The 57,671-nt window shown below is 73.0% G+C and carries 45 protein-coding genes, 1 rRNA gene and 1 pseudogene (1 of these 47 running past the window's edge); 35 read left to right on the top strand and 12 right to left on the bottom strand.

Annotation, left to right across the window (positions count from 1 at the left end; genetic code table 11):
* The 5 genes from LV78_RS39230 to LV78_RS39210 all read left to right on the top strand — a co-directional run.
* Positions 1-192, top strand: the 3' portion of a protein-coding gene (locus LV78_RS39230) for a WXG100 family type VII secretion target (RefSeq protein ID WP_253851290.1). Its footprint begins 642 nt before the window's first position; 192 of the gene's 834 nt are visible here — the last part of the coding sequence; its start codon lies beyond the left edge, outside the window; its stop codon occupies positions 190-192.
* 1,925 nt (positions 193-2,117) lie between these two features.
* Complete coding sequence (locus tag LV78_RS39225; protein WP_253851288.1) at positions 2,118-4,877, top strand: DUF8616 domain-containing protein; 2,760 nt, start codon at positions 2,118-2,120, stop codon at positions 4,875-4,877.
* Positions 4,878-4,915: 38 nt separating this feature from the next.
* The gene (locus LV78_RS39220) at positions 4,916-5,425 is read left to right on the top strand and encodes a hypothetical protein (protein ID WP_253851286.1); all 510 of its coding nucleotides are present in this window, start codon (positions 4,916-4,918) and stop codon (positions 5,423-5,425) included.
* Positions 5,422-7,773 (top strand): hypothetical protein, encoded by a 2,352-nt coding sequence (locus tag LV78_RS39215; protein WP_253851285.1) that lies wholly within the window; start codon positions 5,422-5,424, stop codon positions 7,771-7,773. The genes LV78_RS39220 and LV78_RS39215 overlap by 4 nt, the downstream gene beginning before the upstream one ends.
* A gap of 76 nt (positions 7,774-7,849) precedes the next feature.
* A complete protein-coding gene (locus LV78_RS39210; RefSeq protein WP_253851284.1) occupies positions 7,850-9,232 on the top strand; it encodes a DUF4365 domain-containing protein in 1,383 nt (460 codons plus the stop codon).
* Between the two features lie 62 nt (positions 9,233-9,294).
* Here LV78_RS39210 and LV78_RS39205 read toward each other — a convergent pair whose 3' ends face one another.
* Positions 9,295-9,972 (bottom strand): MBL fold metallo-hydrolase, encoded by a 678-nt coding sequence (locus LV78_RS39205; protein WP_253851283.1) that lies wholly within the window; start codon positions 9,970-9,972, stop codon positions 9,295-9,297.
* A 130-nt stretch (positions 9,973-10,102) separates the two neighbouring features.
* Here LV78_RS39205 and LV78_RS39200 point away from each other — a divergent pair.
* Positions 10,103-11,038: pseudogene (locus LV78_RS39200) on the top strand (acyltransferase family protein); the annotation flags it as partial.
* A 101-nt stretch (positions 11,039-11,139) separates the two neighbouring features.
* Here the strand turns inward: LV78_RS39200 and LV78_RS39195 are convergent.
* Complete coding sequence (locus LV78_RS39195) at positions 11,140-11,937, bottom strand: maleylpyruvate isomerase family mycothiol-dependent enzyme (protein WP_253851281.1); 798 nt, start codon at positions 11,935-11,937, stop codon at positions 11,140-11,142.
* A 227-nt stretch (positions 11,938-12,164) separates the two neighbouring features.
* On the opposite strand from LV78_RS39195, the gene uvrA reads away from it, so the two are divergent.
* Positions 12,165-15,023: an excinuclease ABC subunit UvrA gene (uvrA, locus tag LV78_RS39190; RefSeq protein ID WP_253851279.1), complete on the top strand. Its 2,859-nt coding sequence runs from the start codon at positions 12,165-12,167 to the stop codon at positions 15,021-15,023.
* 168 nt (positions 15,024-15,191) lie between these two features.
* Here uvrA and LV78_RS39185 read toward each other — a convergent pair whose 3' ends face one another.
* The 3 genes from LV78_RS39185 to LV78_RS39175 are packed head-to-tail and all read right to left on the bottom strand — an operon-like array spanning position 15,192 to position 19,497.
* Entirely contained in the window at positions 15,192-16,586 is a 1,395-nt protein-coding gene (locus LV78_RS39185) for a GntP family permease (RefSeq protein ID WP_253851277.1), read from the bottom strand.
* A complete protein-coding gene (locus LV78_RS39180) occupies positions 16,583-18,172 on the bottom strand; it encodes an N-acyl-D-amino-acid deacylase family protein (RefSeq protein ID WP_253851276.1) in 1,590 nt (529 codons plus the stop codon). The genes LV78_RS39185 and LV78_RS39180 overlap by 4 nt, the downstream gene beginning before the upstream one ends.
* A gap of 59 nt (positions 18,173-18,231) precedes the next feature.
* Complete coding sequence (locus LV78_RS39175; protein ID WP_253851274.1) at positions 18,232-19,497, bottom strand: amino acid deaminase; 1,266 nt, start codon at positions 19,495-19,497, stop codon at positions 18,232-18,234.
* A 111-nt stretch (positions 19,498-19,608) separates the two neighbouring features.
* Between LV78_RS39175 and LV78_RS39170 the strand changes: the two genes are divergently transcribed.
* Genes LV78_RS39170 through LV78_RS39160 form a run of 3 tightly spaced genes read left to right on the top strand, consistent with a single transcriptional unit; the run spans position 19,609 to position 21,723 of the window.
* Complete coding sequence (locus LV78_RS39170; RefSeq protein WP_253851273.1) at positions 19,609-20,574, top strand: sugar kinase; 966 nt, start codon at positions 19,609-19,611, stop codon at positions 20,572-20,574.
* The gene (locus LV78_RS39165; RefSeq protein ID WP_253851272.1) at positions 20,571-21,320 is read left to right on the top strand and encodes an IclR family transcriptional regulator; all 750 of its coding nucleotides are present in this window, start codon (positions 20,571-20,573) and stop codon (positions 21,318-21,320) included. Before LV78_RS39170 ends, LV78_RS39165 begins: the two co-directional genes overlap by 4 nt.
* Positions 21,321-21,336: 16 nt before the next feature.
* Positions 21,337-21,723 carry a RidA family protein gene (locus LV78_RS39160; RefSeq protein WP_253851297.1) on the top strand — a complete coding sequence of 129 codons (387 nt, stop codon included), beginning with the start codon at positions 21,337-21,339 and terminating at the stop codon, positions 21,721-21,723.
* 231 nt (positions 21,724-21,954) lie between these two features.
* Here LV78_RS39160 and LV78_RS39155 read toward each other — a convergent pair whose 3' ends face one another.
* Complete coding sequence (locus LV78_RS39155) at positions 21,955-24,258, bottom strand: ATP-binding protein (RefSeq protein WP_253851270.1); 2,304 nt, start codon at positions 24,256-24,258, stop codon at positions 21,955-21,957.
* 204 nt (positions 24,259-24,462) lie between these two features.
* Here LV78_RS39155 and LV78_RS39150 point away from each other — a divergent pair, with 204 nt between their 5' ends.
* Positions 24,463-25,167 carry a hypothetical protein gene (locus LV78_RS39150; protein WP_253851268.1) on the top strand — a complete coding sequence of 235 codons (705 nt, stop codon included), beginning with the start codon at positions 24,463-24,465 and terminating at the stop codon, positions 25,165-25,167.
* Between the two features lie 160 nt (positions 25,168-25,327).
* Here the strand turns inward: LV78_RS39150 and LV78_RS39145 are convergent, their stop codons facing one another.
* Complete coding sequence (locus tag LV78_RS39145; protein WP_015804177.1) at positions 25,328-25,669, bottom strand: DUF1844 domain-containing protein; 342 nt, start codon at positions 25,667-25,669, stop codon at positions 25,328-25,330.
* A 282-nt stretch (positions 25,670-25,951) separates the two neighbouring features.
* Here LV78_RS39145 and infC point away from each other — a divergent pair, with 282 nt between their 5' ends.
* The 4 genes from infC (at position 25,952) to LV78_RS39125 (ending at position 28,163) form a co-directional block, all read left to right on the top strand.
* Positions 25,952-26,584 carry a translation initiation factor IF-3 gene (infC, locus tag LV78_RS39140; RefSeq protein ID WP_253851267.1) on the top strand — a complete coding sequence of 211 codons (633 nt, stop codon included), beginning with the start codon at positions 25,952-25,954 and terminating at the stop codon, positions 26,582-26,584.
* An 84-nt stretch (positions 26,585-26,668) separates the two neighbouring features.
* The gene (gene rpmI, locus LV78_RS39135; RefSeq protein WP_015804175.1) at positions 26,669-26,863 is read left to right on the top strand and encodes a 50S ribosomal protein L35; all 195 of its coding nucleotides are present in this window, start codon (positions 26,669-26,671) and stop codon (positions 26,861-26,863) included.
* A gap of 62 nt (positions 26,864-26,925) precedes the next feature.
* Positions 26,926-27,315: a 50S ribosomal protein L20 gene (gene rplT, locus LV78_RS39130; RefSeq protein WP_015804174.1), complete on the top strand. Its 390-nt coding sequence runs from the start codon at positions 26,926-26,928 to the stop codon at positions 27,313-27,315.
* Positions 27,315-28,163 (top strand): TrmH family RNA methyltransferase, encoded by an 849-nt coding sequence (locus LV78_RS39125; RefSeq protein WP_253851296.1) that lies wholly within the window; start codon positions 27,315-27,317, stop codon positions 28,161-28,163. The genes rplT and LV78_RS39125 overlap by 1 nt, the downstream gene beginning before the upstream one ends.
* On the opposite strand, the gene LV78_RS41920 is transcribed toward LV78_RS39125, so the two are convergent.
* The 4 genes from LV78_RS41920 to LV78_RS39105 all read right to left on the bottom strand — a co-directional run bounded on the left by LV78_RS41920 (position 28,160) and on the right by LV78_RS39105 (position 34,940).
* Positions 28,160-29,530 (bottom strand): sensor histidine kinase, encoded by a 1,371-nt coding sequence (locus tag LV78_RS41920; protein ID WP_253851266.1) that lies wholly within the window; start codon positions 29,528-29,530, stop codon positions 28,160-28,162. The two genes, LV78_RS39125 and LV78_RS41920, sit on opposite strands and share 4 nt — an antisense overlap.
* Positions 29,527-30,198, bottom strand: coding sequence for a response regulator transcription factor (locus LV78_RS39115; protein WP_253851264.1), 672 nt, complete (start codon positions 30,196-30,198; stop codon positions 29,527-29,529). Before LV78_RS39115 ends, LV78_RS41920 begins: the two co-directional genes overlap by 4 nt.
* A gap of 139 nt (positions 30,199-30,337) precedes the next feature.
* A complete protein-coding gene (locus LV78_RS39110; RefSeq protein ID WP_253851262.1) occupies positions 30,338-33,169 on the bottom strand; it encodes a hypothetical protein in 2,832 nt (943 codons plus the stop codon).
* Positions 33,170-33,182: 13 nt separating this feature from the next.
* Positions 33,183-34,940 carry an HSP90 family protein gene (locus tag LV78_RS39105; RefSeq protein WP_253851260.1) on the bottom strand — a complete coding sequence of 586 codons (1,758 nt, stop codon included), beginning with the start codon at positions 34,938-34,940 and terminating at the stop codon, positions 33,183-33,185.
* 183 nt (positions 34,941-35,123) lie between these two features.
* Here LV78_RS39105 and pheS point away from each other — a divergent pair, with 183 nt between their 5' ends.
* The 17 genes from pheS to LV78_RS39020 all read left to right on the top strand — a co-directional run bounded on the left by pheS (position 35,124) and on the right by LV78_RS39020 (position 53,218).
* Positions 35,124-36,191 (top strand): phenylalanine--tRNA ligase subunit alpha, encoded by a 1,068-nt coding sequence (gene pheS / locus LV78_RS39100; RefSeq protein ID WP_253851259.1) that lies wholly within the window; start codon positions 35,124-35,126, stop codon positions 36,189-36,191.
* A gap of 3 nt (positions 36,192-36,194) precedes the next feature.
* Positions 36,195-38,672: a phenylalanine--tRNA ligase subunit beta gene (pheT, locus tag LV78_RS39095; protein WP_253851258.1), complete on the top strand. Its 2,478-nt coding sequence runs from the start codon at positions 36,195-36,197 to the stop codon at positions 38,670-38,672.
* 310 nt (positions 38,673-38,982) lie between these two features.
* On the top strand, positions 38,983-39,480 hold the full coding sequence (locus tag LV78_RS39090; protein ID WP_253851256.1) for a hypothetical protein: 498 nt from the start codon (positions 38,983-38,985) through the stop codon (positions 39,478-39,480).
* 87 nt (positions 39,481-39,567) lie between these two features.
* On the top strand, positions 39,568-40,983 hold the full coding sequence (sthA, locus tag LV78_RS39085; RefSeq protein ID WP_253851254.1) for a Si-specific NAD(P)(+) transhydrogenase: 1,416 nt from the start codon (positions 39,568-39,570) through the stop codon (positions 40,981-40,983).
* 73 nt (positions 40,984-41,056) lie between these two features.
* Positions 41,057-41,533 (top strand): hypothetical protein, encoded by a 477-nt coding sequence (locus tag LV78_RS39080; protein WP_253851253.1) that lies wholly within the window; start codon positions 41,057-41,059, stop codon positions 41,531-41,533.
* Positions 41,527-41,760: a helix-turn-helix transcriptional regulator gene (locus tag LV78_RS39075; protein WP_253851252.1), complete on the top strand. Its 234-nt coding sequence runs from the start codon at positions 41,527-41,529 to the stop codon at positions 41,758-41,760. Before LV78_RS39080 ends, LV78_RS39075 begins: the two co-directional genes overlap by 7 nt.
* Positions 41,761-41,808: 48 nt before the next feature.
* Complete coding sequence (locus LV78_RS39070; RefSeq protein WP_253851251.1) at positions 41,809-42,150, top strand: hypothetical protein; 342 nt, start codon at positions 41,809-41,811, stop codon at positions 42,148-42,150.
* Positions 42,151-42,940: 790 nt separating this feature from the next.
* Positions 42,941-43,888 carry an NAD(P)-dependent alcohol dehydrogenase gene (locus LV78_RS39065; RefSeq protein ID WP_253851248.1) on the top strand — a complete coding sequence of 316 codons (948 nt, stop codon included), beginning with the start codon at positions 42,941-42,943 and terminating at the stop codon, positions 43,886-43,888.
* 58 nt (positions 43,889-43,946) lie between these two features.
* Positions 43,947-44,969, top strand: coding sequence for an N-acetyl-gamma-glutamyl-phosphate reductase (gene argC / locus LV78_RS39060; RefSeq protein ID WP_253851247.1), 1,023 nt, complete (start codon positions 43,947-43,949; stop codon positions 44,967-44,969).
* A complete protein-coding gene (argJ, locus tag LV78_RS39055; protein WP_253851246.1) occupies positions 44,966-46,138 on the top strand; it encodes a bifunctional glutamate N-acetyltransferase/amino-acid acetyltransferase ArgJ in 1,173 nt (390 codons plus the stop codon). Before argC ends, argJ begins: the two co-directional genes overlap by 4 nt.
* Positions 46,135-47,037, top strand: coding sequence for an acetylglutamate kinase (gene argB / locus LV78_RS39050; protein ID WP_253851244.1), 903 nt, complete (start codon positions 46,135-46,137; stop codon positions 47,035-47,037). The genes argJ and argB overlap by 4 nt, the downstream gene beginning before the upstream one ends.
* A complete protein-coding gene (locus tag LV78_RS39045) occupies positions 47,034-48,197 on the top strand; it encodes an acetylornithine transaminase (RefSeq protein ID WP_253851242.1) in 1,164 nt (387 codons plus the stop codon). The genes argB and LV78_RS39045 overlap by 4 nt, the downstream gene beginning before the upstream one ends.
* Positions 48,198-48,201: 4 nt before the next feature.
* Entirely contained in the window at positions 48,202-49,134 is a 933-nt protein-coding gene (gene argF / locus LV78_RS39040) for an ornithine carbamoyltransferase (protein ID WP_253851240.1), read from the top strand.
* The gene (locus LV78_RS39035; protein WP_253851238.1) at positions 49,131-49,628 is read left to right on the top strand and encodes an arginine repressor; all 498 of its coding nucleotides are present in this window, start codon (positions 49,131-49,133) and stop codon (positions 49,626-49,628) included. Before argF ends, LV78_RS39035 begins: the two co-directional genes overlap by 4 nt.
* Before the next feature lie 555 nt (positions 49,629-50,183).
* Entirely contained in the window at positions 50,184-51,119 is a 936-nt protein-coding gene (locus LV78_RS39030; protein ID WP_253851236.1) for an argininosuccinate synthase domain-containing protein, read from the top strand.
* 142 nt (positions 51,120-51,261) lie between these two features.
* The gene (gene argH / locus LV78_RS39025) at positions 51,262-52,605 is read left to right on the top strand and encodes an argininosuccinate lyase (RefSeq protein ID WP_253851295.1); all 1,344 of its coding nucleotides are present in this window, start codon (positions 51,262-51,264) and stop codon (positions 52,603-52,605) included.
* On the top strand, positions 52,589-53,218 hold the full coding sequence (locus tag LV78_RS39020) for a DNA-3-methyladenine glycosylase (RefSeq protein ID WP_253851235.1): 630 nt from the start codon (positions 52,589-52,591) through the stop codon (positions 53,216-53,218). Before argH ends, LV78_RS39020 begins: the two co-directional genes overlap by 17 nt.
* 30 nt (positions 53,219-53,248) lie before the next feature.
* Here the strand turns inward: LV78_RS39020 and LV78_RS39015 are convergent, their stop codons facing one another.
* The gene (locus LV78_RS39015) at positions 53,249-53,770 is read right to left on the bottom strand and encodes an EF-hand domain-containing protein (RefSeq protein WP_253851233.1); all 522 of its coding nucleotides are present in this window, start codon (positions 53,768-53,770) and stop codon (positions 53,249-53,251) included.
* Positions 53,771-53,878: 108 nt separating this feature from the next.
* Here LV78_RS39015 and LV78_RS39010 point away from each other — a divergent pair, with 108 nt between their 5' ends.
* From LV78_RS39010 to LV78_RS39000, 3 genes are all read left to right on the top strand, one after another.
* A complete protein-coding gene (locus LV78_RS39010; protein ID WP_253851231.1) occupies positions 53,879-55,621 on the top strand; it encodes a DUF6461 domain-containing protein in 1,743 nt (580 codons plus the stop codon).
* Between the two features lie 43 nt (positions 55,622-55,664).
* Complete coding sequence (gene tyrS, locus LV78_RS39005; RefSeq protein WP_253851230.1) at positions 55,665-56,939, top strand: tyrosine--tRNA ligase; 1,275 nt, start codon at positions 55,665-55,667, stop codon at positions 56,937-56,939.
* Positions 56,940-57,533: 594 nt separating this feature from the next.
* A 16S ribosomal RNA gene (locus tag LV78_RS39000) occupies positions 57,534-57,671 on the top strand; the annotation flags it as partial.

Raw genomic sequence — 57,671 nt, 5'->3', positions numbered from 1 at the left:
GCGACCAAGATCGCGACCAGGCTCAGCAAGCTCGCGTCGGCGATGGCGCGCTTCGGCGGTCGCATGGCCAAGCTCGCGGAGAAGATGGAGACCCTGGTCGAAGGGCTCGGGCGGTTCGCCGAGTACGGCGGTTACGCCAAGACCGCGTACGACGCCGTCATGCCGTACGACGTGTCCGCGGTCAAGGGCTGATGACCGGCAGGCCCAGGGGCTCTTCCTCGCACCGCGGGGGCGACGGCGGTGGAAGCGGGAACTCCCACCGCTCGTCGTCGTCCACCCCCTCGCACTCCTCGTCTTCGTCGTCCGCGCCGGGTAACATGGCTGGTGGGCGCGGGACCAGGATGGACGTTGACGCTGTCGAGAACCTGGGCAGCCGAATCGCCAGTCGGGGCGATCAAGTACGGGGGAGCGTCGCCAACCGGCTGAACTTCAGCGCCACTTCGGGCAGCGCGGGGGTTTTCGGCCAGGTCGCGATGCAGTCCGCCGACAAGGCGATCCGGAGCGCGCGCACCGGTGCCGAGAAGGCGGCCGAGGCTGCTGATCACGCCGGGGCCAAGACGCGGGAGACGGCGCAGACGACGCGCAACACCGAGCAGTCGGTGGCGTCGTCGATGAACCGGATCCAGACCAAGGCCTCGGTCTCGTCGGTCGGGGGTGCTGGGACCGGAGGCGGAGGGACGTCCTCCGGCGGGTCTTCGGGGGGCAGGACGTCCGCCGCGCCGACCGTGGGGAGCGGTGGGTCGTCGCCTGCCAGGACGCCTTCGACTGGTGGCGTTCCGGTGTCGCAGGTGCGCCGCCCCGCCGGTATGGGTACGCCGGGTGGGACTTTCGGCGGTGTCGGTCAGCAGAGTGGTGGGGGCGGGGTTCGGCAGGCAGGGGCGCCGGTCGGGGGTGTGCACGGTGGAGGTGCGTCTTCGGGCGCCACGTCCACTGGCAGTGCGCCGACCGGGGCCGCTCCGGGCGTGCGCGTGCCTGGTTGGGTGACGTCCAACGGGACTTCGTCTTCTGGGGTTACGGCTGACGGGCGCGCGCCTGGTGGGACGACGCCTATGAGGACCTCTCCTTCCGGGACCACGGCCGCTGGGCGCGCACCGGTTGGTGGTGTGCCGAGTGGTGGCTTGCCATCAGTGGGGTCGCCTGGCTCGGCTGGCGGGGCTCCTGGTGGTGGAAACAGGGGCGCTGTGCCTATGGGCGGTGCACCCGCCGCTGGCGGTGCCACTGCGCAGGCCGGTGGTGCGTTCAGAGGGGCTGGCAGCCACGGCGGGATGCCCGTTGCAGGGAACGGTGGGACGTCCCAGTCCGGGACTGGGACGCCTCGGGGCTCCTGGCAGCCGATGGGTGGGACGCAACCGATGGGGAGCGCGCCGGGTGGCGGGATGCCGTCAGGTGGCGTTCCCGGCGGTGGTCGGGGTGGCGGGCAGCCGATGGGGGGCAACCCCGGTCCGTACGGCGGACAGCCGGTGAACAGTGGTGCCCCGCGTGGTGGTCCGCAGCCGATGGGTGGTGGGTTTCCGCAGCCTGGGGGTGTTCCGCAGGGTGGTGTGCCCCGTGGGGGAATGCCGCCTGGGGGCGGGAGTCCGCAAAGTGGTGTGCCGCGCGGTGTGCTCCCCGGAAATCCCGCTGGGTATGGCGGTGGTGCCCAGCAGGGGGCGGGTGTGCCTCGGACTGGTGGGCCCGGAACTGTTTACGGCACTCCGAGTGATCGTGGGCCACAGGTCCCTCATGGGGGTGGGCAGCAGCGGAACGGATGGGGGAATCCGCCTTCGCGGTCGGGGACGTTCCCGCAAGGGGCGCAGCAGCCTGGGATGGGGCAGCCTCTGGCTGGACGTGGGCCGTACCCATCGCCCGCCGGTTATGGGCAGCCTCAGCAGGGTGGTTACGGCCAGCCCGGTCATGGCCAGCCCCACCACGGGCAGCCGAATTACGGGCAGGGCCAACCTGGGCGTGGGTGGCCTGGGAACGGGCAGCCGTCCAGCTACGGCCAGCGGCCGGGGCAGGGCGGGCAGTGGCCCGACTACGGGCAACCCGGCCACGGCCAGTCGAACTACGGGCAGGGACAGCCTGGAGGGCAGTCCGGTGGTCCTGGGCGGCAGGACTGGTACGGCTCGCGGGACCGGTTGGGACAGCAGGAGCCGATCCGGCAGGAGCAGGGCAGGCAGGACCCCGCCCTGCTGGAGACGGGGCGGCAGGAGCACACCCCGCAGGACAACGGGCGACAGGACAACGGGCAGCCAGTAGACGGGCAGCCGGGCGACGGGCAGCAGGAAGCGGACCGCCTGCGTGGCGGCGGGGAACTGCCCCCGGTCGCCATGCGGGACGTCGATCCCTCGCGGTACGGCGTTCCCGAGTCCCAGGTGGTGCACCGGGACGTTCCCGAGTGGCGGCGTGCGGAGAACGCGCTGGTGCGTGGTGACACCCGGTCGCCTGAGGAGGTCAGGGCCGCTGGGGGGTTCGACGTTCACCCCCGGCACCGTGATCTGGCCCCTGATCTGCTCAAGCACGTCGACGGTGACACCAACGCGTTCGTCAGCACGTCCACCGACGAGACCGTCGCCAAGGAGCGCGCCGGGCGCAGCGGTGCGATGTACGTGATCAACGCGCCGGGTGGCATCAACACCGACGCGACCCTGGACAACATCGGCCGAGGGCATCACAAGTACGGCGAGTCCGAGATGCTCTTCCCCGGTGGGATCGACTGGCGGTACGTCGCGGGCTGGCACGAGGTCGAGTACCAACCTGGTGGGGGGTACGCCAAGGGGCCGTTCGTGCCCAACCCCGACTTCATCGGTCACGAGCCCTCGGCACCGGGTGGTGGGGGCGCGTCGGAGACCACCTCGACGTCCCGGACGTCGACCGCGACCGGGGCGCCCTCGGCAGAGCAATCCGCTGCGCGTCCGGGTGAACCGTCGAAACCCGTTGTCGCCGAACGGCCGGAGTCCGCAGCGCAGTCCTCGGCGGCTCATCCGCTTGGACCGCCGCCTGCCGCCGCCACTCCTCGGGGCTCGCTACCCGTGCCCGGTTCGTCCGTGCCGAGCGGGCGACCGGCTGGAGTCCCTGGACACCACGCGCCGTGGGGGCAGCAGAGCGGTGGGCAGCACGGTCAGCCGCCGTCGTACCAGCCTCCGGCGAACCAGCCGTCCGCCGAGGGACCGCGCCAGCCGCACCAGCAGCCTGGTGCGGCGCAGCAGCACGGCGCCCGGCAGGAATCCGCGCCCTGGAACCAGGGCGGGGACACCACGCGCCAGTCCGGGGTCGACGCCGTGGAACCGGGGCGGGCGCAGCACGACCCGTCGCGCCAACCCGAGCAGTCGCGTTCGGCCCAGCCGTCCAGCCAGGCCGAACCACCGCGCCAGTCCGAGTCGGCCGGGTACTCCGATCCCGAGCCGTGGCGGCGAGCCGAAGGGGAACCGGCCCGGCCCCGCTACGACGAACCCACCCCCTCCGGGGCGGAGCACGGCCCCAGCCGCACCCCGGAGGCCCCGCAGCCGCTCAGCGACCAGCTCGGTCACCTCAACGACGACCTGGACCAGAACGTCCGGCAGCACGTCTACCGGACCGAGTCCGGCATGGCGCTGTTCGACCGCGAGCACGACCGGAACGGCGGCAGCGACAAGAGCCGCTACTACACGTCGGCGGCCATTCCGCGCATTCCCGGCCAGTTCGTCGTTGACCTGCACGGCTCCGAGAACTCCGCCAGCGTCGGCCGCTACCCGCTGAGCGCGCGCGACCTCGCCGAGGTCATCCGCTCGAACCCCCACTACGACCGCGGTGAGCCGATCACGCTCATCAGCTGCGGCACCGGCCGTCGGGACGACGGGTTCGCCGCCCGGTTGGCCAGTGAGCTGGGCGTGCCGGTCACCGCGCCCAACACCCACGCCTGGGTCGACTACGACGGCAACGTCTTCGCCAGCGACAACAACGGCTCCGACAGCGCCGACCGGCCCGGCTGGCCGCCCAACGGCGAGTGGCGCACGTTCTCGCCCGACGGCGAGCAGCGGATCAGCGAGAGCCCCACTCCGCCGGGGCACACCCCGGACTGGGGCGAGCTGCCGTCGGACGCCCCGCTGGCGGAGAGCCGGGGCGGCAGCGCCGACGAGGACTTCCGGGAATTGCGCGCCGAGAACCGCGAACGGCGTGAGGAGGCCCTCGAATTCATCAGTTCGGACCGGAACAGGAATCCTGCTTCCGTTCCACACCTGCGCCCGCACGAGCGGACCCTCACCACCGCCCGCTTCACCAGCGACAGCGGTTCCACCACCGACGCGTACAACTTCAGCGGCAAGGAGCACAACTGGCGTCCTGCCTCCGAGGCGCCGGTGGGGCCGCCCAGGGCGGAGCGGATCTTCGAGACCGCCAAGGCCGGTTCCTACGACCCCGTCACGGGTGGCTGGCGCGATGGCGGTGGCAGCGACCGGGTGCACGACTCCGAGCCCAAGCTGCTGGAGGACCTGGCCCGCAACCAGCTCGCCGAGCACAGCGGGCTGTCCCGCGACGAGGTCGACGACGCGCTGCGCACGTCGGCCAAGGAGGTCGCCGAGCGGGCCAAGGCCGATCCGGACGGGTACGGGCAGGACCGCCGCCGCGTCCAGGTGGAGCGCGCCAGGGACCGGGTCGCCCTCGCGATCGACGACCTGAACAACCGGGCTGCCGCGCGTGCCGAGACGGCCGGGACGACCTACCGGCCGTTCACCGCGGCGGACGTGCGGGGAGATCTCAGAATGGTGATCGACCTGCCGTCCGCGAAAATCGACCGGACGCCCCCTGAATTCCAGATCTGCAAATCCTGTCAGACCGTCCTGCTAACCTATGAAGGCGTCTTCCCGAATGTTCGGGTGGAAGCCGTCAACCTCGCGAATGAAAGGCTCTACCCCCTGTGAGCGACCCAACGGGGAACGCGGGTGAACGCGTTCGCGCAGTGTTCGAGCAGGTCGTCCGCGCCGGGCTGCGCCGCGACTCGGTGGTGGGAGCCTCGGACGAGCAGATCGACCTGATGGCCTCCGCGCAGGGCGTCGCCCACGTGCCCGAGGCGGTTCGCGAGGTGTTCCGGCTCGTCGGCGTGCGGTCCGGGCTGTGGCTGGCGGGCACGGCGTTCAGCGTCAACTCCATCACCGGCGAGACCAAGCAGCAGGTGCTCGCGAGCCTCGGCCACCTGGAGCACGACCTGGTCGATCCCGGCGGGATGCTCGTGCTGACCGCGCACCAGGCGTACGCCTACCAGGTGATCGACGGCGCAGACCTCGGACTGGACGACCCGCCGGTGTGGAGCGTGGTCGAGGGCGAGCGCGTGGTGCGCGCCTGGGAGAGCACGTCCGACTGGTTCGCGCGCACCGCACCCGACATCCCGGACCTGCTCGACGTGCTGGAGCTGATGGAGGACCTGGGCAAGCAGCCCCCGGTGTGGGCGCGGGACATCGAGGCGCGATGACGGGGGACGGTGCGGTGACGGGCGGTGGCGCGGTGGCGGGGGACGGCGCGCGGTACGACATCGCGGTCGACGGGCACCGGGCGTTCCGGTTCACACCCGGCGACGGCGCGACCGCGTTCCTGCGGCCCGACGACGCGCCCGGTGTGCCGGGACACGCGGTCCAGTTGGACGGCGCGCCCGCCAAGGCGGTCAACAGCGGCGTGTTCGAGGCGGTGCTGGCCGCCGGGCTCTGGCGGGTGGTCGACGGCGGTCCCGAACCGCTGGACGCCGACCCGGTCGACGGGCTAGTCGGCGATGGGCGGCTGCTGCTGGTGTGCGAGCGGCCCCCGCTGCCGCCGGTGTGGCCGCAGTACCCGGTGCTGCCCGCAGGCGACGTCGCGCCGCCCGGTGACGGGGCCCTGCTGGAGCGGGTCGAGTCGGGTATCGCCGCGCTCGTGCCCGAGGGCTGGGAGCGGTGCTGCCTGGAGTTCCGCGCGGTGGGGCGGTTCCTGGAGGTCGAGGGCGTCGTCGTGCTGGGCGGGCAGGAGCGCGCCTGGGCGCCGCCGGTGATGCTGGGGCAGTGGCTGCACCGGCTCCGGGTGCGCGAGTTCCGCAACACCGAGGGCGCCTGGTACTCGGGGCGCGTCGACCTGCTCGCGGGTGGGTCGGCGACGTGGTCGTTCGGGTTCGACGGGCCGCCGCAGACGGTGGTCCCGCGCGGCCAGGCGTCCGAGCACCTGGCCGACGAGCTGCGGCTGCTTCCGCGCAGGCCGGTCGCCGTTCCCGAGTGGTTGTGGGCCGCCGCAGGCGTCGAGCAGCAGCGCGCGGCCGTGCGCGCGCTCGACCCCGTGCCGGACGAGCCGCTGCGGCTGGTGCGCGCCTTCGACGTCGTCCTGGACGGGCGCGGCGAGGCGTACCGGCCGATGGTGGGCGCGCGCGAGGCGCGGCTGCTGCTGGACTACCTGGAGGGCGCGCCGCTCGTGCTGTCCTCGCGCGGCAGTGGCGCCGACCTGGTCACCGGCGAGCCCGACGTGGTGCCGCTCGGCTACCACACCGACGGGGTCTTCGTGTGGCCGTCGGGTGTCGCGCACTACCTGCGCGAGCACCGGGTCCCACCGCCGCCCGCGCTCGTCGACCACGTCAGGCAGAGCCGCTACCGGCTGCCCGACGTGCCCCGGCTCACCGCGATCAGGGCGTCGCACCTGGCGATGGGCAGGCCGTGGTCGTCCGGGGTGGCGGACCGCGAGCTCGACAAGGCGCTCGCGCCCGCCTACGAGGTGATCACGCGCTGCCAGACCAGTCCGCGCCGCTACCGCCTCGGCGGGCACCGGGAGGGCGCGTGGTGCCTGGTCCCCTCGGGCGACCGGTACGAGGTGTACTGGGGGGAGAAGGGTGGGCGCAAACGTGGGCTTCACACGTTCGAGGACGCGCAGGCTGCGGTCGTCCACCTGATCGGGCAGTTGGTGGTGCAGCAGGACGAGCTGCGGTACGAGCTGGACGAGGAGCTGCCCGCCTGGCAGGCGCCCTACCAGGTCGTTCCGGACGCCGGGGACCCGTCGCTGCGGGAGTTCCACGGGATCACCCTGTCGAGTGCCCGTGACGCCGTGGTCCGCCGGTACGGGTCGGACGCGGGTAACCTCGTGCACTGGGACGGGGGGAGTCCACCGGAGGGCGAATTCCGGCGCTACCGGTTGCGCGGTGACTGGACCGTGGTGACGGCGCTGGACGCGTCGGGGTCGCGGGTGTTTGTGCTGCCCGAGGCGGTAGGCGTGCACCTGGCCGCCGGGCAGCTGGACGATCTGACGGGGCACCCCGGTTTGCCCGCGGTGACCGACGCGATGCGCGAGCAGGCGGCGCAGGTCCCCGGCGGGTGGGTGTGGTGCGCTGATCCGGACGTCGACCCGAGGCACGTGGAGGGCACGCCGAACGCGGCGCTGCTCGGGGCGTACCGGTCGGGTTCGGACGGGGTGCTCACGGGCGAGGAGTACTTGAACCCGGACTACAGCCCGAGCCCGCGCAGGCGGGGGTTCCCGGAGCCGCTGTCGGAGCTGGACGTGGTGCTGGGGTACGCGGCCGTGGGGTGGGTGCCGCACGAGCGGGTGCTACCGGTGGTGCTGGGGAGCAGGCTGATCCTGGAGACCAACGGGAACGGCGGGCTGAGGCTCGGGGTCGACGGTCTGGGGCGGCGGTTCCTCGCGGTGTACTCGGCGCCGGGGCACGTGCCCGAGGGGGCGCAGGCGGTGCGGGAGACCACGGGGCGGGAGCTGGTGGGGGTGCTCGCCGGGGTGGTGCTGGTGGTGAACCCCGGCGGGGTGCTGGGGATCGAGCTGCCGGGGGATGACCTGGTGGCGGCGGCTGGGGTGGTGTAGCGGGCTGGGAGTTCGCTCTGCTGCAGACTGCCTGCTCTGATGACACGTCATGGATCTGGGGGATTCAATGCCGAAAGTGCCCGACAACCGCAGAACCGGCCGCGCGGCGGTCAACGCACTGCGGGCGCTGCTGGAGCGGCACAACCACATAGTCCAAGAGGTGGACGGCCAGAACGACTTCGGGGAGGACCAGCACGTCACGTTCACCGAGAACGGTGAGGTCACCGGCGATGTGGTCAAGATCCAGGTCAAGGGCGGGCGGTCGTGGCGCAAGGCCGATGGGTACGCCGTGCCGGTCGGTGACCACGGCGGCACCTGGGCCGATGGCAACCTCCCCGTGTTCTGCGTTGTGCACGACCCGGACACCGACGGCCTCTACTGGGCCAATGCCACCAAGCAGTTGCTGTCGGCGCGGCGCGGGGGTGATGTGCTCAAGTCGATCGTCATCAACTCCGACCAGAAGTTGGACGACGAGTCCATCGTGGACTTCGTCGTCGAGGTGAGGGGGTACCTGAGCCGTTATCGAGGCAACCGGATCATCCAGGCCCAGTTGGGGGAGATGGCCAGCGTGGAATTCGGTCTTCCGGACATCGTGCAGCACTACACGAACGCGCACGGCGAGGAGATGATCTTCTGGCAGCGCTGGGGTGAGGGATTCGCCACGCTGCTCCACAGCGACCTCGATTGGCATCCGGAGCACATCGGTCCCGAGCACTTCTATCCCAACGGTCGACCAGACTTGCTTCCTGGCGTTCCCCTGGTGGCCGAGACGATCCTGGACGCAGGTGAGGCGCAGTGGCTGGCGGCCTGCTTCGAGGCTTCTCGATGGGCTCGTGAAACCGCCGTCGGCGATCCACCGATTCGCACCAACACCGGTGCGCGTGACAACTACGTGGCCAAAAGGGTCAGACACCACCTCCGGGTCGACCCCGATTCGTTGACCCGGTCGATCCAGGTGCTCCGCGCCAAGGCCTCGACCGATCGCGATCTGGCTGCCCGCGCTGTGGAGTTGGAGTCGGATGCCGAGGCATGTGCGGAAGTGCTCTCGGAACCGTGGAGCGAGATGTCGGAAAGCGCACGTCGGATCGCCACGTTCTACCTGGTCGAAGAAGTGCGCGTGGGGGCGCCCGCGTTGCCGATCGATGAGCAGTTCCGGATCGTCTGGCGATGTCCCAGGCCGGCCTGGGAATACGGTTTCGGCGTGCGGATCGGAGGGCCGAGCACTCGCAGGACGCCGCGGCGGGAGATCGTGCCCGTTTTCGAGCTCAGGCCGGGTGACAGGATCTACTGGCTGAGCCGGAATGGGAAAGAAAGCGGCCGGAACGTTTCGGCCGTCTGGGATTCCGAGGACACGCCTGGGGCCGTCTGCCTGCTCTTCGACGGGGTGACGCTGGGAGACGCATTCTGGCCGGGGGAGTTCTTCGCGCGGAAGGCGTCCGGCAGAACGCGGGCTGTTTAGCTTCCACCGAGTGAGACGGGACCGCCTACTGTCGGGCGGCCCCGTCCGGGAAGTGCGTCAGCTCACCAGCCGCGTGAGCGCCACTCCTGGAGCTTCGGCCGTTCCGCGCCCAGCGTGGAGTCGTCGCCGTGGCCTGGGTAGAACCAGGTGTTGTCCGGGAGGGCGTCGAAGACGCGGGACTCGACGTCGTCCAGCAGGGACTTGAAGGTGTCCGGTGAGGTGGTCTTGCCCACGCCTCCGGGGAACAGCGAGTCGCCCGTGAAGAGGTGGGGGTGGCCGGTCGGGTCTCGGTACAGGAGGGCGATCGAGCCCGGCGTGTGGCCGCGCAGGTGGATCACCTCCAGCACCGAGGCGCCCACCTGCAGGGTGTCGCCGTGCTCCACCAGGAAGTCCGGGGGGACCGGCAGGACCTCGGCGTCCAGGGGGTGCGCGGCGGTGTTCGAGCCGTTCGCGCCCGCTACCGCGCCCAGCGCGGCCCAGTGGTCGCCGTGCTGGTGGGTCGTCACGACCGTCTTCAGCCTCGGCCTGGTCACGTCGTGACCGACCAGGTCCGAGAGACGCTCGGGGTCGGCTGCGGCGTCGATCAGCAGCGCCTCGTTCGTCGCGCGGCACACCAGCAGGTACGCGTTGTTGTCCATCGGGCCGACCGACACCTTGGTGATGGTCAGCGCGTCCAGCACCCGGCGCGTCGCCGGGCCGCCCGGCTCGACGTGGCCGGTGTAGTCCTCTAGTACGTCCACGGTCGCCGACCGTAGCCGCCCGCCGGCCTTCGCACCTTCAGGGTCCCTACAGGAACGTTCCTTAGGGTTGTCAACGATCCGCCGCGAACGCCGTTCCGCCGTCCCCACCCTGAAGCAGGTCATCCCCACCGTGCCCAAAACCCGCAGGATCAACTGGGACGTGCTGCGCGTGCTCGCCGTGCTGGCCGTCGTGCTGCAACACGCGACCCACGCCGGGCCGAACGTGCACCCGGAGATCGGCGACCCCCTGTTCACCGTGTCGCTGGAGATGGGCGCGAGCTCGCTGGTGGTGATCTCCGCGTTCTTCGCCTGCGCCTCGCTGGCTAAGGGCAACCGCGCCTGGTTCCTGCGCAACCGGCTCGCCCGCCTGCTCCCCGCCTACGCGGTGGCGGCCTGCCTGACCTACTGGGTCCTCGTCCACCTCGCCCCCGAGGGCTGGTCGCACCTCGAACCCCGCGACCTGGTCCTCAACATCCTCATGCTGCAGAACTGGCTCCCGGACGTCCGGCTGGTCGACTTCTCCTACTGGACCCTGCCGGTGCAGCTCACCGGGTTCGTCGCGGGCGCGCTGCTGGCCTCCCGCGTGCGCGGTCGGGCGCTGCCCGTGCTGCTCTGGGCGCTCGTGCTCGGCCCGCTGGTGATGCGCGAGTGGACCGGTGAGCCCGGTCCGCTGAAGCTGCTCTACGACGGCCTCGGCGTGCACCGCGCGCAGCTGTTCGCGATGGGCGTCGGCGTGTGGCTGTGGTCCCGCGAACGCCTCGGGAACCGGCACCTGACCGCGCTGCTCGTCGCCGCGCTCGGCGCCCAGTACCTGCACAGCGACAACCTCGAGGGCACCGCCGCGCTCGGCGTCGTGCTGATCGGGGTCTGCGCGGCGGCCGGTGGGCCGGACTGGGACGTCGCGCCGCTGCGCGCGCTCGCCACGCCGATCCGCTGGCTCGCGGGCATCTCGTACGGCGTGTACCTGGTCCACCAGGAGATCGGCTACGTGGTGATGGAGCGCCTGACCCCGTGGGGCCCGGCCGTCCAGCTCGTCGCGTTCCTGGCCACGGCCGTCCTGCTCGGCTGGGCGCTGACCGTCCTGGTGGAACGGCCCGCGCACCGCCTGCTCACCGCCAGCCACCGCCCCGCGCTCGCCCGGTGGCTGCTCGTCGTCGGACTGCGCGCTCAGAGCCACCTGGGCAACTCGGGCACCCGGCCGTCCAGGCCGCTGCCGTCGCCGCGCCCGGTCAGCCAGCCGATCACCTCGGCCGCCCCGCCGCTGATCACCGGCGCGTCGCTGCCCGCGCCCGCGGGCAACTCCCAGGTGCGCTGACGCCCGTCCGGCAGCGCCACCTCCAACCGCGCCGGCGGCACGCCCTCGCGGTCCGCGTACCCCCCGACCGCCTCGTCCACCAGCAGCTCGTGCAGGTCCTCCGGGATGTCGGCGAACCCGAACCCCGCGTCCAGGTCGACCAGGTGCACCCACACCTCGCCCAACCGCATCCACGGCACCCGCCCGGCCAGGACCGGCCCCTTGACCGGGTGCGCCACCTCGGCCTCCCACGCGGTCGCGGGCAGGTCCCGGATCGCGGCGGCGAGCCGCTGGCTGGCCGCGTCCAGGTCGGCGCGCAGCAGCGTCGGCGGACGCGCCCCGCCCTCCGCGATGTCGGCCTCGCGGTCGGCCGTGCTCAGGTACATCGGGTGCTCGACGCCGGTCTTGGCCCACGTCAGCAGGTTCAGCAGGGCGTCCGCGTTGCGCGCCAGGTGCGTCATCACGTGCGCCCGGCTCCACCCCGGCAGCAGGCTGGGCTCCCGCACCGACGCCAGGTCGAACCCGTCGACCACGCGGTACAGCTCGGCCGTGGCCCGCTCGACCTCCGCCAGTCCGGCGAGCGCGTCCTGGATCGCGCCCGACTCCTCGCGCGGCGCGGGTACGCTCGTCGCGGAGTGGACCTGGGCTTGGGCTGCGTCAGCGAAGCTCATGGGCACCTCATCCCGGGATCTGCGGCCGAACGGCCTACCGCTCCAGCCTAGGGGCGTTCACTACCCACCGGTAGAGCCGTTGGCGCACGATCGAGGGGTTCCGGGGCTGGTCCGGGTGTGCCGCGCACCAGCGCGGGCACCCCCTCCCCGATCGTGTCAGCCCGCTCGGCGGGTACGCTTTTTTCGAACATGTGTTCGGTGATCACGCAATCGGGAAGGGAATGGGTGTGGCAGACCGCCTTGTCGTTCGCGGCGCGCGCGAGCACAACCTCCGGGGGGTCGACCTCGACCTGCCCCGCGACAGCCTGATCGTCTTCACCGGGCTCTCCGGGTCGGGCAAGTCCAGCCTCGCGTTCGACACGATCTTCGCGGAGGGGCAGCGCCGCTACGTCGAGTCGCTGTCCGCGTACGCCAGGCAGTTCCTCGGCCAGATGGACAAGCCGGACGTGGACTTCATCGAGGGCCTGTCGCCCGCGGTGTCCATCGACCAGAAGTCCACCAGCCGCAACCCGCGCTCCACGGTCGGCACGATCACCGAGGTCTACGACTACCTGCGGCTGCTCTACGCGCGCGCGGGCAAGGCGCACTGCCCGGTGTGCGGCGAGGCGATCAGCAAGCAGACCCCGCAGCAGATCGTCGACCAGGTGCTGGCGATGGAGCAGGGCGTCAAGTTCCAGGTCCTCGCGCCGATCGTGCGCGGGCGCAAGGGCGAGTACGTCGACCTGTTCGCGAACCTCCAGACCCAGGGCTACTCGCGGGTCAAGGTGGACGGCCAGGTGTACGCGCTGGCCGACGTGCCGAAGCTGAAGAAGCAGGAGAAGCACGAGATCGCGGCCGTGATCGACCGGCTCGCGGTGAAGACCTCGGCCAAGCAGCGGCTCACCGACTCGGTGGAGACCGCGCTGCGGCTGGCGGACGGGCTGGTCGAGCTGGAGTTCGTCGACCTGCCCGAGAACGACCCCGCGCGGGTGCGCCGGTTCTCCGAGAACCTGGCCTGCCCCAACAGCCACCCGCTGGCGATCGAGGACCTGGAGCCCCGGTCGTTCTCCTTCAACTCCCCCTACGGCGCGTGCCCGACCTGCACGGGCCTGGGCGTGCGGATGGAGGTCGACCCGGAGCTGGTGGTGCCGGACGACGAGCTGCCGCTGGGCGAGGGCGCCATCGCGCCGTGGGCGGGCGGCCAGACCGCCGACTACTTCACCCGCCTGCTGGAGTCGCTGTCGCTGGCCATCGGGTTCCGGATGGACACCCCGTGGCGGCAGCTGCCCGCGAAGGTGCAGAAGGCGGTGCTGCACGGCGTCGACGAGCAGGTGAACGTCCGCTACCGCAACCGGTACGGCCGCGAGCGCTCGTACTACGCGGACTTCGAGGGCGTCATCCCGTTCCTGGAGCGGCGCCTGGAGCAGACCGAGTCCGAGAGCATGAAGGAGAAGTACGAGGGCTACATGCGGGAGGTGCCCTGCCCGTCGTGCAAGGGCACCCGCCTCAAGCCCGAGATCCTCGCCGTCACGCTCGACCACGGCGCGCTCGGCCCGAAGTCCATCGCCGAGGTGTGCGCGATGAGCGTCGGCGAGTGCTCGGACTTCCTGGACGGCCTCAAGCTCGGCCAGCGCGAGTCCATGATCGCGGGCGCGGTGCTCAAGGAGATCCAGGCGCGGCTGCGGTTCCTGCTCGACGTGGGCCTGAACTACCTCTCGCTCGGCCGCGCCTCCGGCACCCTGTCCGGCGGCGAGGCGCAGCGCATCCGGCTCGCCACCCAGATCGGCTCCGGCCTGGTCGGCGTGCTGTACGTGCTGGACGAGCCGTCGATCGGCCTGCACCAGCGGGACAACCACCGGCTCATCGAGACGCTGACCCGGCTGCGGGACCTGGGCAACACGCTCATCGTGGTCGAGCACGACGAGGACACCGTGCGCGCCTCGGACTGGGTGGTCGACATCGGCCCCGGCGCGGGCGAGCACGGCGGGCACGTCGTGCACAGCGGCCCGTACAAGGCGCTGCTGCGCAACAAGGAGTCGGTGACCGGCGCGTACCTGTCCGGTCGCAAGCAGATCCCGATGCCGGAGCTGCGCCGCGCGATCGACAAGAAGCGCCAGCTGACCGTGGTGGGCGCGCGCGAGCACAACCTGCGCGGCATCGACGTGTCGTTCCCGCTGGGCTGCCTGGTGTCCGTCACCGGCGTGTCCGGCTCGGGCAAGTCCACGCTGGTCAACGACATCCTGGCGACCGTGCTGGCGAACAAGCTCAACGGCGCGCGGCAGGTCCCCGGCAGGCACACCCGCGTCAAGGGCCTTGAGCACGTCGACAAGCTCGTGCAGGTGGACCAGTCGCCGATCGGCCGCACCCCGCGCTCGAACCCGGCGACCTACACCGGCGTGTTCGACCACATCCGCAAGCTGTTCGCGGCCACCACCGAGGCGAAGGTGCGCGGCTACCAGCCGGGCCGGTTCTCGTTCAACGTCAAGGGCGGGCGCTGCGAGGCGTGCGCGGGCGACGGCACGCTGAAGATCGAGATGAACTTCCTGCCGGACGTCTACGTGCCGTGCGAGGTGTGCAAGGGGGCCCGGTACAACCGGGAGACCCTGGAGGTGCACTACAAGGGCAAGACCATCTCCGAGGTGCTGGACATGCCCATCGAGGAGGCGGCGGACTTCTTCGAGCCCATCAACGCCATCCACCGGCACCTGCGCACGCTCGTGGACGTCGGCCTCGGCTACGTGCGCCTCGGCCAGCCCGCGACGACGCTGTCCGGCGGCGAGGCGCAGCGCGTGAAGCTGGGCGCCGAGCTGCAGAAGCGGTCCACCGGCAAGACCGTGTACGTGCTCGACGAGCCGACCACGGGCCTGCACTTCGAGGACATCCGCAAGCTGCTGCTGGTCATCAACGGCCTGGTGGACAAGGGCAACACGGTCATCGTGATCGAGCACAACCTCGACGTCATCAAGACCTCGGACTGGTTGGTCGACATGGGGCCCGAGGGCGGTTCGGGCGGCGGGATCGTGGTCGCCCAGGGCACGCCCGAGCAGGTGGCCGACGTGCCGGAGAGCCACACCGGCAAGTTCCTCACCGAGGTGCTCAAGGGCTAGGTCGCGGCCCGTCGGAAAAATCTTCGGAATTCGGTGAACCCGCTCGAACCCCCGCTCGTGTAGGTGGCGGTGGGTCGCGCGGGGAGGTGCGACCCACAGGGGGGAGAGGCCCCCGCGTCTCCAAGGGGGAGGGCGCGGGGGCCTTTCGCCGCACCGGGTCCGGCGCGGCTACACCACCAGGCTGAGCAGCGCGGCGACCACGAAGCCCACCACGGACAGCAGGGTCTCCACGACCGTCCAGGTCTGGAGCGTCTCCTTCACCGACAGCCCGAAGTACCGCGACACGATCCAGAACCCGCCGTCGTTGACGTGCGAGGCGATGATCGAGCCGGACGCGATCGCCATGACCACCAGCGCGAGCTGCGGCTGCGAGTAGGACTGCTCCGCGACCAGCGGCGCCACGATGCCGGTGGTGGTCACGATCGCCACGGTCGCCGAGCCCTGCGCGATCCGCATCCCGCAGCTGATCACGTAGGCCAGCGCCATGACCGGGAGTCCCAGGTCCGCCAGGGAGTTCGCCAGCACCTTGCCGACGCCGGTCGCGGACAGCACCGCGCCGAAGAACCCGCCCGCGCCGACCACCAGCAGGATCATCGCCACCGGGCGCAGCGACGCCGCCGACAGCTCGGCGATCTTCTCCCGCGTCATGCCGCGCCGGAAGCCCAGCAGCCAGAACGCCAGCAGCACCGCGATGGTGAGCGCGACGGCGGGCGTGCCGAAGAACGTGAACACGCCCAGCAGCGACGAGCCCTTGGGCAGCAGGATGCTGCCGAACGTGCCCGCCAGGATCAGCACCAGCGGCACCGCGATGATGCCCAGCACCAGCGACAGCGGCGGCTCGCCCTTGGCGCTCTCGGCGCGCGCCTTCTCCGCCGCCGCCAGCATCTCCTCGGGGACCGGGACCACCAGCCGCTTGCCGATCCACGCCGAGAACAGCACGCCGCCGACGAACCAGGACGGGATCGCCACCGCCAGGCCCATGACGATGATCCAGCCCAGGCCCACGTTCAGCAGCCCGGCCGCCGCCACCGGACCTGGGTGCGGGGGCATGAACGCGTGCATCACGGACAGCCCGGCGAGCAGCGGCATCGCGTAGAGCACGATGGACCGCCCGGCGCGCTTGGCCGCCACGTACACCAGCGGCGCCAGCACGAAGATGCCGATGTCGAAGAACACCGGGACGCCGAAGATCAGACCGGCCAGGCCCATCGCCAGCGGCGCGCGGTTCTCGCCGAACGCCCGCAGCAGCGAGCGGGTCAGCACCTCGGCGCCCCCGGACGCCTCCAGGATCGCGCCCAGCAGCGTGCCGAGCCCGATGATGGCAGTGATGTGGCCGAGGATGCTGCCGAAGCCCTTCTCCAGCAACGAGTCCGAGGCCTTCTGCGCCGAGCCGACCAGCACCTCCACCGGCAGGCCCGCCGCCAGCGCCACCAGCAGGCCGACCACGAGCAGCGCGATGAACGGCTCGACCTTCCAGCGGATGATCATCAACAGCAGCAGGGCGATGCTGACCCCGGACAGGGTCAGCAGCCCTCCCGTCGAGTGCTGCAACCAGTCGATCACGCGTGGCTCCGGGGGTTTCGCAGGGAACGTCCGGGCAGCGCGTCGGTGCGCTCGCCCGCGTCGACGACGGGGACCCCGTTGACGACGACGTGGTGGATGCCCTCGGCGGCCTGCCTGGGGGCGTCGAACGTCGCGGTGTCCACGACGGTGTCCGGGTCGAACAGCACCAGGTCGGCCGCGTACCCCTCGCGGACCAGGCCGCGATCGGCCAGCCGCAACCGGCGCGCGGCGCGCCCGGTCAGGTGCGCCACGCACTCCTCCAGCCCGAGCACGCCCAGCTCCCGCACGTACCGGGCGAGGTAGCGCGGGAACGTGCCCCACGCGCGCGGGTGCGGCCGGTCGCCGACGAGCAGGCCGTCGCTGCCGCCGGTGTGCGCGGGGTGGCGCATGATCGCCCGCACGTTGTCCTCGTGGCCCACGTGCATCAGGCACGAGGTGCCCAGCCGCTCGGCGACCAGCACGTCGAAGTACAGCTCGGCCGGGGGACGTCCGGCGGCGCGCGCGGAGGCGGCGACGCTGTGGCCGACCAGGTGCGCGTGCTCGGCCAGCCGCACGCCGTTGATCTCGATGGACTCCCAGTCGACCGGAACGCCGTGGCAGCCGTCCGAGCCGGTCTCCTCGATCTCCACGCGCACCCGCTCGCGCGTGGCGGGATCGGTCAGCCTCGCCAGGGTCGCCTCGACGCCGCCGCCGGACGCCCAGCCGGGCAGCAGCGCCGACAGGTAGGTCGCGCCGGGCAGGTACGGGTAGGTGTCCAGGGTGATGTCGACGCCGTCGGCGATCGCGGAGTCCAGCAGCGCCAGCAGCTCGCCCGCGCGGCCCTCGTTGACCGGGAAGTTCATGGTGGCGTGCGCCAGGTGCAGCGGGCAGCCGGAGTCGCGCGAGAGCTCCACCATCTCCGCGTAGGCCTCCAGCGCGCCCGCGCCGTAGCTGCGGTGGTGCGGGCTGTAGTAGCCGCCCAGCTCCCCGGTGACCCGGCACAGCTCGACCAGCTCCCGCGACGAGGCGTACATGCCGGGCGCGTAGGTCAGCCCGGACGACAGGCCCAGCGCGCCCTCGTCCAGCGAGCGGGCCAGCACCTCCTTCATCCGGGTCAGCTCGGCCTCGGTCGCGGGCCGGTCCTCCAGGCCCACGCACAGCATCCGCAACGTGCCCTGCGGCACCAGGTAGGCGGCGTTGACCGCGATGCCCCTGTCGAGCCGGTCCAGGTACTCGCCGACCGAGCGCCAGTCCCAGTCGAACCCGGCCGGGTCGTCGTTCCAGCCCGCGAGCTGGCCGCGCAGGGCGGCGAGCACCTCGTCGTCCACCGGCGCGTAGGACAGCCCGTCCTGGCCGAGGACCTCGGTGGTCACGCCCTGGCTGACCTTGGCCAGGTGCTCGGGGTTGGCGAGCACCTGCAGGTCGGAGTGGGAGTGCATGTCGATGAACCCCGGCGCGAGCACCAGCCCGCCCGCGTCCACGACCCGCCGTCCGGACAGGCCCGCGCCGATCTCGGCCACCCGCCCGTCCCGCACCCCCACGTCGGCGGCGTACCCCGGTCGTCCGGTGCCGTCGACCACCCGTGCTCCCCGGTAGACGATGTCCACTCGTGCCCTCCAGCCAGGCGGGGGCCGCGCGTCGTCGCGCGGCCCGGTGGGTGCGGTTCTCAGAAGTAGGTGCGGACCAGGTCGACCACGGTCGTGCCCTCCACGACCGGGACGAGCTGCCACTTGTCGAAGACCGTGCACGGGTGGGACAGGCCGAGGCCGATCCAGTCGCCCACGCGCGCGGTCGAGTCCTCGGGCAGCGCCAGGAACGCGTGCTGGTCGGCCAGCGCGGTCACCTCGGCGCCGTCCAGCGCGCGCTGCTCCCCGTCGGCCCCGCGCACGAGCAGCGGAACGGGCAGGCCCTCGTCGAAGGACGCGTCGCGCTTGCCCATGACCAGCAGCGCCAGCCCCGGCTCGGGCCGGGACACCACCTGCGCCCAGGCGAGCAGCGCGGGCTTGAGCGGCACGGGGCCCGCGCCCCGGTTCAGCGGGGAGACGCCCTGGTAGAAGCCGTGGTCGTGGGTGACGTACGCGCCGCTGCGCAGCACCGGGCGGACCGGGAACTCCCACGGCCCGGCCAGGACGGCGGCGACCTGGTCGAAGTAGGCGCTGCCACCGGCGGTGACGATCGGCTCGTCGACCTGGTAGCTCCCGCGCAGGTCGTGGACCAGCTCGCGCAGCGCCGAGAGGTAGCCGTCGACGGTGGCCAGCGAGCCGGGGGAGGCGTCGTGCACCAGCGAGCCCTCGTAGCCCGCGACGCCGACCAGGCGCAGCGCGGGGCTGGCGGCGGCGGCCTCGGCGACCGCGCGGGCGGCGGCCAGGTCGCGGGCCCCGGTGCGACCGCCGGGCGCGCCCAGCTCGACCAGCACGTCCACCGGCCGGGCGGGCGCGCCGAGCGCCTCGGCCATCCGCTCGACGCCCTCGACCGAGTCGACCCAGCAGGCGAACTCGAAGTCCGGGTCGGCGGCCAGCTCGCCCGCGAGCCAGCGCAGTCCGGCCGGGTCGACCAGCTCGTTGGCCAGCAGCACCCGGCGCACCCCGAACGCCCGGTAGACGCGGACCTGGCTGGTGTTGGCGGCGGTGATGCCCCACGCGCCGCGCTCCAGCTGGGCGGCGAACAGCTGCGGGGCCATCGTGGTCTTGCCGTGCGGGGCGAGCAGCACGCCGCGCTCGGCGCACCAGGCGGCCATGACGTCCAGGTTGTGCTCCAGCGCCCCCCGGTCGAGCACGACGAGCGGTCCGACGAAGCCGCCGGTGAACAGGTCGGCCCGCCGCTCGGCCAGCTCGCCGACGGTCAGCCCGAAGGCGTCCGACGGCATCCCCTTGAAGCGCCAGTCGACCCGCTCCGAGCGGATCGCGGCGACTGCGTCGCGGTCGATGTCCACTGGCTCGCTCCCCTGTTGCGTATTGCGCAACGGCCGTTGCGCGATGTGATGGCGATGTGTGTAACATTCGGTCGCCGTCCAGTCAACGATCACCAGCCCAGGGGGACGCGGATGCGGTTCGACGACGTGGGCGGCGTGGTGTGCCTCGGCGAGACCATGGCGGTCCTGGTGCCCGCCGAACCCGGACCGGTGCGCGCCGCGCGCGCCTGGACCAGGGCGGTCGGCGGCGCCGAGTCCAACGTGGCCATCCACCTCGCCCGGCTCGGCGTGCCCAGCCGCTGGGTGGGCGCGGTCGGCGACGACGCGTTCGGCGGGGCCGTGCTCGACGCGGTCGGCGGCGCGGGCGTCGACGTCACCGACGTCGTGGTCGACCCGACCCGTCCCACCGGCCTGTACGTCAAGGAAGCCGCCGCCTCCGGCAGCCCCGTCCGCTACTACCGGCGCGGATCCGCGGCCTCCGCCCTCGGCCCCGGCGCGCTGCCCGAGCTCCGCCCCGGCGACGCGCTCGTGCACGTCAGCGGCATCACCGCCGCCCTGTCCGACAGCTGCCTCGACCTGCTGCGCGCCGTGCTGGCCAGGCCGCGCGACGTGCTCGTCTCGTTCGACCTGAACTGGCGGCCCGCGCTGTGGGCCGACCGCGACCCGGCCGTGCTGCGCGAGCTGGCCGACGCCGCCGACGTCGTCCTCGCGGGCGCCGACGAGGCCGAGACCGCCTGGGGCACCGGCGACCCGGCCGAGCTGCGCGCCCTGCTGCCCGGACCGACCACGCTCGTGGTCAAGCAGGGCGAGCGCGGCGCGACCGTCGTGGAGGGCGGCGAGCAGGTGTTCCAGCCCGCGCTGCGCGTCGACGTCGTCGAGCCGGTCGGGGCCGGTGACGCGTTCGCCGCCGGCTACCTCGCCGCCCACCTCGCGGGCGAGCCGCCCGCCCGCCGACTGCGCGCCGGGCACCTGCAGGCCGCCGCCGCACTGCTCACCAGGGAGGATGTCGGGGACCCGCTGCCGCCCTCGGTCACCGCGCCCCTCCTGGACGCGTCGCCCGAGGAGTGGGCCGCCGCCCACCTGAGGAGACCCCGATGAGCCAGAGCCTGGACCGCGCGCTGACCCTCCTGGGCAGGCTCGCCACCGGGCCCAAGACCCTGGACGAGCTGGCGGGCGCCGTGGACGTGCACAAGTCCACCGCGCTCCGGCTCCTGCGCACCCTGGAGTCGCACCGCTTCGCCCAGCGCGACGGCGTGCACCACTACCGGCTGGGCACCGCCCTGTTCGACCTGGCCAACCGGGCGCTGGAGGAGCGCGACGTGCGCCGCAGCAGCGAGCCCGCGCTGCGCGAGCTCAACGGCCGCCTCGGCTACACCGTGCACCTGGCCTCCTACGAGGGCGGCGAGGTCATCTACATCGACAAGTACGACAGCACCCACCCCATGCGGATGTACTCGCGGGTCGGCCGCCGCGCCCCCCTGCACTGCACCGCCGTGGCCAAGGTGCTGCTCTCCGACCTGCCCGAGCACCGGCGCCGCGAGGTCGCCGAGGGCATGGAGTACCCGCCGCTCACCGCGAACACCATCACCGGCCCCGAGCGGTACCTGGCCGAGCTGGAGAAGGTGCGCGAGCGCGGGTACGCCGTCGACAACGCCGAGCACGAGGACTTCATCCACTGCGTCGCAGCCCCCATCAGGGGCGCGCGCGGTGAGGTCGTCGCCGCGGTGTCGATGTCGGTGCCGAAGGTGCTGCTGGACTTCGACGGGTTGCTCGGGCACCTGCCCGACTTGCTCGCCACCGCGCGGGCCGCGTCGATCGAGTGCGGGTGGACCGCGCGTGACTGAGAGAGGAACGAAGAGCATGGGCTCCAAGGCCGAGGTTCGGACCGAGAACGCGCCCACCCCGGTGGCGAGGTTCTCGCAGGGCGTCCGCAAGGGCAACCTGCTCCAGGTCGCCGGGCAGGTCGCGTTCGACCCGAAGACCGGGGACGTCGTCGGCACGACCGTCGCCGAGCAGACCGCGCAGGCGATGCGCAACGTCATCGCCGTGCTGGAGGCGGGCGGCGCGTCGCTGGCCGACGTCGTGATGCTGCGCGTCTACCTGACCGACACCGCGCACTTCGGCGAGATGAACGACGCGTACGGCGAGTTCATGACCGAGGGGCCGTTCTCCGCGCGCACCACGGTCTACGTCGGCCTGCCCGCCGGGCTGCTGGTCGAGATCGACGCGCTGGCCGTCCTGGACTGATCCCCCGGTCCCGGCCCTCCGCGCGAGGGCCGGGACCGGTCGTCCAGCCGCACGTCACCCGGTCCAAACCCCCTGGACGGCGCAACGTCACCCGCGCGGGTTACCGTCCGAGTGGACCAGTTCTGCCGGTGGTTCCTCATGGCGCGCCCGCACCGCTGCGGGTTGACTGCGATCGGATCGCCGGAAAGAGCGTTGTCGTGCTGAGGGAGGACGGCCATGGCCAGGAACGCCTCACCGATCGGCTGACCGGAGTTCGGCGGCCCGCGCGCGCAGCCGCCCGCTCGCGCGCGGGTCGCCCAGGTCGTCGAGCACCCCGGCGAGCGCCTCCAGCACGTCCGGCGGGCTCGGCCTGCCGCGCCCGTCGCCGATCGCCAGCGCCCGCTCCAGCTCCGCCCGCGCCTCGGGCAGCGCGCCGCTCCGGTGCAGCGCCACCCCGGCCGCGCGCCGCGCCCTGACCTCGACCACCGGGGACCGCGCGCCCGCCGCCAGCCCGGTGGCCTCCCGCGCCGCCACCAGCACCTCGGGCCACCGCTCCAGCCCGGCCAGCGCGTCGGCCAGGTGCAGCAGCAGCACCGCCTCCAGCGCGTCCCGCATCTGCGGGCGCAGCCCCAGGACGCCCGCCCGCACCGCCGCCAGCAGCTCCCGGTGCACCGCCTCGGCCTCCGCGTGCCGGTGCGCCCGCGCGAGCACCTGCCCCAGCGCGCTGCCCGCGACGTGCTCGCCCAGCGGGTACCCGGCCGCCCGGAACAGCTCCCGCGCCCGCACCGCGCTGCGCCGAGCGCCCTCCAGGTCGTCCGCGCGGCGCAGCGCCAAGGCCCGGTAGTGCGCGGCCCAGCCCTGCTCGCGCACGTCCCCGGACTCCACCGCCGCCGCCCGCGCGCGGTCGTGCAGCGCCAGGCCCCGCTCGGGGGAGCCGCGCAGCACGACCAGCACCCAGGTCAGGAAGTTCAGCTGCACCGCCTCGTCGCGCGCGCTGCCCAGCGCCCGCGCGGAGGCCACCCCGGCCTCGAACACCCGCTCCCAGGTGGTGGCGTCGCCGTGCTGGTCGGAGTACCAGTGCGCGGCCGAGGCCAGCCGCAGCACCCGCTCGTGCCCGCCCCGCTCGGCGGTCCGGCGCAGCGCGCCCAGCCAGTTCGACAGCTCGGCCACCAGCCAGGCGCCAGCCCCGGCCGCGTCGGCGATCTCGTCGGCCGGGTCCTGCCTGGCCTCGGTGCCGTAGAACGACAGCGCGGTGGTGGCGCGGTCCAGGAACCAGTGGTCCAGGCGCTCCCGCGCCCGCTCGACGTCGGCCGGGTCGGACTCGGCGGCCAGGCGCTCGCCCGCGAACACCCGGAGCAGGTCGTGCAGCGCGTACCGGCCGGGCTCCTCGGCCGTGCCGAGCAGGCTCGCGTCCACCAGCTCGTCCAGGGCGTCCTCGGCGTCGAAGGGGTCGACGTCCAGCGCCACCGCCGCCGACTCCGGGGTGCAGCCCGCGCCGGGGAGCAGGGACAACGCCCGGAACAGCGCCTGCGGGAGCGGGGCGAGCTGGTGGTAGGACAGCTCGAACGCGGGGCGCACGCCCAGGTCGCCCGCCGTGAGCGCGGACAGCCTGCGGCGCTCGTCGCCCAGCCTGGCGGCCAGGTGCGCGACCGTCCACCTCGGGCGGGAGGCGAGGCGGTTGCCCGCGATCCGCAGCGCCAGCGGCAGGTGCCCGCACAGCCGGGCGACCGCCAGGGTGGCCTCCGGCTCCGCGCCGGTCCGCGCCTCGCCCGCGATGGCGGCCAGCAGCCCGGTGGACTCCGACTCGCGCAGCACGTCCAGGCCCAGCCGGGTCGCGCCCTCCAGCCCGGCGAGGACCTGCCGGGAGGTGATCAGCACCAGGGAGCGCGCGCCCTCGGCCAGCAGCGGGCGGACCTGGGCCTCGTCGAGCGCGTTGTCCAGCACCAGCACGGTCGAGCGCTCCCGCAGCAGCGCCCGGTAGCGGTCGGTGCGCTCAGCCTCCGAGCCCGGCGGCTCCTCGCCCAGCGCCACCAGCACCCGCCTGGTCACCTCGTCCGGCCGCACGGGCGTCGCGTCGACCCCGCTCAGGGTGAAGAAGAAGCAGCCGCCGGGGTGCGAGGCGGCCAGCTCGTGGGCGGCGCGCACGACCAGGCTGGTCTTGCCGGAACCGGGCGCGCCGTGCACGGCGACCACCTCCGTGCCACCGGACCGCTCGGCGCCCCCGGACCGCTCGGCGGCGGCGCGGATCGCGGCCAGCTCGTCCGCGCGGCCGGTGAGGTCGGGCAGGGCCGGCGGGAGCGCGCGGGGGCCGGGGGAGCGCGGGCTGCGGGCCCGCCCGCGCTGGGCGGCGGCGAGTAGCTCGGAGCGGTCCGCGTCACCCAGCCCGAGCACGTCGGCGAGCGCGGCGACGGTGCGCCGCTGGGGTCCCCTGGCCCGGCCGCGCTCCACGTCGCTGATCGCGCGCACGCTGACGCCGGAGCCCTCGGCGAGGTCTTCCTGGGTCAGGCCCGCGCGGGTCCGGTGGTGACGCAGCAGGTCGCCCAGCGGTGTGGCCACGGGGGGACAGTAGACCGGTAGGGGGCGCGGGGCGGGAAAAGCGCAGGTGGGCGTCGGACGTGCGGTGTTGGCCCGGTGAACGGACCGCTCGCCCGGCTCGCGGCGGGGGCGGGAGCGGGTTTCGTCCCGGCCGGTGGGAGCCCGGAGGGGGAGCTTCGCCCGAGGGGGTGTCCCACGTCGGTGCGAGCTGGTATCCCTGCGCGCATGAAGTGGTACTCGGACCGTCCCGACCGCTTTGCCCTCCAGTTCGCCGCCGACCTGGTCGCCGTCGCCTGGACCTGGTTCTGGATCGACTTCGCGCTGGGCGCGCGCGACTCCGTGCTGTCCCTGCGGACGACCGGTGAAGAGCTGATCGGCGCAGGTCAAGGGCTCGGCGACACCTTCCGCGACGCCGCCGACCGGGCGCGCGGGATGCCGCTCGTCGGCGACGACCTCGCCTCCGCGCTCCAGCGCGGGCAGGACGCCGGGACCTCCGTCGTCGGGGCCGGGCAGGCGCAGATCGAGGCCGTCGAGACCACCGCGCTCTGGCTCGCCGTCGCGTTCATCGCGCTGCCGGTGGCGTTCCTGCTGATCACGTGGCTGCCGCTGCGCTACCGGTTCGCCCGCCGCGCAGGCGCCGCCCGCACGCTGCGCGACGCCGGGCGCGAGGACCTGCTCGCGCTGCACGCGCTCAACAACCTGGACCTGCGCCAGCTCGCCGCCTTCGACGGCGACCCGCTGGAGGGGTGGCGCAGGCAGGACCCGGAGATCATCGCCCAGCTCGCCGCCAGGCAGCTCCGCTCGTCCGGGGTGCGGCCCCGCGCCGGTGCCGGGCGCGCTGGGGGCGGCCGGGGCAAGGCCGGGCGCGGCAGGGCCGGCCGGGGCAAGGCCGGGCGGGACAGGGCCGAACGCTCCGAGACCGGGGACTGACCGCCCTCGGCCGGGTGGGTGGCGCGGGCGTCCGCCGGTCCTCCGGCAGGCGCCCGCGCCTCGGTGCCGTGCGGGACGGGTGGTGGGCCGCTCGCGCGACCGTCCCGCCTTCCGGCGTCACCCCACCGTCAGGGGACACCGGGAACGGCGGGGAGGGGGATCAGTAGACCGGGCCGGTGAACTTCTCGCCGGGGCCCTTGCCGGGCTCGTCCGGGAACGCCGAGGCCTCGCGGAACGCGCGCTGCACGGACTGGAGGCCGTCGCGCAGGGGACCCGCGTGCGGGCCCAGGTACTCGGCCGAGGCGGTCACCAGGCCGGCCAGCGCGGTGATCAGCCTCCGGGCCTCGTCCAGGTCGCGGCGGGGGCTGTTGTCCGGGTCCTCGTCCGCCAGGCCGAGTCGCTCGGCGGCTGCGGAGAGCAGCATCACCGAGGCCTTGCTGATCACCTCGATGCTCGGGACGTCGTGCAGGTCGCGGACGTTGTCGTCAGGCAGGTCGGTCACCCCGCCATTGTCGCAACCCGCCTCCGGACGCCGCCGGTTCGGGGGTTGACAAGGGATCTGCTACGATGTTCGACGCGACCAGTTCCCGCACGTGCGGGAACGGCAAGTGGAGCCCCGCTCCCACCCGCGTCCGCCGTCCTCGTGACAGGTGGCCGGGTCCGGTCCCTCGCAGGGTGGACTGCGCCCTGTCGTTGTGCGATCGGTCGGAAGAGCGGGCCTCACGCTGGGCAAAAGCGTGAGGCCTCTTGTCTTTTGGCGCACAACGAGTCGCAAAGGACGTGCATGACAAGTCCCTCGAACCGAGGTGCTCCCGTGAGCACCGAGCCGCGTATCAACGACCGCATCCGCGTGCCCGAGGTTCGTCTGGTCGGGCCGAACGGTGAGCAGGTCGGGATCGTTCGCATCGAGGACGCGCTCCGACTCGCACAGGAATCGGACCTCGACCTCGTCGAGGTCGCCGCGCAGGCTCGCCCGCCCGTCTGCAAGCTCATGGACTACGGCAAGTACAAGTACGAGTCCGCGCAGAAGGCCCGCGAGTCCCGGCGCAACCAGCAGCTCACGGTCATCAAGGAGCAGAAGCTCCGCCCGAAGATCGATCCCCACGACTACCAGACGAAGAAGGGCCACGTGGCCCGCTTCCTGGGTCAGGGGAACAAGGTCAAGGTGACCATCATGTTCCGTGGCCGAGAGCAGTCCCGGCCCGAGCTGGGCTACCGGCTGCTCCAGCGGTTGGCCGAGGACGTCGCGGAGCTCGGTTTCGTGGAGTCGAACCCGAAGCAGGACGGCCGCAACATGATCATGGTGCTGGCCCCGCACAAGACCACGAAGACCCGCCCGGTCAAGCACGACCAGGACGAGCACGGCGACCTGGCCGATCAGGCGGACGCCCCGGCTGAGAACGCGCCGGCGGAGTGAAGTTGTGATCTCCCGGCCTCCGGGCCGGGAGATCAGAGCACGGCGCCCCCGCTCGGGTGGTCGCTGCACGAGACGAGGACGGAAATGCCGAAGAACAAGAGCCACAGCGGGACCTCCAAGCGCGTGAAGGTCACCGGCAGCGGCAAGCTGATGCGGGAGAAGGCGGGCAAGCGCCACCTGCTGGAGAAGAAGTCCAGCAAGCTCACCCGTCGCCTCTCCGGCGCCACCGAGGTCGCGAAGAACGACGTGCCTCGGCTGAAGAAGCTGCTCGGCCTCTAACCCGCCCCCTTTTTTCACCACCGGGGCGTCCCCCAGCCCCACGAGATCGACAGGATGGACCCGTGGCACGCGTCAAAAGGGCCGTGAACGCCCAGAAGAAGCGCCGTACCACCCTTGAGCTCGCCAGCGGCTACCGCGGCCAGCGTTCGAGGCTGTACCGCAAGGCCAAGGAGCAGGTGCTCCACTCGCTCAACTACGCGTACCGCGACCGCCGTGCGCGCAAGGGCGACTTCCGCAAGCTCTGGATCCAGCGCATCAACGCGGGCGTGCGTGCCAACGGCATGACCTACAACCGCTTCATCCAGGGTCTTCGCCTGGCCGGCATCGAGGTCGACCGCAAGATCCTGGCCGAGCTGGCCGTCAGCGACCCGACCGCGTTCGCCGCGGTGGTCGAGCTGGCCAAGGCGGCCATGCCCGCCGACGTCAACGCTCCGGCCGAGGACAAGGCCTGATCAGCGACGCCAGTCGTGCGCCACGACCCGCGGACGTCCCGTTCACCGAGCGGACTCCGCGGGTCGTCGCCGCTCGACGCCTGACCCGCCGCTCCGGCCGCGACCGGGCCGCCCGCTTCCTCGCCGAGGGCGCGCAGGCGGTCCGCGAGGCCCTCGCCTGGTCCGCCGCCGGGCGCGGCCGGGTGCACGAGCTGTTCGTCACCGAGGTCGCGGCCGAGCGCAACCGGGAGCTGGTCGACGTGGCCGCCTCGTCGGGCGTGCCGATCAGCGTCGTCACGGACAAGGCCGCAGCCGCGCTGTCCGAGACGGTCACCCCGCAGGGCGTGGTCGCCGTGTGCGACCCGGTCGAGGTCTCCCTCGACGCCGCCCTCACCCCCTCCGCCCGCCTGGTCGCGGTGCTGCACGGCGTCGCCGACCCCGGCAACGCGGGAACCGTCGTCCGGGTCGCCGACGCGGCGGGCGCCGACGCGGTGGTCTTCGCGGGCGACTCGGTCGACGTGCACAACGGCAAGTGCGTGCGCGCCTCGACCGGCAGCGTGTTCCACCTGCCCATCGCCCGCGCCCGCTCCGCCGAGGACGTGTTCACGGCCTGCCGCGCGGCCGGGCTGCGCCTGGTCGCCGCCGACGGGTACGCCACCGAGGACCTGGTGACCGCCGACCTGCGCGGCGACCTGGCCCACCCCACGGCGTGGGTGTTCGGCAGCGAGGCGCACGGCTTGCCCGACGAGGTCGTGGCGAGCCTGGACGGCGCCTTGAAGGTGCCGCTGTACGGCGGCGCGGAGAGCCTGAACCTGGCCACGGCCGCCGCGGTGTGCCTGTACGCGTCCGCGCGGGCGCACCGGGCCTAGAGCCGGTCCGCGCGGGGCAGCGCCGCGACCAGCAGCGCGCCCCGCGCGCTCGCGCCGACGACGAGCGTTCCCCGGTGCACGGCGGCGATGCGACGCGCGATGGCCAGGCCGAGCCCGGTGCCGCCGGTGTCGCGGGCGCGGGCCTCGTCGAGTCGGGTGAACCGGTCGAAGACGCGCTCGCGGTCGGCTTCCGGGATGCCGGGGCCGTCGTCGGCGACTTCGAGGATCACGTGACTGTCCGTTGTGGACAGTCGGACGGTGATCGCGGATTCGGCGTGCCGATCGGCGTTGTCCAGCAGGTTCCCGAGCAACCGGCCCAGCAGTGGGCGACTTCCGAGCACCTGGACGGGATCGTCGGGCAGTTCGGCGACGAGTTCGTGCCCGGATCGGTGCCTTGTCACCTCTTCGCGCACCAGCGCGGCCAAGTCGACGGACGTGGATGCCGCCGAGGTGTGATCGAGCCTGGTCAGCAGGAGCAGATCGGTGGCCAGCGCCTGGATGCGATCGGTGTCGGCCAGCGCGCCCGCCACGACCTCGGGCCAGTCGGCGTGGTCCGGGTGGCTGCGGGCGATCTCCAACTCGGCGCGCAGCGCGGCGATCGGGCCGCGCAGTTCGTGCGACGCGTCTGCGGCGAACCTCCGGTTCTCCTCCACGGCCCGCTCCAGGCGGTCCAGCGCGGAGTTCACGGTGGCCGCGAGTTCGCCCAACTCATCGCGGCCGAGGGGAACCGGCACCCTGCGGACCAGGTCGTGCTCGGTGATGTCGGCCAGTTCCCGGCGGATCGCCTCCACCGGGAGCAGCACCCGGCCTGTCGCCAGCCACACCGCGAGCCCGAACGCCGTGATCAGCGCCAGCGCGCCGCCGAACATCAGCAGGACCGAGCGGTTGAGGTCCCGCTGGGCGCCCGCGAACTCGTCCGACTCCTCCGCCAGGGAGAGGGGACCGGGCACGCCGAGCCCCATGTCATCGCCGACGCACTGACCCCTGGTCGCCGCAGGATCGGTCAGCGGCCACAGCGACAGCTCGGGGGTGCAGTGGTAAGCGGTGCGATGCGCATGAGCCTCGACCATCAGGTCCTCGGCGGGGAACTTCGCCCCCGTCAGGTTGCCGATCTTCAGATAGGTGGTCTGCACGCTGCTGCGCGTGGAGCACCGCCCGCCCGACCGCTCCTGCATCGACGCCGCGTGCTCCTCCGGCCCCACGGGAACCACCCAGGTGCACAGCACGATCCCCTGCACCGGGGCGTTCTCCGGTCGCATCGCGTCGTTCCGCAGCGACACCGACACCATCACCGCGATCGCCAGCAGCGGTACCGAGATCGCGATCACGGCCACCGCCGTCACCCGTCGCCGCAGCCGCCCCCTCACGACTCCTCCAGCCGGTACCCCACCCCGCGCACCGTGGTGATCGTGGAGGTCCCGAACGGTGAGTCGATCTTCCGGCGCAGCGCGCTCACGTACACCTCGACGAGGTTGTGGTCCGCCTCCCGCGCCGAGTCCCACACCCCGGCCAGCACCTCGTCCTTGGTGACCACCCGCCCCTTGCGCCGGGCCAGGTGCTCCAGGACCGCGAACTCCTTGGCGGTCAACGGGATCGCCGTCCCCCGTCGCGAGCAGGTGCGCGTCACCGGGTCCACCACCAGATCACCCGCCACCACCGCCGCCGGTCGCCCCGCCGCGCCCCGCCTCGCCAGCGCGCGCAACCTCGCCACCAGCACCACGTACGAGAACGGCTTCGTCAGGTAGTCGTCCGCGCCGGTGTCCAACCCCTCGGCCTCGTCCAGCTCGCCGTCCTTGGCCGTCAGCATCAGGATCGGCGTCTCGACACCTGCGTCGCGCAACCGTGCGCACACCCGGTACCCGTTCAGCCCCGGCAGCATGATGTCCAGCACGACCACGTCGTACGCGTGCTCCGAGGCCCGCCACAGACCTGTCTCGCCGTCGTGCTCCACGTCCACCGCGAAGCCCTCGGCGACCAGCCCCCGCGCGAGCAGCCCGACGAGCCTGCGGTCGTCGTCAACCAGCAGCACCCTCATGTCCCGGAACGTGCCACAACTCCCCGCCCCGCCGCCTGAAGAACGCTTCAGCGGGCTTCAGGTCCCCTTCAGCCCGACTGCGACACGGTGCCGTCAGCGCGCCTCCCGCTTCGTGGGGTAGCGGGAGGCGCGCCTCGGCTCACTCGTCGTTCAGCCTGGCGTTCAACGACCGCAGCAGCGCGTCGCCGACGACCTGCTTGTCCTGCCCGCGCAGCGCCTCCTCCAGCGCCCCCGCCAGGTCGCCGATGATCGGCGGCGGCGTCCGGTCGGTCACCAGGGCGCCCGCGCGCCGCGCCTCGGCCTCGGCGTTCTCCGGGTCCTCGGCCGCCAGCAGGAACCGCGCGCCCCTGGTGATCATGAACAGCCTGCGGTGCTCGTCACCGGCCTGGTCGGCCAGCTCCTCGGCGACGCCGTTGTGCTCCAGCGCGTTGGCCCAGTCCTCCTCCTGCGCGTGCAGGAAGCCGCGGATGGCGGCGATCCTGGTGCGCAGCATGAGCACCTGCTCCTCGTCGTCCACGTGCTCCAGCAGCCCCTCGGCGTGCGAGACCGCGTGGAACGACTCGGCCACGTCCTCGTTCGGCCGGGTGCTCGCCGCCTCCATCCAGGACGCCGCCGCCTCGTAGGCGTCGCCGATGTCGGTCCACAGCCGCGCCGCGCCCTCGTACGCCTCGGCGCCCTCGACCTCCTGGCCCGCCTGCGCCCGCGCCGCGCCGAGCGCGTCCAGCGTCACGGCCCGCTGCAGCAGCTCCTCCTCGGGGGCCGCCGCGAGCGCGGCCTCCAGGTGCCGCAGCGCCGCGTCGGTCTCGCCGAGCTGCGTGCACACCTTGCCGAGCCGGAACAGCACCGGCACCGAGTCGGACGGCGGCAGGTCGCCCGCCTCCAGGATCCGCAGCGCCTCCTCCAGCGCCTCGGCCGCCTCGATCGGCCGCCGCACGTTCAGGTAGCCGCCCGCGAGCGCGAAGCACGCCCACACGACCTCCTGCTCGCTGCCCAGCTCGCGGGTCACCGCCACGGCCTCGCGCAGCGCGCCCATCCGGTCCGCGTACCGGCCCAGGTGCTCGACCAGCGAGACCCGCCGCTGGTGCGCCTCGACCGTCCACGGCCCGCGCACCGAGCCCGACGCGGCGACCAGCGCGTCGGCCGCCTCCAGCGCCGCGTCGCCGTCCTCGCGCAGCACCGCCAGGTGCCCGAGCAGCCGCAGCGCGTTGAACCGCACCGACGGCGGCGGGTCCTCGGCCAGCAGCGCCTCGGCGATCTCCCGCGCCTCCTCCAGCCGGTCCGCGCTGGCCAGGTGCTCGGCCCGCGCGCAGCGCACCCGCACCAGCAGGTCCGGGTCCGGCTCGGCGAGCGCGTGCGCCTGCTCGACCAGCTCCAGCGCCTCCGGCACCAGGCCGTCGTCCGAGCGCTCCACCAGCTCGGCCAGCACCAGCTTCGCCAGCACCAGCGTCCTGGGCGTGGCGGCCAGCGCGACGCACTCGCGCGCCTCGGCGACCGCCGCCTCCAGCCCGCCGGTCAGCTCGGACCAGCGGCCCGCGCCCCGGCTGCGGTAGCGCACCGCCAGGTCCGGCTCGCCCAGCTCCTCCAGCCGCGCCACGGCCGCCCGGAACGCCGCCAGCGCGGCCTCGTCGTCCAGGCCCGGCTTGGAGGTGAGCGCCCTGCGGGCCGCGACCCGCGCCGCCAGCACGTCCGGCAGCAGCGCGTCCAGGTCGGCGGGCAGCGAGCGCAGCAGCCGCATCCCGGTGAGGAAGTCGTTGCCGGAGAACGCCTTCAGCGCCCGCTCGGCCAGCTCCACCGGATCGGACAGCACCTCCTCGTCCACAGTGGACTCGACCGGCGCGTCGACCTGCGCGTCCGCCGCCGTCGGCACCGCCAGCGGCACCGGCTCGGTGTCGGCCAGCGCCAGCGTCCGGCGGACGCGCGCGCTCACCGCGTCGCTGCCGTTGCGCTCGTCGAACCGGGCCGCGATCTCCAGCGCCTGCGCCCGCAGGAACTCGCGCAGCCCGTCCGCCGACAGCACCTCGGTGCGCCCGTCGCGCGGCACCGCGAACTCCTCCGGCCGGTCCAGCCGGTCCAGCAGCAGCGCCGCGCCCGCCGAGAAGCGCATGGCCTGCGCGGGGTTCGTGGACGAGTGCACCCGGTGCAGGTGCCGCTTGAGCAGCTCGACGCCGCGCTCCACGTTGCCCGAGGTCGCGCAGAACACCAGGTGGTCGTCCAGGTACCCGGTGACCAGGTCGTCGCGGATCGCGCGGTGCGCCACCACGTGCGCCTCGCGGGCCCGCTCCAGGTCGCCCACCTCGACGAACGCGGGCGTCAGCGTGGTCAGGATGCCCTGCGGCTGGCCCGCGCAGCCGGTGTCCTCGGCCAGCTGGTGCTCGGCGTGCGCGATCGCCTCGGCGGGCCTGCCCTGCCAGATCAGGTGCCTGGCCTGCTCCTCGACCACGCACGCCTCGCAGTCGCTGAGCGGACCGCGCTCGGCCGCCAGGTAGCGGGCGAAGTGCTCCCGGTAGCCCTCCTCGTCACCGATGTGGTCGGCCAGCTCGGTGCGCGCCCCGTGCACCGGCTGCGCGGAGAAGCCGTGCTGCCGGTAGCGGGTCGCCAGCTGCTCCAGCACCGACCGGATCTGGTCCAGGGTGAACCGGGGGTCGGCGAGCAGACCGGTGACGATCCACTTGTGCGCCCAGTCGTAGTTGTGCGTCTCCCACTCGTCGAACGCCGTGGGGTCGCGCCGCTCGGCCGCGCCGCACCAGGCGAACGGGGCCAGCATCAGGTCGTACCTGTTCAGGTCGTGCGCCGAGCGCAGCAGCGCGATCCGGCAGCTCACCGCCAGCGGCAGGTGGTCGCAGGCGTCCGCCGCCCGCGCCGCCCGCTCCAGCGCCTCGTGCCTGGCCATGCCCTCCGGCAGGTGGTAGGCCTGCGCGAACTGCTGCTCGGCGGCCTGCTTGATCTCGTCCCGGCCGGGTTCTTCGGTCATCGGGGCTGCCCCTTCATCGGTTGTCCACGGCCCGGTCGAGCAGGTCCAGGAACGAGCGGTTGAGCGCGGCGGTGTCCTTCGGGCGCATGGGGCGCCGGGACTGGAGCAGCGCGTGCACGTACAGCGACTCCACGGTCAGCTCCACGAGCGCCGGGTCGGTCAGCTCGGCGAGCCTGCGCACCAGCGGGCTGCGGCAGTTGAGCACCAGCCGCTGCGCCGCCCCCGGCGCGGACTCGGCCAGGCTGCCCAGCAGCTGCGCCCACAGCGGGTCGTCGGCCTCCTCGCCCGCCTGCTCCACGTCGCGCCTGCGCTCGCCCTCGGCGTTGGTGACCAGCAGCGCGGGCAGAGAGGCCGGGTCGAAGTCGCGCGGGACGACCTCGCAGTCGTGCCGCTCCAGCACCCCCGCCGCGTCCTTCAGCCGCGCCCGCAGCGCCCGCTCCACCTCCGGCTCGGGGTCGCCGAGCGCGGCCAGCACCTCGCTGGGCGCCACCCGCCGCGCCGCGCCCGGACCGTCCAGCGCCACCAGGCGCTCCAGGACCTCCAGGTCGTAGGCGTAACCGGCGTTCAGCAGGCCCATGCCCTGGGCGTGCGCGACCGGCGCGAGCTGGCGGAACTCGTCCACGTCCGGCAGGTACAGCACCGAGCCGTAGCGGCGGCGGAACTGCTTGAGCGACTGCGCGCCGTCCGTGGTCTCGAACGGCAGCCAGCGCTCCACCAGCCGCAGCATCTCCTCGTCCACCCTGGCCAGCGACTTGATGCCCAGGTGGTGCGCCTCCATCAGCGCCGAGGTGCGGCCGGGGTCGGTGGCGTCCAGGCGCACCAGCCAGTCCCGCACCTGGCGGCCCAGCTCCTCCTGCACGATCAGCAGCGTCTCGTCCTGGTACAGCGACTCGCGGCTGGCCGTGGGCCGCAGCGAGGAGGTGTCCACGACGCAGCGCACGAAGTACGCCCAGTCGGGCAGCAGGCCCTCGATGGCCTCGCCGACCAGCATCCGCTTCAGGTACACCCGGTGCGACTGGCGGGCTCCGGGGTGCACGCCCGCGGGCAGCACGTACGCCACGCCGGTCAGGCCGACGGCGGGCACCTCGACCGGGATCGCCGCGAACGGCTCCAGGCCCAGCACGCGCGCCCCGTACGCCATCGGGTCGGTCAGCCACGGCAGCTCGTCGGTCGTGAGAACCTCGTCACCCACCCGGACGGTCACCGGGAGCAGCTCGCCGTACTCGGCGACCAGCGCGCGCACCACGTCGTGGCCGAGCCAGTGGTCGCTGTCGCGGCTCGGCACCAGCTCGATCGTGGTGCCGACCTCGGCGCGCGCCGAGTCGTCCACCTCGACCTCGTAGTTGCCCGCCGCGTCGGCCGACCAGCGGACCGCCGGTCCGCCCTTCGCGGAGCGGCTGACCAGCCGCACCCGCTCGGCGACGAGGAACGCCGACAGCAGGCCCACGCCGAACTGGCCGAGGAAGCCCTGGCGGGCGAACCCCAGCTCGTCCCGCTTGGACGTGCGGCCCAGCGTCGAGAGCAGGTCGTGGACCTCGCTCTCGGTCAGGCCTATGCCCGTGTCGGAGATGCGCAGGGTGCCGTCGGCGCTGGAATCGGCAGGCTCGATGACCACCTCGCCCGGCGCGTCCGGCTGGAGCGCGCGGCGGGCGGTGATGGCGTCCACCGCGTTCTGCAGCAGCTCGCGGGCGTACACGCGCGGGCTGCTGTACAGGTGGTGGCTGAGCAGGTCGATGATCCCGCGCAGGTCGACACCGAAGGTGTGTGCCATGGGAGTGCGGTCCACCTCAGGGTCTTGATCGCTTTCAGACGCCCGAATTCTAGGTGCGCCGGGGCCGCGGTCGCTCTTATTTTGGACCGGTCACCTAGGATCGGTCCGCCGCACCGCGCAGGCGCAACGCACCGCGCGTGGCGGCCATCACCTCATGTCCGCGACGGGAGCTGTACACCAACCATGTCCGGAGCCAACGACCCGTACGACCCGAAGCAGGTCGCGGCGCTGTCCGCCGAGGCGCTCGACGCCGCGGTCGAGCGGGCCCAGGAGGCGTTCGCCCAGGCGAGCGACCTCGACGCGCTCGCCGCCGCCAAGCCCGCCCACCTCGGAGACCGCTCCGCCGTCCTGCAGGCCCGCCGCGAGATCGGCGCGCTGCCCCCGGCCGGGAAGGCCGAGGCGGGCAAGCGCGTCAACGTCGCCAAGCAGGCGATCGACGCCGCCTTCGAGGCGCGCCGAGCCGTCCTGCAGGTCGAGCGGGACGAGCGGGTGCTGCGCGAGGAGTCCGTCGACGTCACCCTCCCGTGGGACCGGGTGCCGCGCGGGGCCCGCCACCCCATCACCACCCTCGCCGAGCGCGTCGGCGACATCTTCGTGGCCATGGGCTACGAGATCGCCGAGGGGCCCGAGCTGGAGGCGGAGTGGTTCAACTTCGACGCGCTCAACTTCGGCAAGGACCACCCCGCGCGGTCCATGCAGGACACCTTCTACGTCGGGCCCGCCGACTCGGGCCTGGTGCTGCGCACGCACACCAGCCCCGTGCAGGCGCGCACGCTGCTCGACCGCGAGCTCCCGGTGTACGTGGTGTGCCCCGGCCGCACCTTCCGCACCGACGAGCTGGACGCCACCCACACCCCGGTGTTCCACCAGGTGGAGGGCCTGGCCGTGGACAAGGGCCTGACCATGGCCCACCTCAAGGGCACCCTCGACGCGTTCGCCCGCGCCGTCTTCGGCGAGGAGTCGCGCACCCGGTTGCGCCCCAGCTTCTTCCCCTTCACCGAGCCGTCCGCCGAGGTGGACGTCTGGTTCCCGCAGAAGAAGGGCGGGGCGGGCTGGGTCGAGTGGGGCGGCTGCGGCATGGTCAACCCCAACGTGCTGCGCAACTGCGGCGTCGACCCCGAGGTCTACTCCGGATTCGCCTTCGGCATGGGCCTGGAGCGCACGCTCCAGTTCCGCAACGGCATCCCCGACATGCGGGACATGGTCGAGGGCGACGTCCGCTTCACCCAGCCATTCGGAACGGAGGCCTGACCGGTGCGCATCCCGGTTACCTGGCTGGTCGAGCACCTGGAGTTCGACCAGACCCCCACGCCGGACCAGCTCGCCGAGGCGTTCACTCGAGTGGGCATCGAGGTCGAGGAGACCACCGGGCTCGGCCCGGTCACCGGACCGCTCGTCGCGGGCCGCGTGGTCGAGATCGAGGAGCTGACCGAGTTCAAGAAGCCGATCCGGTTCTGCCGGGTCGAGGTCGGTCCCGACCAGGTCAACGGCATCGTGTGCGGCGCGCGCAACTTCGTCGAGGGCGACACCGTCGTGGTGGCGCTGCCCGGCGCGGTGCTGCCCGGCGACTTCCGCATCGCCGCCCGCAAGACCTACGGCCGCACCAGCGAGGGCATGATCTGCTCCGCCCGCGAGCTGGGCCTCGGCGACGAGCACGCGGGCATCCTCGTGCTGCCCAGCGGCACCGCCCAGCCCGGTGACGACGCGCACGAGCTGCTCGGCCTTGGCGACACCGTCATCGAGGTCGCGCCCACCCCGGACCGGGGCTACGCGTTCTCGGTGCGCGGACTGGCCCGCGAGATCGCCTGCGCGTTCGAGGCCCCGTTCGGCGACCCCGGCCTGGCCGAGGTGCCCGAGGCCGAGGGCGACGTGTGGCCGGTGCGGGTCGACGACGCCACCGCGTGCTCGCGCTTCGCCGCCCGCCGCGTCACCGGCGTGGACCCGACCGCGCCCACCCCGTGGTGGATGCGGCGCAGGCTCATGCTGGCGGGCATCCGCTCCATCTCGCTGCCGGTCGACGTCACCAACTACGTGATGCTCGAACTGGGCCAGCCGCTGCACGCCTTCGACGCCTCCGCCGTCAAGGGCGGGCTCGTGGTGCGCCGCGCGGCGGCGGGGGAGAAGCTGACCACGCTCGACGACGTCGTGCGGGCGCTCGACCCCGACGACATCGTCATCGCCGACGACAGCGGCGTGCTGTCGCTGGCGGGCGTCATGGGCGGCGCGAGCACCGAGGTGCGCGACAGCAGCTCCGACATCCTGCTCGAAGCCGCGGTGTGGGACCCGAAGTCCATCGCCCGCACCGTGCGCCGCCACAAGCTGCCCAGCGAGGCGGCCAAGCGGTACGAGCGGACCGTCGACCCGGCGCTGGCCCCGGTGGCGCTGGAGCGCGCCGCGCGGCTGCTGCACCTGTTCGGCGAGGGCTCCATCCAGCCCGGCCGCACGGACGTCGGCACGCCCGAGCTGCCCGCCGCCGTGTCCATGCCGATCGACCTGCCCGACCGGGTCGCGGGCGTGCCCTACGCGCGCGGCGTCACGGCCCGCAGGCTCGGCCAGATCGGCTGCCGCGTCGAGGTCAGCACGGACGACGCGGGCCACACCGTGGTCACCGCCGTGCCGCCGACCTGGCGCGCCGACCTGACCCAGCCCGCCGACCTGGTGGAGGAGGTGCTCCGGCTGGAGGGCTACGACAGCATCCCGTCGGTGCTGCCGCCCGTCCCGGCCGGTCGCGGCCTGACCGAGCAGCAGCGGCGCCGCCGCTCGGTCTCCCGCGCGCTGGCCGAGCACGGCCTGGTCGAGGTCAAGCCGTTCCCGTTCCTCTCGCCCGCCGTGTTCGACGCGCTCGGGCTGCCCGAGGACGACGTGCGGCGCACCACGACCACGGTGCTCAACCCGCTGGAGTCGGACAAGAACGCGCTGGCCACCACCCTGGTGCCGGGCCTGCTGGACGCGCTGCAGCGCAACCTGGCGCGCGGCCAGAAGGACGTGGCGCTGTACGCGGTGGCCCAGGTGACGCTGCCGCGCGCGCAGCAGGGCGCCATGCCCGAGGTCGGCGTGGGGCAGCGGCCCACCGGCGAGCAGGTCGGGGCGCTGCTGGCGGCGCTGCCGCAGCAGCCGGTGCACGTGGCGGCCGTGCTGTGCGGCAACCGCGAGCTGCCCGGCTGGTGGGGCGCGGGCCGTCAGGCGGACTGGGCGGACGCGGTCGAGGTCGCGCGCCTGGTCGGGCAGGCCTACGGCGTGCGGATCAGCGCGGTGGCCTCGGACCTGGCGCCGTGGCACCCCGGCCGGTGCGCCGAGCTGCGCGTGGGCGACTTCCCGGTCGGCCACGCCGGTGAGCTGCACCCGAAGGTCGTGGAGGCGCTCGGGCTGCCCAAGCGGACCGTCGCGGTCGAGCTGGACCTGGACGCGCTGCCGCTGAGCGAGCACCGCCCGGCCCCGGTCGTCTCGCCCTACCCGCCGGTGCTGCTCGACGTGGCCGTCGTGGTCGACGCCGACGTGCCCGCCGCGCGGGTCGCCGAGGCGCTGCGGGCGGGCGGCGGCGAGCTGCTGGAGGACATCCGGCTGTTCGACGACTACCGGGGCGAGCGGGTCGGCGAGGGCAAGCGCTCGCTGGCGTACGCGCTCCGGTTCCGGGCGACCGACCGCACGCTGACCGTGGAGGAGGCGACGGCGGCGCGTGACGCGGCCGTGGCCGCTGCGGCCGACAGCGTGGGCGCGGTGCTCCGGGCGTGAACCCGAGAACCCCGGACCCGCAACTCTGCGGGTCCGGGGTTCACCTTTTAGGGTGAATCCTTTGTGTGGCGCGATAGCGAGAACGCGCAGTTCAGAGGTGTGGGAACGGGTTCATAAGGGGGTGGAAAACCCTGCTTTTCAGGGACCCCCCGTGCTTGCGCGGCAGTTGAACGTTCTCCAAGATTGGCCTCGCCGGTCCACCGGGCCGAAGGCGAAGCGATGAACCACCGGGCGTGTCTGGTCGCCGGTCCGATGGGGAGCTAGCGGCGAACCCACCGCCTGGGCAGCAGTCCTACCGTGGAGTTGCACCATGCGAAACCTCGGTCCGCGGGGGGAAGTCGCGGTCGCGCTGAGCATCCTCGGCGCAGGCGCGGCCGTGGTCGTGTCCATGCACCTGACCTGGCCGGAGCCCGAAGTGCCGGTGGTGTCCTACTCGATCAGCGGCGGCGAGGCCGGGGTCGGTGACCTGGAGCCGTTCGGGATCGACGACGTGTCCGGGGCCTCGGTCGAGCTGACCCCCGGCGCGCAGGGCTCCCGCACGGTGCGGCTGTCCAACCCGAACGACGTCGACATCATGGTCGTGTCGCTCCAGGCGCAGCCGGGCGAGCCGGTCGACGAGGGGCGCAACCCGGTCGACGGGTGCGGGGCCGACGTGCTGACCGTGGACCCGATGGACCAGCCGGTCATCATCCCGCCGGAGGGGTCGGTGGACGTCGCGATGGTCGTGCGGATCGCGGGCGACATCCCGCCCGCCTGCCAGGACCTGGTGTTCCCGCTGACCTACTCCGGGCGCGCGACCAGGGGCTGAGCGGCTCAGCTGAAGGGTTCGTGAAGGGCGCGTCACGACTGCCCCGACCAGCCCGCCCGGACGGGTGATCTGTGTAACGCTGGCCCGATGAGCAGCGAGTACGACTACGACCTGGTCGTCATCGGGTCCGGCCCCGGCGGGCAGAAGGCGGCGATCGCGGGCGCGAAGCTCGGCAAGCGGGTCGCCATCGTGGACAAGGCCGACATGGTCGGCGGCGTGTGCGTCAACACCGGCACGATCCCCTCCAAGACCCTGCGCGAAGCGGTCATGTACCTGACCGGCATGAGCCAGCGCGAGCTGTACGGCGCCAGCTACCGGGTCAAGGAGGACATCACCATCTCCGACCTGCTCGCGCGCACCCAGCACGTCATCGGGCACGAGGTGCAGGTCGTGCGGGCGCAGCTGCACCGCAACCAGGTCGACCTGCTCACCGGCACCGGCTCGTTCACCGGTCCGCACAGCGTGGCGGTCGAGGGGACGCACCGGGGCGAGCACCGGGTGATCAGCGGCGAGAAGATCGTGATCGCCACCGGGACCAGGCCCGCGCGCCCGTCCCAGGTGGACTTCGACGAGGCGCGGGTGCTGGACTCGGACGAGGTGCTCCAGCTCGACACCATCCCGTCCTCGCTGGTCGTGGTGGGCGCGGGCGTCATCGGGATCGAGTACGCCTCGATGTTCGCCGCGCTCGGCAGCCGGGTCACGGTCGTGGAGCAGCGGGAGCGGATGCTCGACTTCTGCGACTCGGAGATCGTCGAGTCGCTGAAGTTCCACCTGCGGGACCTGGCGGTGACCTTCCGGTTCGGCGAGAAGGTCGTGGACGTGTCGGTGTCCGAGCAGGGCACGGTCACCACGCTGGCCAGCGGCAAGCGCATCGCGGCCGAGGCCGTCATGTACTCGGCGGGGCGGCAGGGCTGCACCGAGTCGCTGAACCTGGAGGCCGCGGGCCTGGAGGCCGACCACCGGGGGCGGCTGTCGGTGGACGGGAACTACCGGACGTCGGTCGAGCACATCTACGCGGTCGGCGACGTCATCGGGTTCCCGGCGCTGGCCGCGACCTCGATGGACCAGGGCAGGCTGGCGGCCTACCACGCGTTCGGGGAGACCGCGAACGAGCTGTCGGGGCTCCAGCCGATCGGGATCTACACCATCCCGGAGATCTCCTACTGCGGCGCGACCGAGGCGGAGCTGACCTCGTCGTCGGTGCCGTACGAGGTGGGGCTGGCCCGGTACCGGGAGCTGGCGCGCGGCCAGATCGTGGGTGACGCGTACGGGATGCTCAAGCTGCTGGTGTCCACGCAGGACCGCAAGCTGCTGGGCGTGCACCTGTTCGGCACCGGGGCGACGGACCTGGTCCACATCGGGCAGGCGGTCATGGCGTGCGGCGGGACGGTGGACTACCTGGTCGACACGGTCTTCAACTACCCGACGCTGTCGGAGGCGTACAAGGTCGCGGCGCTGGACGCGACCAACAAGATCCGGGCGCTGGGCCGCTTCGGCGGGTGATCCTTTCCCTCGCGAGACCGGGCACCGTGTGAAAGATGTTTGACACGGTGTCCGGTCTTCTTTACATTGGCCGATGTCAGCTTTGTTCGACATCGGAGGTGGGGAGATGCGGGTCGGGGAGATGTCGTTCCACGAGAAGCGCACCTGGATAGCGGCCCTGTCCGCGCTGGTCGGGTACGCCGCGTACGCGGTCGTCGTGCTCGGCCGCGCGGGCGGCGGCCCGCTGTCGGGCGTGGCCTACCAGTGGCCGCTGGTGTGGTCCACGGTGCTGTCGGTGGTGGTCACGGTCGCCCTCGTCGTCGTGGTCTCCGCGCTCGCGCCGAAGGAGGCGGGCGCGGAGGACGAGCGGGACCGGGACATCAACCGGTTCGGCGAGCACGTCGGGCAGGGCTTCGTCGCACTGGGGGCGGTGGCCGCCCTGGCGCTGGCGCTGCTGGACGTCGGGGGCTTCTGGATCGCCAACGCCGTCTACCTGGCGCTCGTGCTCTCCGCCGTGGTCGGCGCGGCGGCGAAGCTGGTCGCGTACCGCAGGGGGGTCCACGGGTGGTGAAGCCCACGAGCGTCACCAACTCCATCCGCTCACTCCGCTTCGCCCGCGACGGGATGACCCAGGCCGACCTGGCGGAGCGGGTCGGGGTCACCAGGCAGACCGTGATCGCGATCGAGCAGGGCCGCTACTCGCCTTCGCTGGAGATGGCCTTCCGGATCGCGCGGGTCTTCGAGGTCCCGCTGGACGACGTCTTCCACTACCCGGAGGCGGACGTGGGGGAGGAGTGAGCTGCGCTTCGGGGATCAGCTCGGAATGAGCTGGCGTGTCGGCTTCGCGTGGGGCGTGGGGCGTACCGGGATCGGCTGCCCACCGCGCTGCTCGACACCTCGGGCGCGACGCGCTGGCGACGGTTGCCCCAGTGGCACGAGGCCGGGGTGTGGCGGCGGTCGTGCGAACGGCTGCTCGCGGAGCTGCGCGCGGCCGGTCTGCCGGACCTGTCGGCCGCGCTGGTCGACTCCGCCCCCCCTGCACCACCTGATCACCGACGCCACCGGCATCCCCTGGCCGTGACGCTGACCGGCGGCAACCGCAACGACGTCACCCAACTGATCCAGCTGATCGACGCCGTGTCGCCGATTCAGGGCGTGGTCGGGCAAGCCCGCACGCCGCGTCGCTGACCACGGCCCCGGTCCTGGCGAGGTCCGCTGGCCGGTCGAACGCACCTTCGCCCGGATCAAGGGATTCCGTCGACACCCCGTCCTTGGATCGTGCGACAGCGTTCTCGCCCGACCGGCACCCACGACGAACCCACGCCCCGGTCCTCGTTGTTCCGGACCGATGCCGACCACCCCCACGCCTGTCTCCGGCGGGGTTCGCGGCACCTTCCGCCTGATCGCCGTCCGCAGATCCGCGCAACGAACCTGAGTGCTCGAACAGCAGCTTGGAACCCGTCCCGGTGAGGCGTCGACTCCGGTCGCCTACTCGCCGACCGGGACGGCCTGCCCTTGGTCGTCGTGGTGTCCGGGGTCAGCATCGGTGACAACCAGGCATTGATCCCCACTCCCGCCGGAACGGGCGATTCCTGCGGAACATGCGAATCACGCCACGCCCGCATCGGCAAGGACTGCCCGCTTCACTCGAACCGCCCTCATCGCCCACTCCGCTCGAATCAGCCGTGCCATTTGGACTGCTCGAATCAGCCGTGCCATTTGGACTGCTCGAATCAGCCGGGCCGTTCGGACTGCTCGGATCGGTTGGGCTGCTCGGGCCGGTTCGGTCGGTTCGACCGCCGTGGGGCGATGGTGTGCCCCGGTGCCCTCCCGGCTGGCTGCTGCCTCCTTGCCGGCTGCTGCCGTCTGGCCGGGCGACCGCCCCGACCGCGCCGGGCGCGTGGCTTCGGCGGTGGCGCTGACCTGCTGCAAGAACCTGATCACAACGACCACGTGAGCCATGTCCCGAGGAGGAGCAGTGAGAGCTGTCGTGCAGGACGCCTACGGCATCGCGGGGGTGCTCCGGGTGGACGAGGTCCCCGAGCCGGAACCGGCCGAGGGGGAGGTGGTGGTCCGGGTGCGCGCGGCAGGCGTCGACCAAGGCGTGCGGCACCTGGTCACCGGTGAGCCAGGGGTGGTGCGGGTGGCCACCGGGCTGCGGCGGCCGAGGAACCGGGTGCCGGGGGCTGACCTGGCCGGGGTGGTCGAGCGGGTTGGCGTCGGGGTGCGGGGGTTCGACGTCGGGGACGAGGTGTTCGGGGTGGGGCGTGGCGCGTTCGCCGAGCTGGCGTGCGCGTTGGCCGACCGGATCGTGCGCAAGCCCGCGTCGTTGACGTTCGCGCAGGCCGCCGTGCTGCCCGTCTCGGGGATCACCGCGTTGCAGGCCGTGCGGGGGCGGGTGGGGGAGCGGGTGCTCGTGCTCGGCGCGTCCGGTGGGGTCGGGGCCTACGCCGTGCAGCTCGCCAAGGCGCTCGGGGCTCGGGTGACCGGGGTGTGCTCCGGCGCCAAGGCCGAGTTCGTGCGCTCGCTGGGCGCCGACGAGGTCGTCGACCACCGCGAGGCCGAGCCGACCGGGCGGTACGACCTGGTCGTGGACACCGGTGGCAGACGACCGCTGCGCGTCCTGCGCCGCCTGCTCACCCCGCGCGGCGCGCTGGTCGTCGTCGGCGGGGAGGGCGGTGGCGCCTGGTTCGGCGGGCTCCAGCGGCAGCTCGGGGCACTGCTGCTCAACCCGCTGGTCCGGCACAGCCTGACCTGCCCCGTCTCGCTCGTCGGCGCCGACGACCTCCACCGGCTCGTCGACTTCGTGGAGCGCGGGCAGCTGCGCGTCCCGCTGGACCGGGCCTACCCGCTGGACCGCGCCGAGGACGCGTTGCTGCGGCTTTCCGGGGGACGTGTACTGGGCAAGGTGGCGGTCACCGTGTGACAGTGGTGTGACCCGAACCCCTTTGAGTGACTTTGCACAGTCGTGCATACTTATCCGCATGACGGTTCGGATCGCGGTCGCGGGAGCCAGCGGGTACGCCGGGGGCGAGCTGCTCCGGCTGCTCCTCGCACACCCCGAGGTGGAGATCGGCGCGCTCACGGCGGGCGGCAACGCGGGAGCCCCGCTGCTGGCGCACCAGCCGCACCTGCTCCCGCTCGCCGACCGGGTCCTGGAGGAGACCACGCCCGAGGTCCTCGCGGACCACGACGTGGTGTTCCTCGCCCTGCCGCACGGGCACTCCGCAGCACTGGCCGCCCAGCTCGGCGACGACGTGCTCGTCGTGGACTGCGGCGCCGACCACCGGCTCACCGACGCCGCCGCCTGGCAGCGCTGGTACGGCGGCGAGCACGCGGGCAGCTGGCCCTACGGCCTGCCCGAGCTGCCCGGCCACCGCGAGGCGCTGCGCGGCGCGAAGCGGATCGCCGTCCCCGGCTGCTACCCGACGGTCTCCTCGCTCGCGCTGGCCCCCGCGATCGGCCTGGTCGAGCCCGAGGTCACCGTGGTCGCGGTGTCCGGCACGTCCGGCGCGGGCAAGGCGCCCAAGGCGAACCTGCTCGGCTCCGAGGTCATGGGCTCGCTGTCCGCGTACGGCGTCGGCGGCGCGCACCGGCACACCCCGGAGATCACCCAGAACCTCAGCGCCGTCGCGGGCCACCCGGTGAAGGTCTCCTTCACCCCGGTGCTGGCCCCGCTGCCGCGCGGCATCCTCGCGACCTGCTCCGCGACCCTCGCGGACGGCGTCACCGCCGAGCAGGCCAGGGACGCGTACCAGGCCGCCTACGCGGACGAGCCGTTCGTCCACCTGCTGCCCGAGGGCCACTGGCCCACCACCGGCGCCGTGCTCGGCTCCAACGCCGTGCAGCTCCAGGTCACCACCGACCCCGACCTGAACCGACTGGTCGTCGTCGCCGCCATCGACAACCTCGCGAAGGGCACCGCGGGCGCCGCGGTGCAGTGCGCGAACCTCGCCCTCGGCCTGCCGGAGACCACCGGCCTGTCCACCATCGGAGTCGCACCATGATCCGCACCCAGGGCGTCACCGGCCCCCAGGGCTTCCGCGCCGCAGGTGTCGCCGCGGGCATCAAGGAGTCCGGCGCGCTCGACCTGGCGCTGGTCGTCAACGACGGCCCGAACGACGCCGCCGCCGCGGTGTTCACCACCAACCAGGTCAAGGCCGCCCCGGTCCTGTGGTCCCAGCAGGTGATCAAGGAGCGCAGGCTGACCGCCGTCGTCCTCAACTCCGGCGGCGCCAACGCCTGCACCGGACCCGAGGGCTTCCAGGACACCCACGCCACCGCCGAGAAGGTCGGCGAGGCGCTGGCCACCGGCGCGGGCGAGGTCGCGGTCTGCTCCACCGGCCTCATCGGCGAGCGGCTGCCCATGGACAAGCTGCTGCCCGGCGTCGACGCCGCCGTCGCCGAGCTGGCGGGCACCGAGGCCGCCGGTCTCGCCGCGGCCACCGCCGTCATGACCACCGACAGCCACCCCAAGCAGTCCTGGGCGCGCCACCCCGACGGCTGGTCCGTCGGCGGCTTCGTCAAGGGCGCGGGGATGCTCGCCCCGAACATGGCCACCATGCTGTCGGTCATCACCACCGACGCCGCCGTCACCGGCGACGCGCTCGACGCGGCCCTGCGGCACGCCGTGAGCAGGACGTTCGACCGGCTCGACGTCGACGGCGGCACCTCCACCAACGACACGGTGATCGTGCTGTCCTCCGGCGCGTCCGGGACCGAGCCCGACGTGGACGACTTCGCCGAGCTGCTCACCGCCGTCGCGGGCGACCTGGTCAAGCAGCTCCAGGGCGACGCCGAGGGCGCGACCAAGGAGATCAGCGTGACCGTCGTCGGCGCGCGCACCGAGGCCGACGCGGTCACCGTGGGCAAGACCGTCGCCGAGGACAACCTGGTCAAGACCGCCCTGTTCGGCTCCGACCCCAACTGGGGCCGGATCGCGATGGCCGTCGGCCGCTCCGCCGCCGAGGTCGACCCGGACCGGCTGGGCATCACCATCAACGGCGTCACCCTGTTCGCCGACGGGCACAAGGCCGCCGACCGCGCCGAGGCCGACCTGTCCGGCCGGGACATCTCCATCGTGGTCGAGCTGGGTCTTGGCGAGGGCTCGGCGACCGTGCTCACCACGGACCTGTCCCACGGCTACGTCGAAGAGAACAGCGCGTACTCGTCATGACCACACCCGCGCAGCGGCACGGCCTGGAGAAGGCGGGCGTCCTGATCGAGGCGCTGCCGTGGCTGCGGCGCTTCCAGGGCGCCACCGTCGTGGTCAAGTACGGCGGCAACGCCATGATCGACGACGACCTCAAGCGCGCGTTCGCCCAGGACGTCGTCTTCCTCAAGCTCGCCGGACTTCACCCGGTCGTGGTGCACGGCGGCGGGCCCCAGATCGCCGCGATGCTCGGTAAAATGGGTATCGACAGCGAGTTCCGCGGGGGTCTTCGCGTCACCACGCCCGAGGCCATGGACGTCGTCCGCATGGTCCTGGTCGGCCAGGTGCAGCGCGAGCTCGTCGGCCTGCTCAACGAGCACGGCCCCTACGCGGTCGGCCTGTCCGGGGAGGACGCCCACCTGCTCACCGCCGAGCGGCGCGGCGCCGTCGTCGACGGCGAGCACGTCGACCTGGGTCTCGTCGGAGACATCGTCGCGGTCAACCCCGACGCGGTGCTCGACATCATCCGCGCAGGTCGCATCCCGGTCATCTCCACGGTGGCCCCGGACGCGGCGGGCGTGGTGCACAACGTCAACGCGGACACCGCCGCGGGCGCCGTCGCCGTGGGCCTGAAGGCCCGCAAGCTCGTCGTCCTCACCGACGTCGAGGGCCTGTACGCGGACTGGCCCGACCGCGACTCCCTGGTCGCCCGCATCGGAGCCGACCGGCTGGAGGCGCTGCTGCCCTCGCTGGACAGCGGCATGGTGCCCAAGATGGAGGCGTGCCTGCGCGCCGTGCGCGGGGGCGTGCCGCAGGCGCACGTCATCGACGGCAGGCTCGCCCACTCGCTGCTGCTGGAGGTCTTCACCTCCGAGGGCGTCGGGACGATGGTGACCGAACACGAGGAGGGGAACGGCGAATGAGCGACCAGCAGCGCTGGCAGGCCGTGATGATGGACAACTACGGCACGCCCGCCCTCGCCCTGGAGCGCGGCGAGGGCGCGTTCGTGTGGGACACCGACGGCAACCGCTACCTGGACCTGGTCAGCGGCATCGCCGTCAACGCCCTCGGGCACGCCCACCCGGCCGTGGTCGCCGCCGTCACCGAGCAGATCGGCAAGCTCGGCCACACCTCGAACCTGTACCTCAACCGCCCCTCGCTCGACCTCGCCGAGCGCCTGCTCGACCTGGCCGGGCTGCACGGCGACGGCCGCGTGCTGTTCTGCAACTCCGGCGCCGAGGCCAACGAGGCCGCGCTCAAGCTCAGCCGCCGCACCGGCCGCACCAAGGTCGTCGCCACCACCGGCGGCTTCCACGGCCGAACCATGGGCGCGCTCGCGCTAACCGGCCAGCCCGGCAAGCGCACCCCGTTCGAGCCGCTCGTCCCCGGCGTCGAGCACGTCCCGTTCGGCGACGTCGCGGCGCTCGAAGCGGCGATCGACGACGACACCGCCGCGTTCTTCGTCGAGCCGGTCCAGGGCGAGAACGGCGTGGTCGTGCCCCCGGAGGGCTACCTCCAGGAGGCCCGCCGCATCACCGCCGAGCACGGCGCGCTGCTCGTCGTGGACGAGGTGCAGACCGGCGTCGGCCGGCTCGGCTCCTGGTTCGCCTTCCAGCAGGCCGGGATCGTCCCCGACGTCGTCACCCTCGCCAAGGGCCTCGGCGGCGGCCTGCCGCTCGGCGCGTGCCTCGCGTTCGGCCCGGCCAAGGACCTGTTCCAGCCCGGCCAGCACGGCACCACCTTCGGCGGCAACCCGGTGTGCTGCGCCGCCGCGCTCGCCGTGCTCGACACCATCGCCGCCGACGGCCTGCTGGAGCACGCCTCCTCGGTCGGCAAGGGCATCGCCGCGGGCATCGAGGCGCTGAACCACCCGCTCGTGGCCGGGGTGCGCGGCGCGGGCCTGCTGCTGGGCGTGCTGCTGCGCGAACCGGTGTCGGCCGCCGCGGCCGCCGCCGCCAAGCGGGCGGGCTACCTGGTCAACCCCGTCCAGCCCGACGTCATCCGGTTGGCGCCGCCGCTGGTGCTCGACGAGGTCGACGCCCACCGGCTGGTGGCCGACCTCCCGTCCTGTCTGGAGTCCTGAACGCATGTCCCCCCGCCACTTCCTCCGCGACGACGACCTCACACCGCAGGAGCAGGCCGAGGTCCTCGACCTCGCCGACGAGCTCAAGGCCGACCCGATCGGCCCCAAGCCGCTCGCGGGCCCCAAGTCCGTCGCGGTGATCTTCGAGAAGAACTCCACCCGCACCCGGCTCTCGTTCGAGGTGGGCATCGCCCAGCTCGGCGGCAACCCGGTCATCGTGGACGGCCGCTCCATGCAGCTCGGCCGCGAGGAGACCATCGAGGACACCTCCCGCATCCTGTCCGGTTACGTCGACGCCGTCGTGTGGCGCACCTTCGCGCAGAAGCGCATCGAAGCGATGGCGTCGGTGTCCCGCGTGCCCGTGGTCAACGCGCTCACCGACGAGTTCCACCCCTGCCAGGTGCTCGCCGACCTGCAGACCGTGCGGCGCGTCCACGGCCGCCTCGCCGGCCTCACCATCACCTACCTGGGCGACGGCGCCAACAACATGGCGAACTCGACCCTGCTCGGCGGCGTCACCGCCGGGATGCACGTGCGCGTCGCCGCCCCCGAGGCGTTCCAGCCCGCGCCGTGGGTGCTGGAGGACGCGCGCAGGCGCGCGGCCGAGACCGGCGGTTCGGTCGAGGTGATCACCGACCCGCGCGCGGCCGTCGACGGCGCGGACGTGCTGGTCACCGACACCTGGACGTCCATGGGCCAGGAGAACGACGGCCGCGACCGCACCCGCCCGTTCACCCCGTACCAGGTGAACGCGGGCCTGCTCGCCGCCACCGGCGTGCCCGGCACCACGGTGCTGCACTGCCTGCCCGCGCACCGGGGCTGGGAGATCACCGACGAGGTCATCGACGGCCCGTCCAGCGCGGTGTGGGAGGAGGCCGAGAACCGGCTGCACGCCCAGAAGGCGCTCCTGGTCTGGTTGCTCGGGCGACCGTCGTGAGCAGAACCGCCCGGCAGGCCCGCATCGTGGAGCTGGTCAGCCAGAACGCGGTGCGCAGCCAGGCGGAGCTCGCCAAGATCCTCGGCGCCGAGGGCGTCGACGTCACCCAGGCCACGCTGTCGCGCGACCTGGACGAGCTGGGCGCGGTCAAGCTGCGCGGCCCCGACGGGGGAGCGCCGGTGTACGTCATCCCCGAGGACGGCAGCCCCGTGCGCGGCGTCCAGGGCGGCACCACCCGGCTCACCAGGGTCCTGGAGGAGCTGCTGGTGTCGGTCGACCACTCCGGCAACCTCGCCGTGCTGCGCACCCCGCCGGGGGCGGCGCAGTTCCTGGCCAGCGCGCTGGACCGGGCGGCGCTGCACGACATCGTCGGCACCATCGCGGGGGACGACACCATCCTGGTGGTCGCCCGCGAGCCGCTCAGCGGCGCCGACCTGGCCGCGAAGGTGACGGCGCTGGCGGAGCAGCGGACGGCGGGCGACGCAGGGGTGTAAGGCGGCTCGCCTCCGGCGGGGCGTGCCTCCGGCGGGCGTGCTTCTGGCTGTGGGTGCCTTTGGCGGGCTTGCCTCTGACGGATGTGCTTCTCGAGGGCTTGCCTCTGGTGGGCGTGCCTTGGGCGGGTGCGATTCCGGGGAACGTGCCTCGGGATCGCGAGCGCACCTGCCGCCCGGCGGGAGTGTTCAGGTGTTTGTGTATTCGGGCGCTCTGAACTGCCAACTGTTGTCTGTCAACAGTTGGCAGAGTCGTGGCACAGGCACTTCGCAGTCCGCCGCTCGACAGGGTGGCGAGTGAGCCGCAGTGGCCCGCGCGTCCTGGCCGTTGCTTGCTCGGCGGGCCGTGTGGTCCTGAGCAAGCGGGTCATCGTCCGCTGACCGGGTAGTGCGCAAGCGGCCCACCACCCGGTGCCCACCCCAAGAGCCCGGCCCTAAGGACCACCACCCGATGCTCGCCCCCCGGCCCGCCCCAACCCGGCGCCCCACCACCCGGAGGTGAGCCGGAATTCCCACCAAGCCCGCCACCCGGCGGGTCCCGTTCGTGCAGGAGGGCCCGTGCTGACCGCTGTCGCCTTCTCCGGAGGCCCGGCCTCCACCGCCGCGCTGCGCGCGCTCACCGGCCCGGTCGCCGCCGTCGTGGTCGACCTCGGCCAGGGCAGCGGCGAGGTGGCCCGCGCGGTCCGCGCAGCGCTCGCGGCGGGCGCGGCCGACGCCGTCGTCGTGGACGCCCGCGACGCGTTCGCCGACGAGCACTGCCTGCCCGCCCTGCGCGCCAACGCGCCGCACGCCGACCCCCGCCCGCTCGGCCCCGCCCTCGCCCACGCGGCGCTCGCCACCCACCTGGTCCCGGCCGCCGAGCGCCTCGGCGCCACCCGGATCGCGCACGGCCGTCCCGGCAGCCACCTGGCCGTCCACCTGGCCGCGCTCGCCCCCGACGCCCTCGTCCCGAGCCCCCGCGCGCCCCTGGCCTGCTCGTCCACCGGCCCGACGTCCCTCTGGGACCGTCCGGGAGCGACCCCGCCCGACCAGGTCGAGCTGACCGTCACCTTCGACCGGGGCGTCCCCGTCGCGCTCGACGGCGAGACCCACACCGCCCGCCAAGCCCTCCAGGAGCTGACCCGCCGCACCGGAACCCCCGGCGCCCGCGTCCTCACCACCGCGCACCGCGCGCTGGAGCAGCTCACCCTCGACCCGGACGCGCTGCGCCGCAAGCGCCTGGTCGAGCGCTGCTGGACGCAGCTCGTGCTCGCGGGCGGCTGGTCCACCCCGTCGCGCCGCGACCTCGACGCCGAGCTCGCGGCCACCGGGCGCCACGTCACCGGCCGCGTCACCCTGCGCCTGGGCGACGGCCCCGCCGTGGTGACCGCCCGCGCGGACGACCCGCCGGTGTCCCGGCGGGCATCCACCGGGCAGCGGTGCAGAATGGCACCCGACCGGAGCGCGCCCACCGGGAGCGCGCCCGCCGAAGTCCACGCCGGGACCGCCCGCTGAGGCGCGTCCCACCCGGCGCCGGCCACCCCGGCGCCAGCACCACCAGTGCCCAGCGGCACTGCCACGAACACCGGCTGTGAGGGAGTTGTTCCAGGTGAGCGCGTTGTGGGGCGGCAGGTTCGCCAGCGGGCCGGCCGAAGCGATGGCACTGCTGTCGGCGTCCACGCACTTCGACTGGCGGCTGGCCCCGTACGACATCAGGGGCTCCCGCGCCCACGCCGCCGTGCTGCACCGCGCCGGGCTGCTCAGCGACGACGAGCTGACCCGGATGCACGCCGCGCTCGACGTGCTGGCCGCCGACGTCGAGTCCGGGGCGTTCGTCCCGACCCTCGCCGACGAGGACGTCCACACCGCCCTGGAGCGCGGCCTCATCGAGCGCGCGGGCGCCGAGCTGGGCGGCAAGCTCCGCGCGGGCCGCTCGCGCAACGACCAGGTCGCCACCCTGTTCCGGATGTGGCTGCGCGACGCCGCCCGCCGCGTCACCACCGGCGTCCTGGACGTCGTCGACGCCCTCGCGGGCCAGGCCGACCGGCACCCCGGCGCGGTCATGCCCGGCCGCACCCACCTGCAGTCCGCGCAGCCCGTGCTGCTGGCCCACCACCTGCTCGCGCACGGCCAGGCCCTGCTGCGCGACGTCGACCGCCTCGCCGACTGGGACCGCCGCACCGCCGTGTCCCCCTACGGCTCCGGCGCGCTCGCGGGCTCCTCGCTGGGCCTCGACCCGGCCATGGTCGCCGCCGACCTCGGCTTCGACGGCCCCGTCGAGAACTCCATCGACGGCACCGCCTCCCGCGACTTCGCCGCAGAGATCGCGTTCGTGCTCGCCATGATCGGCGTCAACCTCTCCCGCATCGCGGAGGAGGTCATCATCTGGACCACCGCCGAGTTCCGCTTCGCCGTGCTCGACGACGCCTGGTCCACCGGCAGCTCGATCATGCCGCAGAAGAAGAACCCCGACGTGGCCGAGCTGACCAGGGGCAAGTCCGGCAGGCTCATCGGCAACCTGACCGGTCTGCTCGCCACCCTCAAGGCCCAGCCGCTGGCCTACAACCGGGACCTGCAGGAGGACAAGGAGCCCCTGTTCGACTCGGTCGAGCAGCTGGAGCTGCTGCTCCCCGCCCTCACCGGCATGATCGCCACCCTGCGCTTCGACACCGACCGCATGGCCGAGCTGGCGCCCGCCGGGTTCACCCTGGCCACCGACATCGCCGAGTGGCTGGTCCGCGAGGGCGTGCCGTTCCGCATCGCCCACGAGGCGGCGGGCGAGTGCGTGCGCGCCGCCGAGAACCGGGGCGTCGGGCTGGACGAGCTGACCGACGACGAGTTCGCCGCCATCTCCCCCCACCTCACCCCCGAGGTGCGCTCGGTGCTCACCGTCGAGGGCTCCATCGCCTCGCGCGACGCCCACGGCGGCACCGCGCCGGTCCGGGTCGCCGAGCAGCTGAAGAGGCTGCGGGACAAGGTCTCCGTTGCCCGCTCCCGCTGAGCCCGCGCGCAGGCAGCTGACCGAGCGGGAGCTGGCGGTCGACCCGGTCGACGCCGCCAAGCTCCTGCTCGGCGTGGTCCTGGAGAGCACCACCGACGAGGGCGTGGTCGGCGTGCGGATCGTCGAGGTCGAGGCCTACCGGGGCGGTGACGACCCCGCGTCGCACTGCTACCGGGGGCGCACCCCGCGCAACGACGTCATGTTCGGCCCGGCCGGTCACCTGTACGTGTACTTCGTGTACGGGATGCACTTCTGCTGCAACGTCGTCTCGCTCACCGACGGCGTGCCGGGGGCCGTGCTGATCAGGGCGGGCGAGGTGGTGTCCGGGATCGAGCTGGCCCGCGCCCGCAGGCCCGCCGCCCGCACCGACGCCGAGCTGGCCAAGGGCCCCGCCCGGCTCACCGGCGTGCTCGGTCTCGACCGCGCCCACAACGGCGTCGACCTCACCTCGGCCGACTCGACCGTGCGGCTCTACGCGGGGGAGCCGGTGGAGACCGTCCGCACCGGACCGCGCGTGGGCGTGGCCGTCGCGGTGGACGTCCCCTGGCGCTTCTGGGTCGACTCGCCCGCCGTCAGCGCGTACCGGAAGGGCGGGCGCACGCGGGTCCGCTGATCCCGCGCGCGCCCGCCCCGGCCGGGTCCGTCAGATCAGCCCGAACGCGTTGTTCGCGGGCGCGTCCGGGTCGTCGCCCGCCCAGAACTCCACCCAGTGCCGCGCGAACTCCGACTTGGACAGCTCCCCGTCGCCGTTGAGGTCCAGCAGCGCGAACACCTCGTCGGTCGACGCGTCGTTGCCCGTCCAGGCGTGGATCATCGTCGCGTACTCCTGCGCGGTGATCGACCCGTTGCCGTCCAGGTCCACGGCCGCGAACATCGCCTCGGCGGTCGACACCACCAGGTCCACCATCAGCATCTGGTCGCCCGCCGCCGTGATCACCTCGTCCAGCGTGACCTCGTCGTCGTCGTTGTGGTCCGACGCCTCGCGCAGCACCGTCCACCACCGGTCCATGGTCGAGCGCAGCACCTCGGCGTCCGCGTCCCGGCTGACCGCGAGCCACCGCTTCGTGAGCGCGTCGAAGTCGGCCTTCTCCAGCTTGCCGTCCCCGTTGGCGTCCATCGCGCCGAAGACCGCGGACATCTTCCGCTTCTGCAGATCACTCGCCATGCCCGTCAACCTGGACCACGCGGCGTCGCGGTGCAATTGACCATCAGTGCGAAGTCTGGCCGCCAGGAGTGAACCGATCAGTGACGGTGCGTAGTGCAAGATGGCCACATGGGTGAGATCGACGCCTTAGCCACCGCCATCGCCGCCGACGTCGCCAGACTGCGCCCCCTGATCCCGACCGGACCCGCCGCGACCCTGGGTCGCCTGCGCCAGGCCCCACCGCGCGAGTCCGCCCCGTTCCCCCGGAGCCGCGCCGCCCTCGCCATGAGCCTGGACGGCTCGTGGGAGAGCGCGGAGCAGGCGCTCCCCGCCCTCGCCCCGGCCCTGGACACCCTCACCACCACCGTCCCACCCGGACTGCGCGCCGACGTCCTGCCACCGCCCACGGGCCCGTTCACGACGATCACCTTCATGGGCGCGGGCCCGGCGGAGCAGGGGTTCGCGGACGTCGAAGCCGTCCACCGGGGCGCGACCGACGTCATCGCCGACCTCACCGCCACCCTCGCCGCGCACCCCGCGCTCGCCGACGCCCTGGCCGGACCGGGCTCCGGCGACGAGGAGACCGTCTCCGCCCACCACGGCGCCGCGCACCTCGCGCTCGGCGTCGCGGTCGCCGCCGCGGTGCTGCGCCGCCTGATCCCGAGCTCGGGCCACCCGGCGGCCGTCGCGGCCGGTGCCGCCGCCGCAGCCCTGCTGATCCCGACCCTCCCGGAACCCGACGGCTACGCCGAGGCCGCGCTGGAGGCCCACCGCGCCGAGTACCCGGAACGCCTGAACGCGGGGGTGAGCGCGACCACCACCCGGTGCCGCTTCACCATCGTCGAGCAGCCGCTCCCCGCCGACGCCGATCCGGACTTCTCGGGCAACGGCCTGGTCACCGAGGTGGACGGCGGAATCGCCATCCGCACCGGCGTCGCGGACGGACGCGTCTCCGTGAGCTTCCGCGCCCAGCGCGAACCCGCCACCCCGGACGTCCGCCACGCCGACGAGGTCGCGGAGGTCAGCTGGACCGCTCCCCGTGGTGGAGCCACGCTCGACGGCGCGCCCCTGCCCGACCTGCGCTGGATGCCCGCCAGGATGCGCCCCTTCCACGCGCAGCCCGTCGTGGAGACCCCGCCCTGGCCCGGCGACTACCGCGCCCTCGTGGAGGCCAGCAGCCGCGACGGCGACGAGACCGAGCACTACTCGATCACCGTCTGGCCCGCGCCCCGCGCGCCCCAGGTCGTCCACAAGCGCACCGACCGCCTCGGCCACCGCCTGCGCGGCGAACCCGAGCCCGACCGCCCCACCCCGCCCTGGGCGCACCACCGCTGGGTCGAGGACAGCGACCTGGCCCAGGCCAGCACCGTCACCGTCGTCACCGGGACCACCCGCGAGCGCCTGCTCACCGCCCTCGGCAGCAGCTCGCCCCCGGTCGGCCCCGCCGAGCGGGAGCGCGTCCGCGCCGAGGCCGACCACCGGGTGCTCATCCCGTGGATCGCCTTCGCCGAGGTCGCCGACGGCGTGTTCGCCCTCTGGGAGGACAACGGCCACCAGTGCGCCGCCCCCTCGCTCCTCGCCCGGCTGTCCGGGCACGGCCGCGCCGCGAGCATGTTCTGGACCGTCGGCGCCCTGACCACCCTGTCCTTCGCCGAGCGCGGTCGGGTGCTGATCTCGTTCGAGCCGTTCAGCGTCCCGGACGGCTGCCCCGACGAGGTCCGCGCGCTGCTCGACGGCCTGGACGTCACCGACCACCGCCACCGGGCGGCCAAGGGCCTCACCGCCGTCGAGCGCTTCACCGGCCACGGCTACTCGCCCGCCGACCACGCCGCCGTCCTCGCCACCGCCGCCTTCCACCGGGTGGGGGAGTGATGCCGGTCAAAACCGGTGGACCGCGTGGGCGACAATGGTCCGCGTGAGTGAGCACATCCTCGACGAGCTGACCTGGCGCGGCCTGATCGCGCAGTCCACCGACCTCGACGCCCTGCGCAAGGACCTCGACTCGGGGCCGCTCACCCTCTATTGCGGCTTCGACCCGAGCGCCCCGAGCCTGCACGCGGGCAACCTCGTCCCCCTGCTGATGCTCCGCCGCTTCCAGAAGGCCGGTCACCGGCCGGTCATCCTCGCGGGCGGCGCCACCGGCATGATCGGCGACCCGCGCGACACGGCCGAGCGCCAGCTCAACCCGGTGGACACCGTCTCCGAGTGGGTCGGGCGGATCAAGGGGCAGCTGGAGCGGTTCGTCGAGTTCGACGACAGCCCCACCGGGGCGATCGTGGTCAACAACCTGGACTGGACCGGCCCGATGCCGGTGCTGGAGTTCCTGCGCGACGTCGGCAAGCACTTCTCGGTCAACGTCATGCTCGCCCGCGAGACGGTCAAGCGCCGGCTGGCCAGCGACGGCATGTCGTTCACCGAGTTCAGCTACCTGCTGCTCCAGTCGCACGACTACCTGCGCCTGCACCGCGACCACGGCGTCGCGCTGCAGATCGGCGGCTCCGACCAGTGGGGCAACCTCGTCGGCGGCGTCGACCTCATCCGCAAGGTCGAGGGGCGCACCGTGCACGCGATGACCGCGCCGCTGGTGACCGACTCCGAGGGCCGGAAGTTCGGCAAGTCCACCGGTGGCGGGAACGTGTGGCTCGACCCGTCGATGACCTCGCCGTACGCCTGGTACCAGTACTTCGTGAACGTCGGCGACGCCGAGGTCATCCACTACCTGCGGCTGTTCAGCTTCCTGTCCCGCGAGGAGATCGCGGAGCTGGAGGAGCAGATGCAGAGCGCCCCGCACCTGCGGGCGGCGCAGCGCAAGCTGGCCGAGCTGTTCACCGACCTGGTGCACGGGCAGCACGAGCGGGAGCAGGTCGTCGCGGCCAGCCAGGCGCTGTTCGGCCGGGGCGAGCTGCGGGAGCTGGACCTGTCGACGCTCGACGCGGCCATGGCCGAGGTGCCGTCCGGCGAGGTCGCCCTCGCGGACAAGCCCACGATCGTGGACCTGCTGGTGACCTCCGGGCTCGCCGACAGCAGGGGCGCGGCGCGGCGCGCGGTCAAGGAGGGCGGCGCCTACGTGAACAACGCGAAGGTGACCGACGAGGAGTGGGTGCCCTCCGAGGAGGACCTGCTGCACGGGACCTGGCTGGTCGTCCGGCGCGGCAAGCGGAACACCGCGGGCGTGAAGGTCCAGCGCTGATCCGGTCCGCAGGCCGCTGACCTGCTCTTACTTCGTTCACCGAGGCCGCCGTCCCCGCTAGGGACGGCGGCCTCCGTCATCTTTTAGTGTGATCGCGGTCACACTGTTGTGGTCGCGGTGGGTCGGATAGCGTGTCGGTAGGCCTGCCGCAGGCCGCTTGACCTGCGGTTTGGTGCTGCTGCACTGGCCTGCGCCCCCGATTTGACCTCGAGTTCGGGTGCGTGTAACTTTCTCTCTGCCAGCGCGGAACGGGCCGGGAAACACCGGAACGGAGCGCGGCGGAAGACCAGGGTCACGAACCAAGCTCCCAGATCGTGTGGTAGAGTGGGTGACCTGCGAAACGGAAGACCCAGCCCGGCCTCTTCTTGAGGTGCTGCGGCCAAGGGCGTCTGGTTTCAAGCACAAACGTAGAATGAAGCACTAGCCTCGGATCGGGCCGCGCTTGCGGAACGTGATGGTGTGCGCGTGTTCTTTGAGAACTCAACAGCGTGCCGAATAGCCAGTAAATTATGATCCTCGTCAAGAGGATTCCTTTGAGATTGTTACTGGACAACTGACATTTTGTCAGTGTTGTCCGAGCGATCAACTCATTCATTATTGGAGAGTTTGATCCTGGCTCAGGACGAACGCTGGCGGCGTGCTTAACACATGCAAGTCGAGCGGTAAGGCCCTTCGGGGTACACGAGCGGCGAACGGGTGAGTAACACGTGGGTAACCTGCCCTGTACTCTGG

Source organism: Actinosynnema pretiosum (assembly GCF_024171695.1).
GTDB classification, from domain to species: domain Bacteria; phylum Actinomycetota; class Actinomycetes; order Mycobacteriales; family Pseudonocardiaceae; genus Actinosynnema; species Actinosynnema pretiosum.
This window is presented reverse-complemented; position numbering and strand designations above follow the sequence as displayed.

Bases quoted from the DNA above. Each gene is read 5' to 3' on its own strand.
- rpmI (WP_015804175.1), top strand. From the start codon at position 26,669: ATGCCGAAGAACAAGAGCCACAGCGGGACCTCCAAGCGCGTGAAGGTC.
- LV78_RS39150 (WP_253851268.1), top strand. From the start codon at position 24,463: ATGAAGTGGTACTCGGACCGTCCCGACCGCTTTGCCCTCCAGTTCGCC.
- argB (WP_253851244.1), top strand. From the start codon at position 46,135: ATGACCACACCCGCGCAGCGGCACGGCCTGGAGAAGGCGGGCGTCCTG.
- sthA (WP_253851254.1), top strand. From the start codon at position 39,568: ATGAGCAGCGAGTACGACTACGACCTGGTCGTCATCGGGTCCGGCCCC.
- argF (WP_253851240.1), top strand. From the start codon at position 48,202: ATGTCCCCCCGCCACTTCCTCCGCGACGACGACCTCACACCGCAGGAG.
- LV78_RS39045 (WP_253851242.1), top strand. From the start codon at position 47,034: ATGAGCGACCAGCAGCGCTGGCAGGCCGTGATGATGGACAACTACGGC.
- LV78_RS39160 (WP_253851297.1), top strand. From the start codon at position 21,337: ATGGGCTCCAAGGCCGAGGTTCGGACCGAGAACGCGCCCACCCCGGTG.
- LV78_RS39105 (WP_253851260.1), bottom strand. From the start codon at position 34,940: ATGGCACACACCTTCGGTGTCGACCTGCGCGGGATCATCGACCTGCTC.
- LV78_RS39115 (WP_253851264.1), bottom strand. From the start codon at position 30,198: ATGAGGGTGCTGCTGGTTGACGACGACCGCAGGCTCGTCGGGCTGCTC.
- LV78_RS39215 (WP_253851285.1), top strand. From the start codon at position 5,422: ATGACGGGGGACGGTGCGGTGACGGGCGGTGGCGCGGTGGCGGGGGAC.
- LV78_RS39010 (WP_253851231.1), top strand. From the start codon at position 53,879: ATGGGTGAGATCGACGCCTTAGCCACCGCCATCGCCGCCGACGTCGCC.
- LV78_RS39165 (WP_253851272.1), top strand. From the start codon at position 20,571: ATGAGCCAGAGCCTGGACCGCGCGCTGACCCTCCTGGGCAGGCTCGCC.
- argC (WP_253851247.1), top strand. From the start codon at position 43,947: ATGACGGTTCGGATCGCGGTCGCGGGAGCCAGCGGGTACGCCGGGGGC.
- infC (WP_253851267.1), top strand. From the start codon at position 25,952: ATGACAAGTCCCTCGAACCGAGGTGCTCCCGTGAGCACCGAGCCGCGT.
- LV78_RS39170 (WP_253851273.1), top strand. From the start codon at position 19,609: ATGCGGTTCGACGACGTGGGCGGCGTGGTGTGCCTCGGCGAGACCATG.
- LV78_RS39015 (WP_253851233.1), bottom strand. From the start codon at position 53,770: ATGGCGAGTGATCTGCAGAAGCGGAAGATGTCCGCGGTCTTCGGCGCG.
- pheS (WP_253851259.1), top strand. From the start codon at position 35,124: ATGTCCGGAGCCAACGACCCGTACGACCCGAAGCAGGTCGCGGCGCTG.
- LV78_RS39080 (WP_253851253.1), top strand. From the start codon at position 41,057: ATGTCAGCTTTGTTCGACATCGGAGGTGGGGAGATGCGGGTCGGGGAG.
- LV78_RS39090 (WP_253851256.1), top strand. From the start codon at position 38,983: ATGCGAAACCTCGGTCCGCGGGGGGAAGTCGCGGTCGCGCTGAGCATC.
- argJ (WP_253851246.1), top strand. From the start codon at position 44,966: ATGATCCGCACCCAGGGCGTCACCGGCCCCCAGGGCTTCCGCGCCGCA.
- LV78_RS39110 (WP_253851262.1), bottom strand. From the start codon at position 33,169: ATGACCGAAGAACCCGGCCGGGACGAGATCAAGCAGGCCGCCGAGCAG.
- LV78_RS39195 (WP_253851281.1), bottom strand. From the start codon at position 11,937: ATGAGCTTCGCTGACGCAGCCCAAGCCCAGGTCCACTCCGCGACGAGC.
- argH (WP_253851295.1), top strand. From the start codon at position 51,262: ATGGCACTGCTGTCGGCGTCCACGCACTTCGACTGGCGGCTGGCCCCG.